General features: G+C 72.0%; 44 protein-coding genes and 1 tRNA gene (1 of these 45 cut by a window edge). 39 read left to right on the top strand and 6 right to left on the bottom strand.

Annotation, left to right across the window (positions count from 1 at the left end):
• The first annotated feature begins 47 nt into the window (after positions 1-47).
• Positions 48-431 carry an Rv3654c family TadE-like protein gene (locus PYR72_RS21680; RefSeq protein ID WP_275456844.1) on the top strand — a complete coding sequence of 128 codons (384 nt, stop codon included), beginning with the start codon at positions 48-50 and terminating at the stop codon, positions 429-431.
• Positions 432-687: 256 nt separating this feature from the next.
• Here the strand turns inward: PYR72_RS21680 and PYR72_RS21675 are convergent, their stop codons facing one another.
• Positions 688-3,162, bottom strand: coding sequence for a DEAD/DEAH box helicase (locus PYR72_RS21675; protein WP_275456843.1), 2,475 nt, complete (start codon positions 3,160-3,162; stop codon positions 688-690).
• An 83-nt stretch (positions 3,163-3,245) separates the two neighbouring features.
• Between PYR72_RS21675 and bldG the strand changes: the two genes are divergently transcribed.
• The 12 genes from bldG (at position 3,246) to PYR72_RS21615 (ending at position 22,322) form a co-directional block, all read left to right on the top strand.
• A complete protein-coding gene (gene bldG / locus PYR72_RS21670) occupies positions 3,246-3,587 on the top strand; it encodes an anti-sigma factor antagonist BldG (RefSeq protein WP_005475923.1) in 342 nt (113 codons plus the stop codon).
• A gap of 106 nt (positions 3,588-3,693) precedes the next feature.
• Complete coding sequence (locus PYR72_RS21665; protein ID WP_275456842.1) at positions 3,694-4,128, top strand: ATP-binding protein; 435 nt, start codon at positions 3,694-3,696, stop codon at positions 4,126-4,128.
• Between the two features lie 350 nt (positions 4,129-4,478).
• Positions 4,479-6,884: a sodium-translocating pyrophosphatase gene (locus PYR72_RS21660; protein ID WP_275456841.1), complete on the top strand. Its 2,406-nt coding sequence runs from the start codon at positions 4,479-4,481 to the stop codon at positions 6,882-6,884.
• A 242-nt stretch (positions 6,885-7,126) separates the two neighbouring features.
• Positions 7,127-7,738 (top strand): small secreted protein, encoded by a 612-nt coding sequence (locus PYR72_RS21655; protein WP_275456840.1) that lies wholly within the window; start codon positions 7,127-7,129, stop codon positions 7,736-7,738.
• A gap of 141 nt (positions 7,739-7,879) precedes the next feature.
• A complete protein-coding gene (locus PYR72_RS21650; protein ID WP_275456839.1) occupies positions 7,880-9,412 on the top strand; it encodes a class I SAM-dependent methyltransferase in 1,533 nt (510 codons plus the stop codon).
• A gap of 322 nt (positions 9,413-9,734) precedes the next feature.
• A complete protein-coding gene (locus tag PYR72_RS21645; protein WP_275456838.1) occupies positions 9,735-11,996 on the top strand; it encodes a protein kinase in 2,262 nt (753 codons plus the stop codon).
• 98 nt (positions 11,997-12,094) lie between these two features.
• A complete protein-coding gene (locus PYR72_RS21640; RefSeq protein ID WP_275456837.1) occupies positions 12,095-12,292 on the top strand; it encodes a hypothetical protein in 198 nt (65 codons plus the stop codon).
• A gap of 309 nt (positions 12,293-12,601) precedes the next feature.
• Positions 12,602-15,448 carry a type I DNA topoisomerase gene (gene topA / locus PYR72_RS21635; RefSeq protein ID WP_275456836.1) on the top strand — a complete coding sequence of 949 codons (2,847 nt, stop codon included), beginning with the start codon at positions 12,602-12,604 and terminating at the stop codon, positions 15,446-15,448.
• A gap of 212 nt (positions 15,449-15,660) precedes the next feature.
• Positions 15,661-18,990 carry a dTMP kinase gene (tmk, locus tag PYR72_RS21630; RefSeq protein WP_275456835.1) on the top strand — a complete coding sequence of 1,110 codons (3,330 nt, stop codon included), beginning with the start codon at positions 15,661-15,663 and terminating at the stop codon, positions 18,988-18,990.
• Between the two features lie 125 nt (positions 18,991-19,115).
• Positions 19,116-20,321 carry a DNA polymerase III subunit delta' gene (locus PYR72_RS21625; RefSeq protein WP_275456834.1) on the top strand — a complete coding sequence of 402 codons (1,206 nt, stop codon included), beginning with the start codon at positions 19,116-19,118 and terminating at the stop codon, positions 20,319-20,321.
• Positions 20,322-20,526: 205 nt separating this feature from the next.
• Entirely contained in the window at positions 20,527-22,125 is a 1,599-nt protein-coding gene (locus PYR72_RS21620) for an alpha/beta hydrolase (RefSeq protein WP_275456833.1), read from the top strand.
• Positions 22,126-22,248: 123 nt separating this feature from the next.
• Positions 22,249-22,322: transfer RNA gene (locus tag PYR72_RS21615), tRNA-Thr, on the top strand.
• A gap of 450 nt (positions 22,323-22,772) precedes the next feature.
• On the opposite strand, the gene PYR72_RS21610 is transcribed toward PYR72_RS21615, so the two are convergent.
• Positions 22,773-23,594 carry a hypothetical protein gene (locus tag PYR72_RS21610; protein WP_275456832.1) on the bottom strand — a complete coding sequence of 274 codons (822 nt, stop codon included), beginning with the start codon at positions 23,592-23,594 and terminating at the stop codon, positions 22,773-22,775.
• A gap of 444 nt (positions 23,595-24,038) precedes the next feature.
• Complete coding sequence (locus PYR72_RS21605; protein ID WP_275456831.1) at positions 24,039-24,680, bottom strand: response regulator transcription factor; 642 nt, start codon at positions 24,678-24,680, stop codon at positions 24,039-24,041.
• 456 nt (positions 24,681-25,136) lie between these two features.
• Between PYR72_RS21605 and PYR72_RS21600 the strand changes: the two genes are divergently transcribed.
• The 13 genes from PYR72_RS21600 to PYR72_RS21540 all read left to right on the top strand — a co-directional run bounded on the left by PYR72_RS21600 (position 25,137) and on the right by PYR72_RS21540 (position 36,007).
• Complete coding sequence (locus PYR72_RS21600; RefSeq protein ID WP_275456830.1) at positions 25,137-26,270, top strand: sensor histidine kinase; 1,134 nt, start codon at positions 25,137-25,139, stop codon at positions 26,268-26,270.
• Between the two features lie 101 nt (positions 26,271-26,371).
• Complete coding sequence (locus PYR72_RS21595; RefSeq protein WP_275456829.1) at positions 26,372-27,274, top strand: ATP-binding cassette domain-containing protein; 903 nt, start codon at positions 26,372-26,374, stop codon at positions 27,272-27,274.
• Complete coding sequence (locus PYR72_RS21590) at positions 27,267-28,019, top strand: ABC transporter permease (RefSeq protein WP_275456828.1); 753 nt, start codon at positions 27,267-27,269, stop codon at positions 28,017-28,019. The genes PYR72_RS21595 and PYR72_RS21590 overlap by 8 nt, the downstream gene beginning before the upstream one ends.
• Before the next feature lie 117 nt (positions 28,020-28,136).
• Positions 28,137-28,265 carry an aborycin family tricyclic lasso peptide gene (locus tag PYR72_RS21585; RefSeq protein WP_272173227.1) on the top strand — a complete coding sequence of 43 codons (129 nt, stop codon included), beginning with the start codon at positions 28,137-28,139 and terminating at the stop codon, positions 28,263-28,265.
• A gap of 56 nt (positions 28,266-28,321) precedes the next feature.
• Positions 28,322-30,145: a lasso peptide isopeptide bond-forming cyclase gene (locus PYR72_RS21580; protein WP_275456827.1), complete on the top strand. Its 1,824-nt coding sequence runs from the start codon at positions 28,322-28,324 to the stop codon at positions 30,143-30,145.
• The gene (locus PYR72_RS21575; RefSeq protein ID WP_275456826.1) at positions 30,142-30,405 is read left to right on the top strand and encodes a lasso peptide biosynthesis PqqD family chaperone; all 264 of its coding nucleotides are present in this window, start codon (positions 30,142-30,144) and stop codon (positions 30,403-30,405) included. Before PYR72_RS21580 ends, PYR72_RS21575 begins: the two co-directional genes overlap by 4 nt.
• Complete coding sequence (locus tag PYR72_RS21570; RefSeq protein WP_272173224.1) at positions 30,402-30,833, top strand: lasso peptide biosynthesis B2 protein; 432 nt, start codon at positions 30,402-30,404, stop codon at positions 30,831-30,833. Before PYR72_RS21575 ends, PYR72_RS21570 begins: the two co-directional genes overlap by 4 nt.
• The gene (locus tag PYR72_RS21565) at positions 30,830-31,795 is read left to right on the top strand and encodes an ATP-binding cassette domain-containing protein (protein ID WP_275456825.1); all 966 of its coding nucleotides are present in this window, start codon (positions 30,830-30,832) and stop codon (positions 31,793-31,795) included. The genes PYR72_RS21570 and PYR72_RS21565 overlap by 4 nt, the downstream gene beginning before the upstream one ends.
• Entirely contained in the window at positions 31,792-32,667 is an 876-nt protein-coding gene (locus PYR72_RS21560) for an ABC transporter permease (RefSeq protein ID WP_275456824.1), read from the top strand. The genes PYR72_RS21565 and PYR72_RS21560 overlap by 4 nt, the downstream gene beginning before the upstream one ends.
• Positions 32,668-32,696: 29 nt before the next feature.
• Positions 32,697-33,173, top strand: a complete 477-nt coding sequence (locus PYR72_RS21555; RefSeq protein ID WP_275460480.1) for a MauE/DoxX family redox-associated membrane protein — start codon at positions 32,697-32,699, stop codon at positions 33,171-33,173.
• An 8-nt stretch (positions 33,174-33,181) separates the two neighbouring features.
• On the top strand, positions 33,182-33,913 hold the full coding sequence (locus PYR72_RS21550) for a thioredoxin domain-containing protein (RefSeq protein WP_275456823.1): 732 nt from the start codon (positions 33,182-33,184) through the stop codon (positions 33,911-33,913).
• Positions 33,910-35,247, top strand: a complete 1,338-nt coding sequence (gene mslH, locus PYR72_RS21545) for a lasso peptide C-terminal Trp epimerase (RefSeq protein ID WP_275456822.1) — start codon at positions 33,910-33,912, stop codon at positions 35,245-35,247. Before PYR72_RS21550 ends, mslH begins: the two co-directional genes overlap by 4 nt.
• Before the next feature lie 82 nt (positions 35,248-35,329).
• Positions 35,330-36,007 (top strand): response regulator transcription factor, encoded by a 678-nt coding sequence (locus PYR72_RS21540; RefSeq protein ID WP_275456821.1) that lies wholly within the window; start codon positions 35,330-35,332, stop codon positions 36,005-36,007.
• A gap of 93 nt (positions 36,008-36,100) precedes the next feature.
• On the opposite strand, the gene PYR72_RS21535 is transcribed toward PYR72_RS21540, so the two are convergent.
• The gene (locus PYR72_RS21535; protein ID WP_275456820.1) at positions 36,101-36,403 is read right to left on the bottom strand and encodes a hypothetical protein; all 303 of its coding nucleotides are present in this window, start codon (positions 36,401-36,403) and stop codon (positions 36,101-36,103) included.
• A 23-nt stretch (positions 36,404-36,426) separates the two neighbouring features.
• Here PYR72_RS21535 and PYR72_RS21530 point away from each other — a divergent pair, with 23 nt between their 5' ends.
• From PYR72_RS21530 to PYR72_RS21495, 8 genes are all read left to right on the top strand, one after another.
• Entirely contained in the window at positions 36,427-36,687 is a 261-nt protein-coding gene (locus PYR72_RS21530) for a PP2C family serine/threonine-protein phosphatase (RefSeq protein ID WP_275456819.1), read from the top strand.
• A gap of 3 nt (positions 36,688-36,690) precedes the next feature.
• Complete coding sequence (locus PYR72_RS21525) at positions 36,691-37,926, top strand: hypothetical protein (RefSeq protein ID WP_275456818.1); 1,236 nt, start codon at positions 36,691-36,693, stop codon at positions 37,924-37,926.
• Positions 37,911-38,312 (top strand): hypothetical protein, encoded by a 402-nt coding sequence (locus tag PYR72_RS21520; protein WP_275456817.1) that lies wholly within the window; start codon positions 37,911-37,913, stop codon positions 38,310-38,312. Before PYR72_RS21525 ends, PYR72_RS21520 begins: the two co-directional genes overlap by 16 nt.
• Before the next feature lie 179 nt (positions 38,313-38,491).
• On the top strand, positions 38,492-39,583 hold the full coding sequence (locus PYR72_RS21515) for a MerR family transcriptional regulator (RefSeq protein ID WP_275456816.1): 1,092 nt from the start codon (positions 38,492-38,494) through the stop codon (positions 39,581-39,583).
• Positions 39,584-40,317: 734 nt separating this feature from the next.
• On the top strand, positions 40,318-41,571 hold the full coding sequence (locus PYR72_RS21510) for a glycosyltransferase family 2 protein (RefSeq protein ID WP_275456815.1): 1,254 nt from the start codon (positions 40,318-40,320) through the stop codon (positions 41,569-41,571).
• Complete coding sequence (locus PYR72_RS21505; protein ID WP_275456814.1) at positions 41,568-43,502, top strand: right-handed parallel beta-helix repeat-containing protein; 1,935 nt, start codon at positions 41,568-41,570, stop codon at positions 43,500-43,502. Before PYR72_RS21510 ends, PYR72_RS21505 begins: the two co-directional genes overlap by 4 nt.
• A gap of 356 nt (positions 43,503-43,858) precedes the next feature.
• Complete coding sequence (locus tag PYR72_RS21500; RefSeq protein WP_275456813.1) at positions 43,859-45,049, top strand: right-handed parallel beta-helix repeat-containing protein; 1,191 nt, start codon at positions 43,859-43,861, stop codon at positions 45,047-45,049.
• Positions 45,050-45,119: 70 nt separating this feature from the next.
• On the top strand, positions 45,120-46,466 hold the full coding sequence (locus PYR72_RS21495; RefSeq protein ID WP_275456812.1) for a UDP-glucose/GDP-mannose dehydrogenase family protein: 1,347 nt from the start codon (positions 45,120-45,122) through the stop codon (positions 46,464-46,466).
• A 158-nt stretch (positions 46,467-46,624) separates the two neighbouring features.
• Here the strand turns inward: PYR72_RS21495 and PYR72_RS21490 are convergent, their stop codons facing one another.
• Entirely contained in the window at positions 46,625-47,617 is a 993-nt protein-coding gene (locus PYR72_RS21490) for an MBL fold metallo-hydrolase (protein ID WP_275456811.1), read from the bottom strand.
• A gap of 140 nt (positions 47,618-47,757) precedes the next feature.
• On the opposite strand from PYR72_RS21490, the gene PYR72_RS21485 reads away from it, so the two are divergent.
• Positions 47,758-50,553 carry a hypothetical protein gene (locus PYR72_RS21485; protein WP_275456810.1) on the top strand — a complete coding sequence of 932 codons (2,796 nt, stop codon included), beginning with the start codon at positions 47,758-47,760 and terminating at the stop codon, positions 50,551-50,553.
• Here PYR72_RS21485 and PYR72_RS21480 read toward each other — a convergent pair.
• Entirely contained in the window at positions 50,550-50,918 is a 369-nt protein-coding gene (locus tag PYR72_RS21480) for a trypco2 family protein (RefSeq protein ID WP_059081714.1), read from the bottom strand. The two genes, PYR72_RS21485 and PYR72_RS21480, sit on opposite strands and share 4 nt — an antisense overlap.
• A gap of 104 nt (positions 50,919-51,022) precedes the next feature.
• Between PYR72_RS21480 and PYR72_RS21475 the strand changes: the two genes are divergently transcribed.
• From PYR72_RS21475 to PYR72_RS21460, 4 genes are all read left to right on the top strand, one after another.
• Positions 51,023-52,378 (top strand): serine protease, encoded by a 1,356-nt coding sequence (locus tag PYR72_RS21475; protein ID WP_275456809.1) that lies wholly within the window; start codon positions 51,023-51,025, stop codon positions 52,376-52,378.
• 503 nt (positions 52,379-52,881) lie between these two features.
• The gene (locus PYR72_RS21470; protein ID WP_275460479.1) at positions 52,882-54,957 is read left to right on the top strand and encodes a tetratricopeptide repeat protein; all 2,076 of its coding nucleotides are present in this window, start codon (positions 52,882-52,884) and stop codon (positions 54,955-54,957) included.
• A gap of 567 nt (positions 54,958-55,524) precedes the next feature.
• Positions 55,525-56,874, top strand: a complete 1,350-nt coding sequence (locus PYR72_RS21465) for a hypothetical protein (RefSeq protein WP_275456808.1) — start codon at positions 55,525-55,527, stop codon at positions 56,872-56,874.
• Positions 56,871-57,671 carry the 5' portion of a hypothetical protein gene (locus PYR72_RS21460; RefSeq protein WP_275456807.1) on the top strand. Its footprint extends 279 nt past the window's final position, so only the first 801 of its 1,080 coding nucleotides appear in the window; its start codon is at positions 56,871-56,873; its stop codon lies off the right edge, out of view. The genes PYR72_RS21465 and PYR72_RS21460 overlap by 4 nt, the downstream gene beginning before the upstream one ends.

Raw genomic sequence — 57,671 nt, 5'->3', positions numbered from 1 at the left:
GACCGATCAGGTCAGGCTGTCCGGCCAGGTCAGGCTGTCCGGCCAGGTTGGCCAGGTCGGTCCGGTCGGAGAGGGGATCCGCGACCGTCTGGGCGGTCGGTGCGATCGCGGCGCTGTGTGCCGTGTTCGGTGCCGTACTCCTGCTGGGGCAGGCCGTGGTGATCCGGCATCAGGCGGCCGCGGCGGCCGACCTCGCGGCGCTCGCCGCCGCCGATCACTGGATGAAGGGCAGCGCGGGGGCCTGTGCGACGGCGCGGCGGGTGGCGAGGGCGCAGGGCGGCAGGCTCGTGCGGTGCGAGGTCGAGGGGGAGATCTCGGACGTCACCGCGGTCTCGGACCTGGGGCCCCTCACCGCCGAGGCCAGGGCCAGGGCGGGCCCACCGGTCGCACCCGGCTCACCGGTCCCATCGGACCCGAGAGCCTCGGGGTAGGACTGGAGGGCCTCTGGAGAGCCGCTGAAGGGCCGTACAGGCCACCGCGCAGGGCACGACCGGGAAACTGTGCGGTCACCCACACGGCGGCGGCCTGCGGGCCCCGCCTTGGCCCCGAGTCGTCGGATGCCGCGACCCACCCGGAGTGCCACCCCGACCCGGGACCCCGACCCGGGACCCCGACCCGGGACCCCGACCCGGGACCCCGACCCGGGACCCAGGCCCGGGACGGCGACCCGGGACCCCGCCCGGCGCCTCAGGGCGTTCGGCCCGCCGGGGGAGTGTCGGGGGCTGCGCGGAGCAGTTCGGTCAGCAGGCGTACGGCGCCTCGTTTGTGGAGCGGATCGTTGCCGTTGCCGCACTTGGGGGACTGGATGCAGGACGGGCAGCCGGCGTCGCACTCGCACGAGGCGATGGCCTGTCGGGTGGCGGTGAGCCAGGCGCGTGCGGTGTGGAAGGCGCGCTCGGCGAAGCCCGCGCCGCCCGGGTGGCCGTCGTAGACGAAGACGGTCGGCAGCAGGGTGTCCGGGTGGAGAGGGACGGAGACGCCGCCGATGTCCCAGCGGTCGCAGGTCGCGAAGAGGGGCAGCATGCCGATCGAGGCGTGTTCGGCGGCGTGGAGGGCGCCGCCGAGGATCTCGGGACCGATGCGGGCCGCGTCCAGCTGGTCCTCGGTGACGGTCCACCAGACCGCGCGGGTGCGCAGCGTACGGGGAGGGAGGTCGAGCTTGGACTCGCCGAGCACCTCACCGGTGATGAGGCGTCGACGGAGGAAGGAGACGACCTGGTTGGTGACTTCGACGGAGCCGTAGCACAAGCGGCCGTCGCCCCAGGGGACTTCGGTGTCGGTCTCCAGGACGGAGATGGCGGTGGTGTCGCGGGCGACGGTCGAGTAGGGCGGGTCGGCCTGTTCGACGAGGGCGACGGAGTCGTCCAGGTCCAGTTCGCGCACCAGGTACGTGCGGCCCTGGTGCAGGTGGACCGCGCCCTCGTGCACGGTGGTGTGGGCGGCGCCCGCGTCGACCGTGCCGAGGAGCCGGCCGGTGCCGGTCTCGACGACCTGGACGGGGCGGCCGCCCTGGCCCCGGATGTCGGCGAGGTCGGCGGCCCGCTCGCGGCGGGTCCAGTGCCAGGCCTTGGCGCGGCGGCGGAGCAGTTTCGCGGCCTCCAGTTGCGGCAGCAGTTCCTCGCAGGCCGGTCCGAACAGGGGGAGGTCCTCGTCCGTGAGGGGCAGTTCCGCGGCGGCGGCGCAGAGATGGGGGGCGAGGACGTAGGGGTTGTCGGGGTCGAGGACGGTCGATTCCACCGGTTGGTCGAACAGGGCCTCGGGATGATGGACCAGGAAGGTGTCCAGCGGGTCGTCGCGGGCGACGAGGACGGCGAGGGCGCCCTGGCCGGCGCGTCCGGCGCGTCCGGCCTGCTGCCACAGGGAGGCGCGGGTGCCCGGGTAGCCGGCGATGAGGACGGCGTCCAGGCCGGAGATGTCGATGCCGAGTTCGAGGGCGGTGGTGGCGGCGAGGCCGAGGAGTTCGCCGGAGTGAAGGGCGCGTTCGAGGGCGCGGCGTTCCTCGGGGAGGTAGCCGCCGCGATAGGCGGCGACACGCCGGGCCAGGGAGCGGTCGACCTCGGCGAGGCGTTCCTGGGCGATCACGGAGATCAGCTCGGCGCCGCGCCGGGAGCGGACGAAGGCGACCGAGCGGACGCCCTGCACGACCAGGTCGGTCAGCAGGTCGGCCGTCTCCGCGGTCGCCGTGCGCCGCACCGGCGCGCCCTTCTCGCCGTGGAGTTCCGTGAGCGGGGGCTCCCACAGGGCGAACACCAGTTCACCACGAGGTGAGGCGTCGTCCGCGACCTCGGTGACCGGGAGACCGGTGAGGCGGCGGGCGGCGACCGAGGGCTCGGCGGCGGTGGCGGAGGCCAGCAGGAAGACGGGCTCGGCGCCGTAACGGGCGCACAGCCGCCGCAGGCGGCGCAGGACGTGGGCGACGTGGGAGCCGAAGACGCCCCGGTAGGTGTGGCACTCGTCGATGACGACGTACTTCAGGGCGCGCAGGAAGGAGGACCAGCGGGGGTGGGACGGGAGGATGCCGCGATGGAGCATGTCGGGGTTGGTGAGGACGTAGTTGGCGTACTGGCGCACCCACTCGCGTTCCTCGACGGGGGTGTCGCCGTCGTACACGGCGGGGCGGACAGCGTTTCCCAGAGGTTGTGAAAATTCTTTCACCGAGCGCCGCTGATCAGCCGCGAGGGCCTTGGTGGGGGCCAGGTAGAGCGCCGTCGCGCCGCGGCCGTTGGGGGCCTCGGAGCCGTCCAGGAGGCGGGACAGGACCGGGACGAGGTAGGCCAGCGACTTGCCCGAGGCGGTGCCGGTGGCGACGACGACCGACTCGCCGTCCAGCGCGTGCTCGGCCACGCGTGCCTGGTGGGCCCAGGGATGTTCGATTCCGGCGGCCTGGACGGCGGCGAGCACTTCCGGCCGGATCCGGTCGGGCCAGACGGCATGGCGGCCCGCACGTGGGGGCACATGCTCCGTATGAGTGATGCGCGAAGCCCGGCTCGGCCCCGAGGCGAGCCGGTCCAGGACCGTGCCCGGCGAGGGGCTGGAAGCGGTGTCCGTCGGGGATCGATCGGATCGGTGATTCTTGGCCATCGGCATCGAGTGTGTCACCGGCGTGACGGACAATGGAGCCAAGGCGTCGTGCACGCCTGCCGGTAAGTGATTGAATGCCATCGCGGCTGGCGAACCGTCCCGGGGGCTTTCAAGCCGAGGTGTCCCGAGGGGCGAACGCTCGATAGCAAGGTGCTGGAGGATCCGTGGACCTGTCCCTGTCGACCCGTACTGTCGGCGATCGTACGGTCGTCGAGGTCGGTGGCGAAATCGACGTTTATACCGCGCCCAAGCTGCGTGAGCAGCTGGTCGAGCTGGTCAACGACGGGAGTTTCCACCTCGTCGTCGACATGGAGGGCGTCGACTTCCTCGACTCCACCGGGCTCGGCGTGCTGGTGGGCGGCCTGAAGCGCGTACGGGCCCATGAGGGCTCGCTGCGGCTGGTGTGCAACCAGGAGCGGATTTTGAAGATCTTCCGCATCACCGGTCTGACCAAGGTGTTCCCGATTCACACCTCGGTCGACGAAGCGGTGGCGGCCACCGACTGATCGCGCCCGCCCGGGCCGACGCCCGGTACGGCAAGAGACAAGTGAGGGGGACCGGGCCCGTGGGCCCGGCCCTCCGACCGCACGCCCGTAGTTCCGAGGGGGATGCATGGCCACCGTTGAACTCCGCTTCAGCGCGCTGCCCGAGCACGTCAGGACCGCCCGACTGGTGGCGGCAGCGGTGGCGCGCAGGGCCGGAGTGGACGAGGCCGTTCTCGACGAGGTCAGGCTGGCCGTCGGCGAGGCGTGCACCCGTGCCGTCGGACTGCACCAGAGCGGCGGTATCTCGGCGCCGGTGCAGGTGTCGCTGATCGAGGAGGAGAAGCAGTTCTCCATCGAGGTCGGGGACGAGGCACCGCACGCCGTGCCCGGTGACAAGTCGTCGGGCGCCGGTGGTGACGCGGACGCCGACATCGAGGAGGACGACATGGGCCTCGCGGTGATCAGCGGTCTCGTCGACGACGTCGAGGTCTCGGCGGGGGAGCACGGCGGACTGATCCGCATGACCTGGCCGACGACACCGTCGGTCGCCGTCCTGCCCTGATCGTTCCTCCGATCGCTCCGACCGCTCCGACCGCTCTGATCTTCTCAACTTCAAGTAATACCGCGAGGGCCCTGCTGAGCAGGGCCCTTCGCGTTTTTCCGGCTTTTATTCCGATCACCGTTCATCGGAACACCGGAATTCGTGAAGGAATTCACGATCATTCACGCGATAATTGATCAAGCGTCAATGCCTTTGAGGCGTTACTTCTTTCGAGTAGCGTGGTCGCACGCGGATCATTTGCTGGCGGGCATGTGAAGACCAATTCCGCTTGCCGCGCACTGTTTTGATCAGGATCTCCTCCCTACAATCCGTCCACATCTTGAGCTCAGCCCAAGCGTCAAGGAGGACGAATGGCGGGGCTTTCTACCCCTCAAAGGTTTGACCAGACCACGGACTTCGCAGCCGCGGTACTGACCGACGACAACCGGATCATCGTTCTGGTGATCGGCTTCGTCGCCCTGGCCGCGCTCGCCGTCGCCGGGGTCCTGGTACGCCAGGTGCTCGCGGCGGGCGAGGGCACCGACAGCATGAAGAAGATCGCGACGGCGATCCAGGAAGGCGCCAACGCCTATCTGGCACGGCAGTTGCGCACGCTCGGTGTATTCGCCGTCGTCGTGTTCTTCCTGCTGATGCTGCTGCCCGCGGACGACTGGAATCAGCGCGCCGGACGCTCGGTCTTCTTCTTGATCGGCGCGGCGTTCTCGGCGGCCACCGGCTATATCGGTATGTGGCTCGCCGTGCGCAGCAATGTGCGCGTCGCGGCGGCGGCCCGGGAAGCGACACCGGCGGAAGGCGAACCGGAAAAGGATCTCACCGCCGTCTCGCACAAGGCGATGAAGATCGCATTTCGCACCGGCGGCGTCGTCGGGATGTTCACCGTGGGCCTCGGGCTCCTCGGAGCGGCCTCCGTGGTCCTCGTGTACGCGGCCGACGCGCCCAAGGTGCTGGAGGGCTTCGGTCTCGGGGCCGCGCTCATCGCCATGTTCATGCGTGTCGGCGGCGGCATCTTCACCAAGGCCGCCGACGTCGGCGCCGACCTGGTCGGCAAGGTCGAGCAGGGCATTCCGGAGGACGACCCGCGCAATGCCGCGACCATCGCCGACAACGTGGGCGACAACGTCGGCGACTGCGCGGGCATGGCGGCCGACCTCTTCGAGTCGTACGCCGTGACGCTCGTCGCCGCGCTGATCCTCGGCAAGGCCGCGTTCGGCGACTCCGGGCTCGCGTTCCCGCTGATCGTTCCCGCGATCGGCGTGCTCACCGCGATGGTCGGCATCTTCGCGGTGGCACCCCGCCGCAGCGACCGCAGCGGAATGTCGGCCATCAACCGCGGCTTCTTCATCTCCGCGGTGATCTCGCTGGTCCTCGTCGCCGCCGCCGTCTATGCCTACCTGCCGTCCTCGTACGCCGACCTCGAAGGCGTCACGGACACGGCGATCGCCGGCCACGACGGCGATCCGCGGGTCCTCGCGGTCCTCGCGGTGGCCATCGGCATCGTGCTGGCCGCGCTGATCCAGCAGCTGACCGGCTACTTCACCGAGACCACCCGGCGTCCCGTGAAGGACATCGGCAAGAGTTCGCTGACCGGCGCGGCCACCGTCGTCCTCGCCGGTATCTCCATCGGACTCGAATCGGCCGTCTACACGGCGCTGTTGATCGGTCTCGGCGTCTACGGGGCGTTCCTGCTCGGCGGTACGTCGATCATGCTCGCGCTGTTCGCGGTGGCGCTGGCCGGCACCGGCCTGCTGACCACGGTCGGCGTGATCGTCGCCATGGACACCTTCGGGCCGGTCTCGGACAACGCGCAGGGCATCGCCGAGATGTCCGGTGACGTCGAGGGCGCGGGCGCGCAGGTGCTCACCGACCTGGACGCCGTCGGCAACACCACCAAGGCCATCACCAAGGGCATCGCCATCGCCACGGCCGTCCTCGCGGCCGCCGCGCTGTTCGGCTCGTACCGCGACGCGATCCTCACGGCCGCGAACGACGTCGGCGAGAAGGTCACGGGCGAAGGCGCGCCCATGAACCTGATGATGGACATCTCGCAGCCCAACAACCTGGTCGGGCTCGTCGCGGGCGCCGCGGTCGTCTTCCTCTTCTCGGGGCTGGCGATCAACGCGGTCGCGCGGTCGGCCGGTTCGGTGGTCTACGAGGTGCGGCGGCAGTTCCGCGAGCGGCCTGGGATCATGGACTACACCGAGCAGCCGCAGTACGGCCGGGTCGTCGACATCTGCACCAAGGACGCCCTGCGCGAGCTGGCCACGCCCGGTCTGCTCGCCGTCATGGCGCCCATCGCGATCGGATTCACGCTCGGCGTCGGGGCGCTGGGCGCGTATCTCGCGGGTGCGATCGGCACGGGCACGCTGATGGCGGTGTTCCTCGCCAACTCCGGTGGTGCGTGGGACAACGCCAAGAAGCTCGTCGAGGACGGCCACCACGGCGGCAAGGGCAGCGAGGCGCACGCCGCGACCGTCATCGGTGACACCGTGGGCGACCCGTTCAAGGACACGGCGGGACCGGCCATCAACCCGCTGCTGAAGGTGATGAACCTCGTCGCGCTGCTCATCGCGCCCGCGGTCGTCCAGTTCAGCTACGGCGAGGACAAGAGCGTCGCGCTGCGCGTCGCCATCGCGGTGGTCTCGATCGCCGTGATCGTCGGGGCGGTGTACGTGTCCAAGCGGCGCGGGATCGCCGTGGGCGACGAGGGCAACGCCGAGCGGGTGGCCAATTCGGCGGACCCGGCGGTGGTTTCGTAGACGGCCCCGGCCCGGTTCCCTGACCGGGCGCCGGGCCGAGGGCCGGACCGGACCTGCGAGGGCCCAGCTCAAAGGGCGGGCGGGCGACGTGCGTTGACACGTCGCCCGCCCGCTTGCGTTCATGCCGCCCGTTCTCCGTGAGCCTTCTCTCTCTTGGTGCAAATGGCTACAAAAGGGTGTACTGGGGGTGCTCGGCACACAGCTGCCACCCATGTGGCGTGTATGTTCCGGGGCCGAGAGCCATGGAAGGGACCGATCCGGTGAACAAGAAGCTCGCTGCCGCACTGTCCGGCGGTGCGGTACTGGTACTGGCGCTGTCCGGCTGCAGCAGCGACGACGAGACGAACGACAAGCTGAACTCCTGGGCCAAGCAGGTCTGTGACTCCATGCAGCCGCAGATCAGGAAGATCGCGGCGGCCAACGCCTCGATCCAGAAGGAGACCTCGGACGACAGCGCTCCGGCGGACGTCCAGAAGGCCGACTCGCAGGGCTTCCAGGACATCTCCGACGCGTACAAGGCGATGGCCACGGCCATTCAGCGGGCCGGGGCGCCCGACGTCGAGGACGGTGCGAAGAAGCAGAAGGCCGCTGTCGCCGAGCTGAACCAGCTGTCCGCGGCCTACGGCGAGCTGAAGAAGAAGTCGGACGCGCTGAACACCAAGGACCAGGCGAAGTTCGCCGACGGCCTCGAAGGGGTCGCCACCGAGCTGGAGAAGCTCAGCAAGACCGGGAGCGACGCGCTCAAGGAGCTGGAGCAGGGCGAGGTGGGCCAGGCGATGGCCGAGCAGCAGAGCTGCAAGTCCGCCACCGCCCCCGGGGTCCCGTCCGTACCGGCCACATCGAGCCAGGGCTGAGCGGGGTCCGCCGCGGCCGCGGCGGACCGTCCGAGGCTGAGCGGCCGAGGCCGTGCGTCGGTGCGGCCGTGCGTCGGCGCGGTCGTCGGCGCGGTCGTGGGCAGCCGGGCGGCGCCGCGCCGCGCGACTACGCTGGGCGGTGTGAGTGACTCCAGCCTGTCTTCCCTGCCCTCCACCGACCGGTCCGATGTCGCCGCGCGGCTTCGGAAGGCGCTGATCGGTGCCGAATTCACCGCCGACGGGCTTCTCGAACTGCTCGGCGCCTCCGCGTACGCGGCCCTGGCGCGCAGTGAGGTCGTGCCGGCGCTCAGGGCGACGCGCGGGGACACCGCGCTGGCGGCGCTCGTCCGTCTGTTCCTGCTGCAACAGGCGGTTCCCCGCGCCCGGGTGGAGGCCGTGCTGCCGCTCGACGCGTGCGTCGAGAGCGGCTGGCTCGTTCCCGCCGGTGCGGACGGCGACGAGATCGCCGCTGCCGTCGACGTACGCCCGTACGGCGGGCCCGACGGCGAGGACTGGTTCATCGTGTCCGACCTGGGGTGCGCGGTCGGCGGGGCCGGAGGGATCGGAAGCCGGGACGAGGGTGTGGTGCTGGGGGTCGGCGGCGCGTCCACGACCCTGGCCGGGATCACCGTGCGGACGCCCGTCGGCTCCGCGCTCGACCTCGGGACCGGCTCCGGCATCCAGGCCCTGCACGCCACGCGGCACGCCACGCGCGTGACCGCCACCGATCTCAACCCGCGCGCGCTGCACATCACGGCGCTCACGCTGGCGCTCTCCGGTGTGCCGGCGGCCGATCTGCGCCAGGGCTCGCTCTTCGAGCCGGTCCGGGCCGACGAGACGTACGACCTCGTCGTGTCCAACCCGCCGTTCGTGATCTCACCGGGTGCGCGGCTGACCTACCGCGACGGCGGGATGGGCGGGGACGACCTGTGCCGCACGCTCGTCGCGCAGTCGGGGGAGCGCCTGAACGAGGGCGGGTTCGCGCAGTTCCTCGCCAACTGGCAGCACGTGGAGGGGGAGGACTGGCAGGAGCGGCTCCGGTCGTGGGTGCCGCGCGGGTGCGACGCGTGGATCGTGCAGCGGGAGGTCCAGGACGTCACGCAGTACGCGGAGTTGTGGCTGCGGGACGCGGGGGACCACCGCGGTGACGTGGCCGAGTACCGGGCGCGGTACGACGCGTGGCTCGACGAGTTCGAGGCGCGGAAGGTCAAGGGCGTCGGGTTCGGGTGGATCACGCTGCGGAAGGCGGCGGCCGCGGACTCCGCCCCCTCGATCACCATCGAGGAGTGGCCGCATCCGGTCGAACAACCGCTCGGTGAGGCGGTGCGGCAGCACTTCGCGCGCGTCGACTACCTGCGGTCGCACGACGACGCGGCGCTCCTCGCCGCACACTTCCGGCTGACCACCGAGGTCGTCCAGGAGCAGGTCGGGCTGCCCGGCGCCGAGGACCCCGAACACGTGGTGCTGCGTCAGAACCGGGGCATGCGCCGGGCCACGAAGGTGGACACGGTCGGCGCGGGATTCGCCGGTGTGTGCGACGGCACGCTCAGCGCGGGACGGATTCTGGACGCCATCGCCCAGCTCGTCGGCGAGGACGCGGTGGCGCTGCGCGACCGGACGCCCGGTCAGATCCGGCTCCTCGTCGAACAGGGGTTCCTCGAACCGGTCGGGTGAGCTGTCTGCCGTGTGCCGCTTGGGACCTGCCGCCTGCCGTTCGCGGCCTGCCGCCAGGTCCGCTTGTCGCCATCGCGCCGCGTCCGCGCGCCCGGTGACGTTTTCCGGACCGTCCGGTGACCGTACCGGTACCCCGCGCTGCGCTTCCCTTCCTGTGGCCTCTGGGGCGTATGGGCATTCCTGGAGCGCATGTACTCCTTGTGTCTGGATTGATACGCAAAAGGGCTCCTGTCAGTGGTGCGTGCGAAGCTATTTTCAAGAGACGGATTCGACGTGTCCTCGGGGGAGGCACGCACTGTCTCTGGGGGAGCGGGGGGTCGCGATGGCTGGGGAGCCGGAGCAGGGCCAGGGCAGGATCATCAACAACCGGTACCGGCTGCTGCGCACGCTGGGCGCGGGCGGCATGGGCCGGGTCTGGCTCGCGTACGACGAGGAGCTGGCCTGCGAGGTCTCCATGAAGGAGATCTCCCTGCCCGACGTCCCGCTCGACGCGACCGAGCCCGCCCAGCGCATCGCACGGGCCCGCAGCGAGGCCCGGCACGCCGCGCGGCTGCGCGGACACCCGCATGTGGCGACGGTCCACGACGTGGTGCTGCACGAGGGCCTGCCGTGGATCGTCATGGAGTACGTGCCGGACGCGATCGACCTCCAGGCGGTCGTACGCCGGCGGGGGCCGCTCGCACCCGAGCAGGTCGCCCGGATCGGGCTCGCCGTCCTCGACGCCCTCACCGCGGGCCACCGGATCGGCATCCTGCACCGCGATGTCAAACCGGCCAACATCCTGCTGGCCGCCGACGCCTCGGGCGACCTCTACGCCCGTGTGCTGCTCACCGACTACGGCATCGCCCTCCAGCCCGAGTCGCGCGAGCCACGGCTCACCGCGACCGCCGGCATCCTCGGCACCCCCGGATACCTGGCGCCGGAGCGCGCGCGGGGCGAGCCGCCCACCCCGGCCGCCGACCTGTTCTCGCTCGGCGCCACGCTGTACGCGGCGGTGGAGGGCCGCGGCCCCTTCGACCGGCACGGCGAGTACGCGACGCTCACGGCCCTGCTCGGGGAGGAGCCGACACCGCCCGCCCGCGCCGGTGAACTCGCCTCCGTCCTGCACGGACTGCTCATCAAGGACCCGGTGCGCCGGCTGTCGCCGGAGGCAGCGGCACGCGGACTGCAGCGGGTGGCCGGCACGGGCGGTGAACCGGCCACGCCGGGCTGGGGAGCCACCCCCGCGTCCGCGCCCGGCGCCTTCGGCCCGGCCCCCGGCACCCCCGCCACCCCGGGTACGCCCGGCGGACACGGCGCCGCCGGTGCGCCCCCGGGGTACGTGGCGAGCGCGCCGCCCGGATACGTCGCCGCCGGTCAGCACGGCCTCGGCGGCACCCCGAACACGCCCGGCGCACCTCATTCGCCGTACACCCCGAACACGCCCGGCGGACCCCAGTCGCCGTACACCCCGAACACACCGGGCGCTCCCCACACGCCGTACGCGCCGCAGACTCCCGGAGCCCCGCACACCCCCGGCGCGTCACCCGCCGCGCCGAACACCCCGCACACCCCGGCGGGCGGCCCGGGGGCGTACGACCCGTGGCAGCAGGGGCAGCAGCCGCGCGGTCCGTACGGCGGCTACAACCCGTACGGGGGAGGCGCGGCCGGGAACGCGGGGTTCCCGACCCTCACGGCCGGGGGACCGCCGCCCGGTGGGCCCCGGCGCGGGACGCCCGCGGCGGCGATCGTCGGGATCGTGGTCGCCGTGCTGCTGGTGGCGGGCGGCGGGACCTGGGCCGCGGTCCACTTCTCGGGCGATCAGGACACCGGACGCTCCGACACGTCCAAGGAGCGCGAGCCGCAGCCGGGCTCGGAGTACCCCTACGGCGAGCAGGCCGCCCTCAAGAAGCCGCTGGAGGTGGGGGACTGCGTGAAGGCGGTCTGGACGGGCACGGCGTTCGACTCGGTGCCCGACCTCGGCGTGGTCGACTGCGCCGAGGACTGGCCGGACGGCCAGGTCGTGGCGGTGGAGCGGGCGTCGGACCACGCCGACGCGAAGGCCGGCGGCGCGCGGCGCTGTGCCGCCCAGGCGGACACGATCGCCGAGGCCCTGCCCGACGCGGGGGTCTACGCGCTCGTCCCCTCGAAGGAGGGCTTCACCACGGCCAAGGGCGGTACGGCGTGCCTCGTCCTCGGCAAGCACGTCCCGATCGGCGGCGAGGTGGGCCGGCTCAGGGACGTGGGCATGAACCTGTGGCCCACGCAGATGGCCGTCGGCGACTGCTGGGACTACACCACCAGGGAGGACGACGAGGGGTACGACGCCCCGCTGACCGATTGTGCCGAAGCGCACACCGACCAGGTCGTCGGCTCGGTCCAGGCGCCCGCCAACATGACCTTCGACGGCGCCCTCGCCGAAGGCGGAAAGCTGTGCACCAACAGGTTCGAGTCGAGTTGGGCGCCCGGGACCGAGCTCATCGTGTCCGGCTGGGTGTCCGACAAGGAGGAATGGAAGAAGGGCTTCAGCAAGGTGGTGTGCACGGTGCGCAACGCCGACGTGTCGAAGACGACCGGGAAGATACGCACACCCGGCTCGGTCTGAGGGACGGTACGCCTCGCGTTCACCTCGGGTTCGCGCGCCCGCCGCCCGTCCGTGCCAGCCTCCCGTCCCGGGGTGGTCGAGGGGTGGGAGGACGGGACATGGAGAGCGGACCGGCGATCTTCGTGGGAGTGGTGTTCGCCCTGTTCGGGGGCGCGCTGCTGCTGTGGACGGTGTCGCGGCTGCGCCGGGGTGAGCCGGTCGCGCAAGGGGTGCGCCCGGCACTGTCGGCGTCGCTCGCGAGCGGCACGGCGGTCACCGCCCTCGTGCTCGGCGCGTGGTGCCTCACCCGCGTCTGAGAAGGGCCGGGCAGCCGGGGCCGACGGGCGTGCGGGGTAACCGAGATGTGACGCTCCGCATACTCCCCGAACGGGTCGCCGCACACGCCGGGCGGCAGGAATGGCGGTAGTCGGGTTACCGTTCGAGTGGCCGTTGCGGGCTTTTCCCGTTTGACACGGGGGCGGGATGTACCGTCACACTCCGCAGCGTCAGCATGACCCGACCCCCGGGCCGGCCGCCGAGCCCCGTGCGCGGCTACGGCCTCCGGGGGTGCCGCCCCGGGACGCCAGCCTGGGGAGACCCAGCGTCGACCGGAGAGAAGAGCGAAGTTGTCCCCGACCAGCGAGACCGCGAAGGGCGGCCGCCGACTCGTCATCGTCGAGTCGCCTGCCAAGGCGAAGACGATCAAGGGCTATCTCGGCCCCGGCTACATCGTCGAGGCGAGCGTGGGGCACATCCGCGACCTTCCCAACGGCGCCGCGGAGGTGCCCGAGCAGTACACCGGCGAGGTGCGCCGCCTCGGCGTGGACGTCGAGCACGACTTCGCACCCGTCTACGTGGTCAACGCCGACAAGAAGGCGCAGGTCAGGAAGCTCAAGGATCTCCTGAAGGAGTCCGACGAACTCTTCCTCGCCACCGATGAGGACCGCGAGGGCGAGGCCATCGCCTGGCACCTCCAGGAGGTGCTCAAGCCCAAGGTCCCGGTCAAGCGGATGGTCTTCCACGAGATCACCAAGGCCGCGATCCAGGCCGCCGTCGCCAACCCGCGCGAGCTGAACCAGCGCCTCGTCGACGCCCAGGAGACCCGCCGCATCCTCGACCGTCTCTACGGCTACGAGGTCTCGCCCGTCCTGTGGAAGAAGGTCATGCCGCGGCTGTCGGCGGGCCGTGTCCAGTCCGTGGCGACCCGGCTCGTCGTCGAGCGGGAGCGCGAGCGCATCGCGTTCCGCTCCGCCGAGTACTGGGACCTGACCGGCACCTTCGCCACCGGCCGCGCCGGTGACGCCTCCGACCCGGCGTCCCTGGTCGCCCGGCTGCAGTCCGTGGACGGCCGCCGGGTCGCCCAGGGCCGCGACTTCGACTCGGTCGGGCAGCTCAAGGGCGCGAACGTCCTCCACCTGGACGAGGCGAACGCGCGTGCGCTGGCCGCCGCCCTGGAGAACACCCGATTCTCGGTCCGGTCCGTCGAGTCCAAGCCGTACCGCCGCTCGCCGTACGCCCCCTTCCGCACGACGACGCTGCAGCAGGAGGCCTCGCGCAAGCTGGGCTTCGGGGCGAAGGCGACGATGCAGGTGGCGCAGAAGCTGTACGAGAACGGCTTCATCACCTATATGCGTACGGACTCCACGACCCTCAGCGACACCGCCGTGGCCGCCGCCCGTGCCCAGGTCACCCAGCTGTACGGCGCCGACTACCTGCCGGCGCAGCCGCGGACGTACGCCGGGAAGGTCAAGAACGCGCAGGAGGCGCACGAGGCGATCCGGCCCTCGGGCGATCGTTTCCGTACGCCCGCCGAGACCGGTCTGACCGGCGACCAGTTCAAGCTCTACGAGCTGATCTGGAAGCGGACCGTCGCCTCCCAGATGAAGGACGCGACCGGCAACAGCGTCACCGTCAAGATCGGCGGCACCGCCTCCGACGGCCGGGACGCCGAGTTCAGCGCCTCCGGCAAGACGATCACGTTCCACGGCTTCCTCAAGGCCTACGTCGAGGGCGCCGACGACCCCAACGCCGAACTCGACGACCGCGAGCGCCGGCTGCCCCAGGTCGCCGAGGGCGACGCGCTGTCCGCCGAGGAGATCACGGTCGACGGGCACGCCACCAAGCCCCCGGCCCGCTACACCGAGGCGTCGCTGGTCAAGGAGCTCGAAGAGCGCGAGATCGGCCGCCCGTCGACGTACGCGTCGATCATCGGCACCATCCTCGACCGGGGCTATGTCTTCAAGAAGGGCACGGCCCTGGTGCCGTCCTTCCTGAGCTTCGCCGTGGTCAACCTGCTGGAGAAGCACTTCGGGCGGCTCGTCGACTACGACTTCACCGCCAAGATGGAGGACGACCTCGACCGCATCGCGCGCGGCGAGGCCCAGGCCGTGCCGTGGCTGAAGCGGTTCTACTTCGGCGAGGGCACGGGCCCCGACGGCACGGCGGCCGAGGCCGGCAACGGCGACGGCGACCACCTCGGCGGACTGAAGGAACTGGTCACCGACCTGGGCGCGATCGACGCCCGCGAGGTGTCGTCGTTCCCCGTCGGCGACGGCATCGTGCTGCGCGTCGGGCGCTACGGCCCGTACATCGAGCGTGGTGAGAAGGACGCCGAAGGGCATCAGCGGGCCGACGTGCCCGAGGACATGGCCCCCGACGAGCTGAGCGTCGAACTCGCCGAGGAACTGCTCGCCAAGCCGAGCGGCGACTTCGAGCTGGGCGCCGACCCCGCGACGGGCCACCAGATCATCGCCCGCGACGGACGCTACGGCCCGTACGTCACCGAGGTGCTCCCCGAGGGCACCCCGAAGACCGGCAAGAACGCGGTCAAGCCGCGCACGGCCTCGCTGTTCAAGTCGATGTCGCTGGACACGGTCACCCTCGCCGACGCGCTGAAGCTGATGTCGCTGCCGCGCGTGGTCGGCACCGACGCCGAGGGCCAGGAGATCACCGCGCAGAACGGCCGGTACGGGCCGTATCTGAAGAAGGGCACGGACTCGCGCTCGCTGCAGACCGAGGACCAGCTCTTCACGATCACCCTCGACGAGGCGCTGGCGATCTACGCCCAGCCCAAGCAGCGCGGGCGGGCCGCCGCCAAGCCGCCGCTGAAGGAACTGGGCGAGGACCCGGTCAGCGCGAAGCCGGTCGTGGTGAAGGACGGCCGCTTCGGGCCGTACGTCACCGACGGCGAGACCAACGCGACGCTGCGGTCCGGGGACAGCGTGGAGACGATCACGCCCGAGCGCGGGTACGAACTGCTCGCGGAGAAGCGGGCGAAGGGCCCCGCCAAGAAGACGGCCAAGAAGGCGCCGGCGAAGAAGACGGCGACGAAGACCGCCGCGAAGAAGGCCGCGCCGGCGAAGAAGACCGCCGCCGCGAAGAAGACGACGGCTTCGAAGACGACGGCCTCGAAGACGGCCGCGGCGAAGAAGGCGGCCGCCAAGAAGGCGCCGTCGGCCGGGGAGAACGCCTAGTCGCTCGGGGGTGCGGGTGCGTTCGCGGCTGCGGGCGGAGTGTGGCTCGCCGCGCGGTTCCCCGCGCCCCTCAGGGGCGGCTCCGGTGCGCCGGTGGCTGAATCTTCACCCCGCGGGTGCTGAACCCGCACCCTTTGCGCGACTTGGTGTCGACGTGTGCGTGCGTTCGGGCGCTGCTTCTGGGTGTCGGTGCGTGCCGATAGGCTGAAAGCATGATGCGAGCCGAGCAGCCTACGGCCCACGACCCGGCCTCCGATGACGCCCTGGCAGCCGACTCCAGGGAGCGCGCCGTACGGGCGCTGCTGCGTCGGCCGCAGCTGAAACGGTTGTGGGGCGCACAGCTCGTGGGCGGGGTCGGCGATGTCCTCGCCCTGTTCGTGCTGGTGCTCCTGGCCTTCCAGGCGTCGATCGCCGAGGGGTCCTTCGGCGGCGGATACCGGGGCGTCGCGCTCACGGTGGCCGCCGTCTTCGGTACGCGCGCCCTCGCGACCCTGCTCTTCGGGGCCGTACTCCTCGGCCCGCTCACCTCGCTGACCGCGCAGGAGGGCCCCCTCGACCGCCGCTGGACCATGGTCGGCGCGGACGGGGTGCGGATCCTGCTGCTGATCGTCGCCCCCCTGTGGATCGACTGGACGCCGGACAACGCGCCGGCCGTGCTGCTGGTCACCGCGTTCGTGGTCGGGGTCGCCGAGCGGTTCTGGACGGTCTGCCGGGAGAGCGCGGCGCCCGCGCTGCTGCCCGCGCCGCCGCTGGAGGGCGCGACCGTACGGCCGCTGCCGGACCACATGGACGCGCTGCGGCGCCTGGCACTGCGCACGACGTTCGTCGCCGTGCCTCTCGCGGCCGTCGTCCTCGTCGTCGCGTCGCTGCTCAACAACCTGCTGGGCGCGGGGCTCGACTGGTTCGCGCAGCACCAGGCCGCGCTCGCCTCGTACGTCGCCGCCGGGCTGTTCGCCGCCTCGCTGTCGCTGGTGACATTCCTCGAACTGCCCAGGACCCGCACCCCGCGCGCGCGGTCGCCGCTGGAGGGGCTGCGTCGGCCCCGGACCGGCACCGGTGTGGACAAGGGCCGTACGGGCGCGATCCCGCTCCTGGTGCCGGCCTGCGGCGCGGTCGCCGCTGCGATCGCGGCCGTCGTCGCCGTCGCCGTGCTGCACGCCAAGGACCTGGGCGGCGGGCCGGTGCTGTTCGGGCTGTTCGTCGCCGCGGTGACCGGTGGTGTGGGCGTCGGGATCCGGCGGGCGCCGTCCGTGCTGCCCTCGTTGTCCCGGCGCCGGCTGCTCGCCCTCGCGATCGCCTTCACCGGTGTCGCCCTGCTCGCTGCGGGGCTGACGCCGGACGTCACCAGCGTGGTGCTGATCCTGGGGCTGGCCGGCCTCGGCGCGGGCATCGCCGCCAACACCGGCCACACCCTGCTCGACCAGGAGGCCGAGGACTTCCGGCGGGCGCGGACCACCGAGCATCTGCACGCCGTCGTACGGGTGTTCGTGGCGGTGGCGGCGCTCGTGGCGCCGCTGGTCGCCGCGGCCATCGGACCACACCGGCTGGAGAGCGGGAAGTTCGTGTTCGCGCACGGAGGTGCGGCGTTCACACTGATGCTGGTGGGGGCGCTGCTGCTGCCGGTGGCCGCACTCGTACTGGCGAAGGTCGACGACCGGTCCGGGGTGCCGCTGCGGCAGGATCTGCGGGACGCGCTGCTGAAGGGCGACGATCCCGTGCAGGCACCCGCGGCCTCGGGGTTCTTCATCGCCTTGGAGGGCGGTGACGGGGCCGGGAAGTCCACCCAGGTCGAGGCGCTCGCCGAGTGGGTCCGGGCCAAGGGGCACGAGGTCGTGGTGACACGGGAGCCGGGGGCCACCCCGGTGGGCAAGCGGCTGCGGTCGATCCTGCTGGACGTGTCGAGCGCCGGGCTGTCGCACCGGGCCGAGGCGCTGCTCTACGCGGCCGACCGCGCCGAGCACGTGGACACGGTGGTGCGGCCCGCGCTGGAGCGGGGCGCCGTCGTCATCTCCGACCGGTACATCGACTCGTCCGTGGCGTACCAGGGGGCCGGGCGCGACCTCTCGCCCACCGAGATCGCCCGGATCTCGCGGTGGGCGACCGACGGGCTCGTACCGCATCTGACCGTGCTGCTGGACGTGTCGCCCGAGGCGGCGCGCGAGCGCTTCACCGAGGCGCCGGACCGGCTGGAGTCGGAACCGGCGGAGTTCCACGAGCGGGTGCGCGCCGGGTTCCTGACGCTGGCCGCCGCGGACGCCGGACGGTACCTGGTGGTCGACGCCGCGCAGGACCCGGAGGCCGTGACGACCGTGGTCCGGGCGCGGCTCGATGTGATGCTGCCGCTGTCGGAGGCCGAGGTGAGGGCGCAGGAGGAGGCCCGGCGCAAGGCCGAGGAGGAAGCGCGGCGCAAGGCCGAGGAGGAGGCCGCGCGCAAGGCCGAGGAGGAGCGGCTGGAGCGGGAGCGCCAGGAGGAACTGGCGCGGCTGCGGGCCGAGGAGGAGGAGCGCAAGCGGCGCGAGCTGGAGGAGGCTCAGCGCCGCGAGGCGGAGCGGCAGGCGGAGGAGGCCCGGCAGCGGGCCGAGGAGGCGCGCCGCCGTGCCGAGGAGGAGCAGGCGCGGCTCCTCGCGGAGGAGAAGGCCCGTGCCGCGGAGGAGGAACGGCGGCGGGTCGAGGAGGAACGGTGTCGCAAGCAGGCCGCGGAGGAGCAGCGGCTGCGGGCGGAGGCGGAAGCGCTCCGTCTGGAGAAGCAGCGGAAGGCCGAGGAGGCGCTGCTCCGCGCCGAGGAGGCACGGCGGGTGGCCGCCGCGGCGGAGGCCGAGCGGGCCGCACGCGCCGAGGCCGAACGGGTCGCGGCGGAGCGGGCCGAGGCGGAGCGCGCGGCCGAGGCCGACCGGGAGGCCAGGGCCGAGGCGGAGCGGGCCGCGGCTGCCCGGCGGGCCGCGGCGGCCGAGCGGGGCGCGGGGCGCGAGCCGGCCGACGGGGGTTCCGGCTCGGGCTCCGGCAGGGGTTCCGGGAGCGACGACGCGGTCACGGTGGCCACGCCGCTCGTGACGCCGACGAACGCGTCGGGCGGGCCCGCGGACGAGACGGCGGTGCTGCCTCCGGTGCGGGAGGACGGGCCGGGTCCGGCCGGTTCGCCGGGGGCGTCCGGGTCTTCGCGTGCGGCGGACTCCGAGACGACGGCGAAGCTGCCCAAGCCGCCGGTACCGCCCTCGGGGGCGGCCGCGGAGGACGAGACCGCGGTGCTGCCGCCGGTACCGCCGGGCGCGGCGGACGAGACGGCGGTGCTGCCTCCGGTGCGCGACGACCGGGTGCCGCAGGGGTACTTCCGGGACGAGCGGCCCGCGCCCGACGGGGCGGAGGGGCGCACGCGCGAGCTTCCGCAGGTCGACGAGCAGGGGACGCCACGGCGTCGCCCCCGCTCGGACTGGGCCGAGGAGACGCCGCTGGACGATCTGCCCACGCTGGCGGACGAACTGCTCGGGTCGCACGACGAGGACGACACCGACGAGGGGCGGGGCTGGCGGCGCCGACGCCGGTGAGCCGGGCCGCCGACGGGCACCGGGCGGCGGAGGCCGCTGAGGGGTGAGCGGTGCCGGGTCGGGTTGTCGGTGGGGTCGCGCACAATGGGGCGCGGAGCGGTGTCGTAGACGGAGGGCGGTGGGTCATGGCCGTGTGGGACGACCTGGTGGGGCAGGAGCGGCTGAGCGCGCAGCTGGACGCCGCCGCCCGGGACGCGGACGCGATCGTCACGGCGGCGTCGACGGGCGCGCCGCCTCCGGAGGCGTCGAAGATGACGCACGCGTGGCTGTTCACCGGGCCCCCGGGCTCCGGCCGGACGACGGCGGCGCGGGCGTTCGCGGCGGCGCTGCAGTGCGTGAGCCCGGACCGGGCTCTCGGGGGGAGCCCCGGCTGCGGTTTCTGCGACGGATGCCATACGGCACTGGTGGGGACCCACGCCGATGTCAGCACCGTGGCGGCGGTCGGCACGCAGATCCTGGCCGACGACATGCGGGACACGGTGCGGAAGTCGTACACCTCGCCGGCGAACGGGCGCTGGCAGGTGATCCTCGTCGAGGACGCCGAGCGGCTGAACGAGAAGTCGGCGAACGCGGTGCTCAAGGCCGTGGAGGAACCCGCCCCCCGGACGGTGTGGATGCTGTGCGCGCCCTCGCTGGAGGACGTGCTGCCGACCATTCGCTCCCGCTGCCGGCACGTCGGACTGCTCACCCCGTCGGTGGACGCGGTGGCGGACATGCTCGTCCGGCGGGAGGGCATCGAGCCGGAGGCGGCCGCGGTGGCCGCCCGGGCCACCCAGGGGCACATCGAACGGGCCCGGCGGCTGGCCACGGACCCGAGGGCGAGGGAGCGCCGGGCCGCCGTGCTGAAGCTGCCCCTGCGGGTCGAGGACATCGGAGGGTGCCTCAAGGCCGCTCAGGAGCTAGTGGACGCCGCGTCGGAGGAGTCCAAGCAGCTGGCCGAGGAGGTCGACACCAAGGAGACCGAGGAGCTGAAGGCGGCGCTCGGTGCCGCGCAGGGCGGACGTATGCCGCGCGGTACGGCGGGGGTGATGAAGGACCTGGAGGACAAGCAGAAGCGGCGGCGTACGCGGGCGCAGCGGGACAGCCTGGATCTCGCGCTGACCGAGCTGACCGGGTTCTACCGGGACGTGCTGGCCCTGCAGCTGGGGTCGCGGGTCGCGCTCGCCAACGTCGAGGTGCGGGACAGCCTGGAGCGGATGGCGCGGGGCGGCCCACCGGAGGCGACGCTGCGGCGGATCGACGCGATCGCGGCCTGCCGGGAGGCACTGGAGAGGAACGTGTCGCCGCTGCTCGCCGTGGAGGCGATGACGATGGCGCTGCGGGCCGGGTGACGACGGACGGTGCGGCGGGCCCGGGGGCGGGCCGGGCGGCGGGTGGTGCGGGAGACCGGGGCACGGGCGGCGCGGGAGGCCGGGTCATGGGCGGTGTGGCGGGCCGGGCCGGGCGGGTCGGGGCGTTCGGTTGACCGTGTCACTCGTACGAGGCGCATTCGTTGCCATTCGTGATCAATTGAGCGGTTCTGGTTACCCTCGCGAGATGCACACCAGGCGTACTCCCCGGCCGAACCGGTCCCTGCGGGCCGGCGGCGCGTTGCTCGCTGCCACCGCGCTGCTCGTCGCGGGCTGCTCCTCCGGCGGCTCCAGTACGACGGCCAGTACGACGGCCAGGGTGACGGACGGGGGGCCGGGCCTCGGCGCTCAGCCCCGGACGACACCGCCGGTACCGGCCGCGTACCACCGGCAGAAGCTGCGCTGGCGCGAGTGCGAGGTCCCGGGTTTCCAGTGCGCCACGATGAAGGCGCCCCTCGACTACGCGAAGCCGGACGCGGGGGACATCCGGCTGGCGGTCTCGCGGCGGAAGGCGACGGGCCCCGGTGAACGGCTCGGTTCGCTGCTGGTCAACCCCGGCGGGCCGGGCGGGTCGGCGGTCGGGTACGTGCAGGGGTACGCGGGCATCGGCTACCCGGCCGAGGTGCGGGCGCGCTACGACATGGTGGCGGTGGACCCGCGGGGCGTGGCCGGCAGCGAGCCGGTGGAGTGCCTCACCGGTCGCCAGATGGACACGTACACCCAGACGGATCTCACCCCGGACGACCGGGGGGAGAAGGACAAGCTGGTCGCGGCGTACCAGCGGTTCGCGGAGGGATGCGGGAAGCGGGCGGCGCGGCTGCTGCGGCACGTCTCCACGGTCGAGGCGGCCCGGGACATGGACATCCTGCGGGCCGTGCTGGGCGACGAGAAGCTGACGTATGTGGGCGCCTCGTACGGGACGTTCCTCGGGGCGACGTACGCGGAGCTGTTCCCCCAGCGGGTCGGACGGCTGGTGCTGGACGGCGCGCTGGACCCCTCCCTGCCCGCCCGCCGGCTGAACCAGGAACAGACGGCCGGGTTCGACACGGCCTTCCAGGCGTTCGCGAAGGACTGCGTGGGGCGCAGGGACTGTGTGCTGGGGAGTACGCCCGCGCGGGTCGGCGAGAACCTGCGCGCCTTCTTCGCACGGCTGGACGCACGCCCGCTGCGGACCGGTGACGCCGACGGCCGGCGGCTCGGCGAGTCCCTGGCCACGACGGGCGTGATCGCGGCGATGTACGACGAGGGGGCGTGGCCCCGGCTGCGCCAGGCGCTCGCCGAGGCGGTCCGCAAGGGGGACGGCGCCGGTCTGCTCGCCCTCTCGGACAGCTACTTCGAACGCGGCCCCGGCGGTACCTACTCCAACCTGATGTACGCCAACGCCGCCGTGAACTGCCTCGACCTCCCCGCCGCCTACAACAGCCCCGCGGAGGTGGAACGGGCCCTCCCGCAGTTCGAGAAGGCGTCCCCGGTGTTCGGCCGGGCGCTCGCGTGGTCCTCCCTGAACTGTGCGTACTGGCCGGTGCGGGCGACGGGCGGACCGCACCGGATCGAGGCGAAGGGGGCCGCTCCGATCGTCGTCGTCGGCACCACGCGGGACCCGGCCACCCCCTACCGCTGGGCCCGGGGCCTCGCCTCCCAGCTCTCCTCCGCCCGCCTCCTCACCTACGACGGCGACGGCCACACCGCCTACGGCAGGGGCAGCGCCTGCGTCGACTCCACGATCAACGCCTACCTGCTCCGCGGCACGCCTCCCGCGGACGGAAAGCGCTGCTCAGCGCCCTGAGCGCGTACGTCGGGGACGGGTCGTCCGGGCCCGCCGCCGGGTGCTCCGATCCCTGGTTCGGAGCACCCGGGAAACTGTGTAGACTTACCGACGTTGCTGATCGCACCATAGTGCGGACAGCGCGCCGCCTTAGCTCAGATGGCCAGAGCAACGCACTCGTAATGCGTAGGTCTCGGGTTCGAATCCCGAAGGCGGCTCCGGCAAAGGCCAGGTTACATTGCTCGTGACCTGGCCTTTTGTGTTGCTCGGGGCATGATGCGTCACACGGCCGGGATGCCGCGAGATGGCTTGCGTGAGCGATGCGTGAGCTCTGGCGGCTGTGAGAACACCTCCTGATCGCAGTCGAGACCAACCGCGACGCCCACGTCGACACCTACCGCGGCGAGGCGGCGACAGCGTTCCGGGTGCGGGTCGAGAAGGCGCTGCCCAAGGCCCGCGGGATGACATGTACCCACCGCGGAGACACCTGAGATGGCCAGGGATTCCCGCAGCGACGGCAAAGGCATAAGTCGCTCGCTGTAACCAACCCGACCAGGTGCTGAGCAACTCGGTCCTCAGTCAGTTCCACGTGCCGTGAGCGGCTCTGGTGGAAGCCTGTGCTGTCGGCCGCAGCATCAGGCAGCCATCCTGAGGCGCCCCTACGGAAGTCACTCGACCCGGTCCTTGGCCCACCACAGGAACGCGGCGGCGTGCTGCTGGTTGGCGAAGCCCGGGCCGACGAGGTCATGCAGGAGGTCGTTGCTCCAGAGGATGAGCCGGCCGAGGGTCCAGTTCACCGACTCGGGTGCCGGCAGCTCCAGTCCGTAGACCATGCGCGCGATCTCGCGCTTGCCGCCCGCCTCCGTCGTGTACTTGAGGATCGTCAGGAACCGGTCGGGGTACATCACGCAGAGAACCCTCGTGAGGAGGGCCTCCTTGAAACCGGTCATGGCGAACGGCTTGGTGCGGGACAGCAGGTGCTGGAGCCGGTCTTCGAGCGGCACGTCGTGAGGTTCGTGCAGGAGGTACTCGATCGTCCGACGGGTCGCCTTCCCGGCCGCGGCATCGCCCATGTCGTTCCACGCGGAGTTGAAGGTGGCCTGGTTGCCGGGGTGGGCTCCGACCTCGGAGTTGGCGAAGTCCTTGAGGGCTCTGGGGTCGCAGGCCCACAGCCCGTCGGGGGAGAAGATCCGCTGGTACTTCGACCAGTAGGCCGCCACGTCGGGGGCGAAGTCCGGTTTGACGGCGAGGTACTGCTCCTTCAGTCGGGCCACGCGCTCCAACTGCCCTGGATCGACGTCCTCGGGTTTCGGGAAACGGGCCTTGAGGTCGTCGAAGGTGCGGGTCGGGTTCCGCTGCGGGGCGGCGGGCTCTGTCTGCTCCCATTCGTAGCCGCACCGGTGCTTCACAAGGCGGCGTCCGCCGTCGTGCGTGCGGATCACCTCGATGTCCTCGTCGTCGCTGCACAGTGGACACATGACCAACGCCATGGCTACCCCCGTTCCAGCAGTGCTCGTGCCCGCCCCGCGCCGATGCTCATGTCCGCCCGAGGGTCGCATTCTTGCATTCGGCAAGGGCGGGCGGGATACGGGGCCATTCAGTGAGGCTGAGGTCGAGGACCTCCTGTCCGTCGGATCCGCCTGGTCCCGGCTACGGCTCGCCCGGTCCTCGGCGCCCCATGGCGGCCCCCCCCGCCCCGCTCGGCCGGCCCGTGGGGCGCTGCTGACGAGTGGGCGGCTTGATCGGACAGGCGGTGGCAGACCGACGGCACGCCGAAGATCTTTGGCGTGAAGGCGACTTGGGGAGGGCGCCACACGCACCGGGGTTTCGTCGCGTGTGGTCGCTCATTCCTCCAGCCTTGTCACGCTCCCGTGCCTCCCCGCAGGTCGCTGCGACAGCGCAGTCGCCCTGTGTGCGGGTGCGGAGCCGTGGGATCAGACGCTCTGCGGAGCCGTGGCCCGGTCGTGGACCTCCAGTTTGGTGAAAATCCGCGAGACGTAGTTGCGTACTGTCTTTTCGGCCAGGAAAAGCCGCCGGGCGATCTGTTGGTTGCCCAGTCCGCGCGCGACCAATTCCAGTATCTCCAGTTCCCGGCTGGTCAGATCGGAAAATTCCGTCAGGTCCGATCCGTTCTGCATTCTAGAGAAGTACCGGCTGAGTCGGGCAGCGATGGTCGGACTGAATGTGGCGCCGCCTTCGGCGACTATCCTAATGGCGTGGAGCAGTTCCTCGGACGACCTGATTCGCGTGAGGTATCCGTTGACGCCTACCCGTAGAGCGGCGACGATGACGTCGTCTTCATCCTGCTCTGACACCACGATTATCTTGGATCGCGACTTCTTCCGGTGATAGTGCGAGACGATCTGCTGTACGGTCTCGCAGATGGTCCTTTTCGAGGACGGTTCGCCGAGTATGACGACGTCCGGCTGTAATTCGGTGTCTTCGAGACAACGTGTGACGTCGGAGCTTCCTACGGCCCGTCCTGTGAGGACGAATCTCTCGTCCTGCTCGATGATTGCTTCCAGTCCCGCAAAGGTGATCGGGCTGTCACTGATGACGAAAAGGTTGGTTTTCATGGATGAACGCGACCCCCGTGTCTGGTTTCCATGTCGAGCAAAGAGTGCAGGAGCGGCATTCTTTTGGTGACTGCGATGAATGGAGGGCGGTGCCATCATTCGTGGTCACATGAAATCAAGGATGCTATTGCATACTCCTGGTGCCGAGTATGCGTAGGTGATCGACGGGGATGCAAGGTCGCCTCTTAAATGGAAGGGTGCGGTTCCGCTTGAGGGGCGATTGTCGGCCCAGGGGCGCGATGTGGCCGGTGGCCCGCACGCGGGAGCGTCGGCAGACGTGCCAGGAAGGGCTGTGGCCGGTTCTGTTCAGGGTTTTCGGGCACCCGCCGGATAAGGGTGACGTGGCGATTCGAAGGCACAGTGAACTCACAGCAAGGGTGAATCCGTCTCGCCGTAGAGCGGTCATCACGCCATTACGTTGGACATACCGTGAACCGACCGAATACGTTCAACGGCATGGGTGATCTCCCGCGACGGCGCTTGATCATGCTCGACGTGCCGGCCGCACTCGGGTTCGCACTGCTCCCGCAGGTGGCCGTGCTGCGGCCGGACCTCGCCGGCGGAGTGAACGGCGCCACCTTGTGGCTGCTCTCTCTGAGCACCGCGCTTCCGCTGGTCGTCCGACGGCTCTGGCCCGTGCCGGTCTTCGGGTTTGTCCTGGCCGCCACCTGCGTGGCGCTGGCCGTCGGCGTCGGACCGATCCCATTTCTCGCCACCGCGTACGCCCTGTACGTGGTGGCCACGACGAGGCGACAACGGCCGGGGCTGTCCGCAGCCTTCATCACCGGCCTTTGCGCGGTGGGAGCCGTCCTGCTCACGGCGACGGGAGGACAGAGCTACCAGGGCGGGACCAGGGTCGTGCAGGTCCTGTTCGGGCTGCTCGTCCTCGGCGCCACCTGGGCGGCGGGCGCGGCCGTCAGGGAACGGCGGGAGAGCACGAGGCGTGCCATCGAGCACGCTGCCGAGCAGGCGAAGGTCGAGGAACGCCTTCGCATCGCCCGCGACATCCACGACGTCGTCACCCACAGCGTGGGCCTGATCGCGATCAAGGCGGCAGTCGCCAACCACGTCGTCGTCACCCACCCGGAAGAGGCACAAGAGGCCCTCAAGGTGATCGAGGACATCAGCCGCAGAGCGTTGAGCGACATGCGGGCCACCATCAGGGTGCTGCGCCGGGAGCCGGACGGCGACGCCCAGGACCTCCGGCCGGCTCTCGGGCTGTCGGACCTGCCCACCCTGGCCCGCACGGCCGAGGCGGCCGGCGTACGTGTCGACCTGCGGTCCATGTGTCCGGAGGAACCTCCGGACGGGGTCGCGCTGTCCGCGTTCCGGATCGTGCAGGAGGCCCTGACCAACGTCGTCAAGCATGCCGCGCCCACCGGTTGCCGGGTCCATCTCTCGGCAGGGCAGGGCACGTTGGTGATCGACGTCGCGGACGACGGTCCCGGGGCGGGGCATCGGCCGACCGTGCCCGGCGGCGGAATGGGCCTCGTCGGGATGAAGGAACGGACCGCCGCACACGGGGGCACACTCAGCGCCGGACCCGTCCCGGGCGGAGGTTTCCGGGTCCTGGCCACGCTGCCGTACTGACCCGGACTCATCCGCAGGTATGGGTCCGGGGCGCGAAGGCCGTCCGGCGGTCCAGCCTCGGGACCGATGCGGTCGGCGGGACGCCCGACGAGACTCACCGTGTGATTGACGTCCAGAACCTGACCAAGCGGTACGGGCAGCACACCGTCGTCGACGGCCTCACCTTCACGGTGCGGCCGGGAACCGTCACCGGCTTCCTGGGCCCCAACGGAGCCGGGAAGTCCACGACGCTTCGGATGGTGCTCGGCCTCACCCGCCCCGACACCGGATCCGCGACGGTGGAAGGCCGCGCCTATCACGAACTGAGGTACCCCGCCCGGCATGTCGGTGCCCTGCTGGAGACGTCGGCCCCGCACCGCGGGATGACCGCCGCCAACCATCTGCTGTGGCTCGCGCAGAGCAACCGGATCGCCCGGAAGCGAGTCGGCGAGGTCCTGGAGACTGTCGGTCTCACGGCGGCGGCCCGGCGGCGGATCGGCACGTTCTCCCTCGGTATGGGCCAACGGCTCGGCCTGGCCGCGGCCCTGCTCGGCGATCCGCCGGTCCTGGTGCTCGACGAGCCGGTCAACGGCCTTGACGCGGAGGGCATCCGGTGGCTGCGCGAACTGCTGCGCTCGATGGCTGCCGAGGGCCGGACCGTGCTCGTCTCCAGCCACCTGATGACCGAGATGTCGATGGTCGCGGACCAACTGGTCGTCATCAACCGCGGGCGACTCCTCGCGGAGGCCGGTATGTCGGAATTCATCCAGCGTCACGGTAGGACCTACGTACGGGTTCGGACATCGGAACCTCTGCGGCTCAACACCGAACTGGAGAAGAAGGGAGCTGAGTTGAGGCTCGCACCGGACGGCAGCCTGGAGGTCGACGGCTTGCCGGCGGCCGAGATCAGCCGACTGGCCGCGGCGAGCGGGCTCCCGCTCGAAGAGCTGAGCACCCACACGGCATCCCTTGAGGACACCTTCCTCAAGCTCACCAGCGACGAAGGAAGCAACACCCATGTCTGAGACGGCCGCGGCCATCCGGGCCGAGTTCACCAAGGTGCGCGGAATCCGCGGCACGTTTGTCGCACTGCTCCTGTTCGTCCCCGTCAGCGTCTTCATCGCCGCCCTAGGCGGCTGGTCCGCCAAGGGCGCGATCGAGTCCGACAGCCCTGGGCTCCGCTCCGACTTCACCCCCGAGCAGGCCGGCCTGGACGGCATCCTCTACGGCCAGCTCGCCCTGCTCGTGTTCGGCGTCCTCATCGTCTCCAGCGAGTACGCCTCGGGCATGATGCGCGTCTCGCTGCTCGCCGTTCCCCGGCGAGGCCGGCTCTACGCGGCGAAGATGACCGTCACCGCCCTCGCCGCCGCGGCTGTGGCGGCCCCCGTCATCGTCGTCAGTTACCTGGTCACCCAGGCCGCCCTCGGCTCCCACGGCTCCTCGATCGACGCGAGCGGCGTCCCGCGCGCCCTGGCCGGCGCGGTGGTCTACCTGACGCTGATGAGCCTGTTCGCGGCAGGTGTGGCCGCGACGGCCCGCAGCGCCGTCCTGCCCCTGGCCGTACTGCTCCCGATGGTGCTCGCCGGAACCCAGATCCTCTCCGTCATCGGAGCGACGAAGGAAGTGGCCCGGTACTTCCCCGACCAGGCGGGCATGCGGATGCTCGCCGTCCAGTCGCACGACGCGCACACCGGATTCGCGGTGCTGCTCGTGTGGACGGCCGCGGCGCTGACCGCCGGCTATCTCCGGCACCGGCGATGGGACGCGTGACGGGACGCGCGTGAGGCATCTGTCCCATGCCGGTGGGACATGCCGCCTCGTAGGTTCCCAGACAGGTCACGGGCCGAACTGGTCGGCCCGAGCGACCCGACCATCTGGGAGGAAACCATGTCCGCGATCTACGAGCCCCCCGCCCTCCAGGAGATCGGCGACTTCGACGAGCTCACCAAGTGCCTCGGCGTCGGTAGCTGTGACGACTTCGCCGGCTGTGGTTACGCCATCGTCTGCTTCTGGTGATCACACCGGTGCCGGTGCGCTTCGGCGCACCGGCACCGCCCGGGGAACGAGGCGACATGGAATTCACAGTTCTTCCGGACTGCCCCGCCGCCGGCCGGTCGGCCGCGGAGCTGAGGGCGGCACAGCGGATCGACCACGCGTCGGGGCGGCCCTGGATCGTCGGTGCCTGGCCCGAGGACGAGGTCACGGTGGTCGAAGCGGGCCCGCGCCGGATGGCGCTCCTCGGCCGCACCCGGCTGGACCGGGCGGCAACGACGGCCGCGCTCGGCCGGATGCGCTCCCTGCACGACGTGGACACGCTCGCGTCCCGGCTGCCGGGACTCTTCCATCTGGCGGTCTCGATGGACGGCAGGACCCGCGTCCAGGGGTCCGTGGCCGGCGTACGACAGATCTTCACCGCCGAGGTCCACCGGGTGACGGTCGCGGCGAGCGGCATGGAACCGCTGCTGCGCCTCACCGATGCCGGCCTCGACGAGACGGTGCTGGCCGCCCGGCTGCTGGCGCCCGGCGGAGCACCCTGGCCGCTCTCCCTGCGCACCGTCCGCCGGGGCATCGACACGCTCGCCACCGGGCACTGGCTCGAACTGGACACCGACGGACGGTCACGCCAGAGGCGCTGGTGGCGGCTGCCGGAGGCGTCCCTGACGCTCGCGCAGGGCGCGGAAGCCGTCCGCTCTGCGCTGTCCGAGGCGATCGCCACCCGGGTACGCCCGGACCGGACGATCAGTGCCGATCTGTCCGGCGGTCTGGACTCGACCTCGCTGTGCTTCCTCGCCGACGAGGCGGGCGCCGACCTGGTCACGTATCACGTCATGCCGCTCGACCACGCCAACGAGGACACCGCCTGGGCCCGCAAGGCAGCCGCCATGCTCCCGCAGGCCCGGCACCACATGCTGTCCGCGGACCGCGCCGAGAATCTCTTCGACGTCGGATACACCACCGACCACACGCACCTCGCCCCGGAAGGTCCCTCGACCTGGGCCTCCGGGCTCGCGCACGTCCGGGACCTGGCGAAACGGGCCACGACGGACGGCTCGTTCCTGCACCTGACCGGCTTCGGCGGGGACGAGCTGTTCGGCCGGATGCCCGCCTGCGCCTGGTCCCTCGCCCGCGCGAACCCGGGCAGCGGGCTGAAGCTGGTGAACCGTTACCGGCTCGCCAATCGCTGGTCGCTGGGCGCGACCTTACGGGCCCTCGCGGACCGGTCGACGTTCGCGCAGAACCTCACCTCGGTCGCCGCCCGGATCAGTACTCCGCCCGCACGGCTCGACGAACCCGACTTCGGCTGGGTGTTCGCGCCCCGCATGCCCGCCTGGGCGACACCGGACGCCGTGGCCGCCGTACGGAAGCTGTTCACCACGGCCGCCACCGGGACACCGGAACCGCTGGACGCCGACCGGGCCCGCCACCAGGCGCTCGCCTCGATCGTCTTCGAGGGGAAGACGGTCCGGCAGGTCAACACAGTCGTCGCGGACACGGGCATGGTCTGGGACGCGCCCTTCCTCGACGACCGCGTACTGGAGGCGGCGCTGTCCACCCGGATCGACCAGCGCCTGGCGGCGGGGCGGTTCAAGCCCCTGCTGACCTCCGCCGTACGGGGCATCGTGCCCGCCGACATCCTCGACCGCCGTGACAAGGGCGAGTTCAGCGCCGAGGCGTTCCGGGGCCTCGAACGCAACCGGGCCCGGCTCCTGGAACTCTGCGAGGACTCGCAACTCGCCAGGCTCGGGCTCATCGACCCGGCGGCGTTCCGGTCCGCGGTGCTCAACCCCGGGCCGATGTCCCATCACCTCCACCCGATCGAGACCACCGTGGCGTGCGAGAGCTGGCTCCGGACGCACTCCCAGCCACACCCCCACGACACGGGAGAACGCACGTGAAGCTGAGCCTTGCCCGCGACGTCACCCTCACCTCCGTGGAGACCGGCGCAGTCCTGCTCGACGGGCGCCGGGGCCGCTACTGGCAGTTGAACCAGTCAGGCTCCGCCATCCTGCGCAGACTCCTCGAAGGAGCGACCCCCGACGCGACTGCCGCGAGCCTGTCCGAGGTCGCCCCGGTCAGCGAGGAGCAGGCGCACAACGACGTGATGGCCCTCATCGAGTCGCTGAGCGCGGCCAACCTCCTGGAGGTGTCGCCGTGACCACCCCCGCCGTCGCGGAACAGGCTCCACGTCTCCCGCTGCACCGTCAGATCGCGCCCAGATGCGCGGCCGGCGCGGCCCGCCTGCTGGTCCGGCTGCCTCCGGCCCGGCTGCAACGGGTGCTGCGCGTGATCCGCAAGGGCACCCGGCCCGCCGCGTACGGCGAGGTGGCGCGCGCCCGGCGTTCGGTCGTCTCCGTCAGCACCCGCTGCGCGGGCCTCGGCTGCCTCCAGCGCTCCGTGGCCACGCTCCTGCTCGTCCGGGCCCGGGGCAGGTGGGCCGACTGGTGCACCGGGTTCCGCATCCAGCCCTTCGGCGCGCACGCCTGGGTCGAGGTCGACGGACGGCCCGTGGACGAGCCGGGCGAGCTGAGCGTGTTCCGGACCGTCCTGGCGGTGCGGTGCCCCGACGGAAGGAGCCGCTCATGACAGCGATCCGGGCCGAGGGCCTCTACGCGTACTACGGCACCTCACCGGCGGTCAACGGCCTGAACCTGGAGGTGCCCGAAGGCGCCACGTTCGGCTTCCTGGGCCCGAACGGCGCCGGCAAGACGACCACGATCAGCATGCTGACCACGCTGCTCAGACCCACGGCGGGCCGGGCGGAAGTGGCCGGCTTCGACGTGGCGGCCCGGCCCGCCGAGGTCCGCCGCCGGATCGGCATCGTCTTCCAGGAGTCGACGCTCGACATGGACCTCACCGCGGCCGAGAACCTCCGTTTCCAGGCCGACCTGTGCGGGCTCGGCCGCCGCGAGGCACGGACCGCGATCGCCGCGATGCTCGACATGATGGAACTGACCGAGCGCGGCGACATCCCCGTCCAGCGGTTCTCCACCGGTCTTCGGCGTCGCCTGGAGATCGCCCGCGGTCTGCTCGGCTCACCCCGCGTCCTCTTCCTCGACGAACCGACCACCGGCCTCGACTCGCAGACCCGCGCGGCCGTCTGGGAACACCTGGACAGGCTGCGGCGGGAGCAGGGCATCACGGTCTTCTTCACCACGCACCAGCTGGAGGAGGCCGAGCACTGCGACCGGATCGCGATCATCGACCGGGGCAAGGTGATCACCGAGGGCACGCCTGCGGAGCTGAAGTCCATCATCGGCGCCGACCTCGTCGTCCTGCGCACGGAGGACGACCCCAGCGCCGTGGAAGCCCTGTCCGATCGCTTCGGCCTGACGGCGGAACCCGGGCCGGACGGACTGCGCCTGCGGGTGTCGAACGGCGCCACCCTCGTCCCGCGCCTCTGCACGGAACTGGGCCTGACCGTCCGCTCCGTGACCGTCGCCTCACCGACGCTCGACGACGTCTTCCTGCACCACACCGGGTCCGCCATCAGGGAGAACGCGCCGAACGCGCGCACACTCAGCAACATCGGGGAGGGACGACGATGAGCCGGACCGACACGGCACCGCTCGCACCCACGGACAGGACCACCACCCCCGGCAGCCCGCCCACCGACCGGCGGAGCAACGCACTCAGACCGTACGCGCTGCTCTGGCGCCGTGAGATGACACGGCTGCGGCACAACCCGGTACGCCTCGCGATGGGCCTGGTGACGCCGTTGCTGTTTCTCGTGGTCCTGGGCACCGGCCTCGACGCAGCCTCCTCCACCCTCGGCAAGGCCCAGCTGAACGACTATCGGGCCTACCTGTTCCCCGGCGTGCTGGTCATGTCCGTACAGGCGCTGGCGATCGCGGTGGGCATCTCCCTCGTGTGGGACCGCAGACTCGGCGTGCTCCGCCAGATGCTCGTCTCGCCGTTCCCGCGCTCCAGCATCGTGCTCGGCCTCGCGCTCGGCGGGGCCACCACGGGCGGGATCTACGGCCTCATGGTCCTGTCGGTCGGAGGCATCGCGAGCATCAGCTACACCCCGATGCTCCTGCTCGTGCTCCTGGAGATGCTGCTCGTCTCGTTGATGTTCACGTCGTTCGGGCTGCTCGCGGCGGTCACGATCAAGCAGGTCGACACCTTCCAGATCGTGGTGAACCTCAGCATGATGCCGCTGATGTTCTTCTCCGGCGCGATGTTCCCGCCGAACGGTCTGCCGGGCTGGCTCGACGCCGTGGTCAAGCTGAACCCGCTCACGTACGGCGTCGACGCGGTCCGCCGCACCCTGCCGGGCCCCGACAGCCTCACCTCGGAACAGACCCGGCTGCTGCTCGGCGACTGGAACCCGCCGGTGCTCGCGGAGCTGGGCCTGCTGGCCGCCATCACGGCCGTGGCGCTGAGCCTGGCCACCTACCGGTTCTCCCGTACGCCGTGAGGGGGAGGGGAGTTCACGCGGTGCACGCCATGAAGGCGTGGGTGCGCAGGTCCTGGGTGGGCATGGCCGCACGGCTCCTCCTGGCGGCGGTCCTGGGCTACGCGGGCCTGGTGAAGATACGCGATCTCACGGAGTCTGGCCGCACGGTCGCCCTCTACCGGATCGTCCCCGACGAATCCGCCCAACTCGTCGGCGGTGTCCTGCCGTTCATCGAGCTGGCGCTCGCCCTGCTCCTGATCGTCGGCCTGGCGACCAGGGCGGTGGCGGTCGCCACCGCGGTCCTGATGGCCATGTACATAGCCGCCATCACCTCGGTATGGGCAAGGGGACTGTCCATCGACTGCGGCTGCTTCAGCAGCGGGGGCACCCTGACGAGCGGTGCCGAACGCGGCTACGTCATCGACATCGCACGCGACCTGGTCTTCCTCGGCGCCGCCGCCTTCCTGGTCCGCAATCCACGAACCCGGTACGCGCTGGACCGCTGGGTCCTGGACATGAAGGAGTGAGTCAAGGAGTGACAGACATACAGCCGACCGACACCATGGTGCGGGAGATGGTGCGCAGGCGTCACCGCCGACGGCGCACCCTGCTGGTGTCGCTCGTGGCCGCCGTCGTGGTGGTCGCCGCCGCGCTCGTCGGCGCCGGCCTCGTCCGGGCGAACAACACCGAGCCCGGCGAGGCACCGGCCCGGGTCCCCGCCGGGGCGACCGCCGACAAGGCGGGGCTGGCCGCCTCGTCGGGCGCGATACGGATCGACCTCTACCTCGACTACCTCTGCCCCGAATGCCGCAACACGGAGAAGGCCCTGGCCGCCGAACTGGAGACCCTGAAGGCGGCCGGAGACGTCAGCGTCGTCTACCACCCGGTCACCTTCCTCGACGGTCGCAGCAGCCCCGAGGGTTACTCGACCCGGGCGGCGTCGGCGGCGGCCTGCGCGGCGGACCAGGGCAGGTTCGAGGAGTACTCCGCGGTGCTGTTCGACCAGCAGCCCCCGGAGGGCGGACCGGGGCTCAGCGAGGCCCAGCTGATCGCGGCCGGAGAGGAGGCCGGCATCACCGACGAGGGCTTCGCGAAGTGCGTCCAGGAGGCCCTCTACACCCCCTGGGTGACGTACGTCTCCGATGCGGCCGCCTCCCGGAAGGTCGCGCTGACCCCGACAGTCATGGTCGACGGTGACCGCATCGAGGTCACCGGACCGGACGCTGCGGCCTCGCTGACCCGCGCGGTGCGGGAGGCCCGGGGATGACACGGCTGACGGTGGCGCTCTCCGGCGACTGCATGGCGACCAGGGGAGCGCTGATCACGTCCGACCCTGCCGCGGAGGAACTCCGGGAGGTGCTGCGGGCCACGGACTTCGCCTTCACCAACCTGGAGGTGGTCCCTGCGACGGGCGCAGGCCACCCCGTACACAACGCGGCGAGCGGCGGCGGCCTGATAGCGGACCCCACAGTGATCGACGACATCACGGCGATGGGCTTCACGGTGCTCGGCTGCGCGAACAACCACGCGCTGGACCTGGGCACGAACGGCGTCCTGGGCACCGTGGACCTCCTCGACGCGAAGCGAATCCCCTTCGCGGGGATCGGCCCCGACCTCACCGCCGCCCGCCGACCGGTCTACGTGGACCGCCCCGGCGGCAGCCTGGCTCTGATCTCGTGCAGTACGACGTTCCTGGCCGGCCATGAGGCGGCGCACCCGTCTCCGGACCTGCCGGGCCGCCCGGGCCTGAACCCGCTCAGACACCACGCAACCCTTCAGGTGACGCCCACCCAACTGGACCTGCTCAGGGAGATGGACGGCGAGACAGGCCTTCGGGCCCGCCGGGCCGAGGCCCGCACACTCCTCGGCTTCGACCCCGCGATGCCCGCACCCGACCGGCTCACCCTGTTCGGAACCCGCTTCCAGGCCGCGGACGCCCCGGGCTTCACCACCACATGCGACCCGAAGGACCTGGACGAGATCTCCCGGTGGGTGACCGAGGCCCGACGCCGAGCGGACCTGGTCATGGTCAGCGTGCACTCCCACGAGCCGGGCCCGACACCGGAAACCCCCGGGGAGTTCCTACGGGAGTTCGCCCACCGGATGATCGACGAGGGCGCCGACATGGTGGTCGGCCACGGCCCGCACCGACTCCGCGGAGTGGAGCTCTACCGCCGGAAACCGATCTTCTACAGCCTGGGCAACATCGTGAGCCAGATCGACCTTGCGGACCGGATCCCAGCGGAGGACTACGCAAAGGTCCCCACGGCCGAACAGCTCACACCAGGCCGCTACTTCGCCGAACTGAGCGCACATGACCGCCGCCTGTTCGCCCCGCACCGCCAGTACTGGGAAACACTCGCCCCGGTCCTCACCTTCGACGACGGCAAGCTGACCGAAGCCCGCCTCCACCCGATAGAACTGGGCTTCGGCCACCCGGTCCACCGCAGGGGCCGCCCGCGCATGGCAGCCCCGACAGCGGCGAAGGAGATCCTCACGGACTTCGCCGCACTGTCGGAGCCGTACGGAGCGACGGTCACGGTCGGGGACACGGGGACGGGGGAGCTGATGCTCGACGAACAACAGCAACACGGCAGTTGAGGAGAACAGGACTGTTAGCATCGCAAGGCTCGAGAGCTCGATGAACAGCAGTTGCCGGCAGGTGAGGGACGAGGCACACGGAATGGCGGACGCGCCGGTCAGGGTCCTGATCGCGGACGACCAGGCCCTGTTGCGCGGAAGCTTCCGCCTCCTCATCGACTCGACACCGGGAATGAAGGCGATAGCCGAGGCCGAGGACGGCGCCAGGGCCGTGCAACTCGCACGCGAACTCAAGCCGGACGTCGTCCTGATGGACCTCCGCATGCCGGTCATGGACGGCATCGCAGCGACGAGGGAGATCTGCTCGGACGAAACGCTGACGACGGTCCGTGTATTGGCCCTGACCATGTTCGACATGGACGAGTACGTCTACCCGGCCCTGCAAGCCGGCGCGAGCGGCTTCATGCTGAAGGACGTCTCACCGGCGGACCTGGTCGCCGGCATCCGGGTCATCGCCACGGGCGAGGGCGTACTGGCCCCCACGGTCACCCGCCGCCTGATCGCGAACTTCTCCCGTACCGACGAAACGACCCGGGCGGCCCCGCGACTGGTCGGCCTCACCAAGCGGGAGCAGGAGGTGCTCGTGCTGATCGCGAACGGCTTGTCGAACGCGGAGATCTCGGGGCAACTGGTGATCAGCCTGCCAACGGTGAAGACCCACGTGAGCAGCCTCCTTGCGAAGCTGCAGGCGCGTGATCGTGCTCAGTTGGTCATCATCGCGTACGAGAGCGGGCTGGCGGAGCGGGGGATGCCGACGTGAGGGTCGGGCCGAGAAGCCGGCCAGCGGGGCCTGAACGATGACGCATGGTGACCTGGGCGTCGACGACGCGGCGCCCTGAGCCGCCCGGCTCGGCTACTGCCCGTGGTGGGCGAAGGCGGACCACACCTCCAGTTCGTCCATGCCGCGCTGTTCCGCCTCCCTGAACACGGCGTCGCACGCGGCGAGTTCGTCCGGCACGGTCCGCCGCGGGTCCAGCATCCACAACTGCGCGGCGCGCAAAGCGTCTCCGGCCGGGTCCCCGGCTCGCAGCCGGTGGCGGAGGACGAGCATGAGCACGGCAAGCGCCTCCTCGGCCTCGGCTTCGACCGTGGCGGGAGAGGGGTCGGCGCGGAAGGCGGTCGTCGAGGTCCAGTGCGGAGAGCTGGACGAACTCAAGGGTCACGACGGGCTCCAGCGCGGTGTCGAGATCGTCGGCCGCCCGCGCGGCGGCGAGCAGCGTGATGGCCGAGGAGAGCCGGGGCGACTGTCTGATCCTGGCCTCGGACGGGCTGGCCGAGGACGCCTTCGGCTCACCCGCGGTACGCGCCTGGCTCGCCGAACGCTGGGCACAGCCCTGCGACGCCGCCGCGATGGCGGACTCGCTGCGCTACCGGCGCCGCGGCTCGCACGACGACCGGACCGCTCTCGTGGTGTGGTCACGGCAGTCGCGGGACGGATGACCGATGCGCGCCATGAACAGCAGGCTCGGCCGCAGATACCAGGTCGCGCCGCACCCCTTCAACAAGGACGGCGGCCAAGGGCTGCTGTACCACTGCACCGACCAGGACGGAGTGGAGCGGGTCTACAAGGAGTACAAGGCTCCCGTGTCCGCGACGTCCGAGGTCCACCGGCTGCACGAGTTGGCTCTCCTCGGCGCGGAGGCCGTGCGCCGCGCCGAGAGAGGCACGGGCTCCGCGGTACGCGGCGGGCTCGCCACGACCGCCGAATCGTCCATCAACTGGCCCATCGACGTGATCCACGGCAAGGGCGGCAGTGTGGCGGGCGTCGTGCTGCCCCTCATTCCGCAGTCCTTCATGTACACGGACGCGGACGGCCGTCAGGCGGCCCGTACGCTCGACTTCCTCTACCTGGCCCGGGCCGAGCCGCCACCACCCGAGGCTCGGGTACGCGTCGGTGTACTGCTGCGCGTGTGCGACATCTTCAGGGAGCTGGAGGATCTCAAGCTCACCCACGGGGACCTGTCCGCGAAGAACCTCGTGTGGCGCGGACAGGACACACACGCCTATCTGATCGACTGCGACGGGCTGACCTCCTGGAGCAAGTCGGCCACGCACGGGGTCGCCACGCAGGAGTGGACGGATCCCCGCGTTATCGCCGGCGTGATCCCGGCACACGACCGGTACAGCGACCGCTTCGCCCTCGCCCTGGTGCTCTACCGCGGTCTGTTCCTCAATCCGGGCGGTCCGCGCTGGCCGCAAGGTCCCCGGAAGGGGCAGTGGATCAAGCCCTCCGGATTCCCCGGCCGATTGGACCCGACGCTACGACAGATGTTCGGCCGCGCGCTCGACGACCCGTACTCGACGAGCACACGGCCCAGCGCGGCCGACTGGCATCACGCCCTGCACATGGCCTTCCTCGTCGCCGGCCGCCCGCCCTCCTACCGTGACGACGCGCTGCGCGCCCTGGACGAGTACGACTCCCAACACCGACGGGGGGTCCAGCGCCAGCGGGCCGCCCCGCGACCGGGGCAGAGTCCGGCGAACGCCCTTCCGCTCCAGAGGCCCCGGCCCCACCCTCAACCGCAAGGGCAACGGCGGCCACAGACACCCGTCCCGCCGCCCGCGCAGCCGGTGCCGCGGGTGGCCCCCCGACGTCAGCCGCCTGCACCCGCGCGCGCACCCGCCGACGCGGCAGCACATCGTGGGTCGTCACGGGACTGGTGGTGGCGCTGGCGATGATCGGAGGCGGCGTTTTCTGGTTCATGGACAACTCCGCCGATCCGTCCTCCGCGCTCCCACTCCGGGCCGGACCACGTTGTCCCGCTGCCGTGACCGCCCACATCCCGGACGGCGCCGGAGCGACACTGCTGCACAGCTATAAGACAGAATCGAACATCATCCGGCTGTGCCGGACCGTGAGCGGAAAGATCTACTACAACGGCACCTGGCGCCACCCGGACGCCCGCCACAAGAAGTCCGAGCAGATCACCATCCCTGCCGAGCCCACCACTGACGGCTACCGGGCGCGCAACCACGGCTACCTGTACGTCATCAAGGACGGGTGGGTCGTCATCCACATGCCCAAAGGCAAGACGAAGAAATATCGCCTCACCGAAGCCGATTGAGCATGCCGTCCTCAGCCCTCCCCAGCCGTCACGGCCGTCACCGTCGCACGGCCCGGCTCACTGGCGTCGCGCGGCGAGTGCGTCAGTACGGCGGCCGCGCTGACGGCGTTGCGCCCGGGGGAGGCCGGGTTGACCCTCGACCTTGTTCAGGGATGAGAGTGCCGGGTGTGGAGAACGACATGCGCAGCATCGGCGACATGGCCGGTGACAGCGGCCTGAGTGTGAGTGCCCTGCGGTTCTACGACCGTGCCGGGGTGCTGGTGCCGGCCTGGGTGGATCCGGTGAGTGGCTATCGCTGGTACGCACCCGGGCAGCTCGAGGAGGCCCGGTTGCTGGCTCGTCTGCGGCGGGCCGGTATGCCGCTGGCGGACATCCGGCTGGTGCTGGCCGGCTGGTCGGCCGCGGACGGTGATCTGGTCCGGGAGCTGCTCAAGGCGCATCTGCACCGGCTCGGACAGAGGTTGTCGGACGCCCGCGGCGAGTTCTCCGCACTCCGAGCGCTACTCGATCACAGGGAGAACGTCATGACCTCGCTCCGTATCGCCTCCGTCCGGCTGTCCGTCGACGCGCATGAGCTGGCGGCCGCGCTGGACACGGTCCGTTTCGCGGTGAGTACCGACCCCGAGTTGCCGATGCTCGGCGGGGTCCTGTTCGACATCGAGGGCGGGGACCTGCGGACCGTGGCCACCGACCGGTACCGCATGGCCGTCGCGCGGGCCGGGATCACCGGGCACGACGAGGGCCGGGTCCAGGTCGTCGTGCCCACCCCGCTCGTCGACGCGATGCGGGCGCTGTCGGGCGGCGGGGGAGCCGCACGCCTCGCTGTCGACGGTGACCGCGTGACACTGGACGCCGGGGACGGGCAGGCGGCCGGTCAGTGCCTCGACCATGACTTCCCCGACTACCGCCGACTCCTCCCCGTCGACGGCGGGCGCCGTGCCCTCGTCGACGTGGCGGCCTTCCGGGAGGCCCTGGAGACCGGCCCCGTCCGCTCCGGGGAGGCCGGAGCGGACCTCAGTGTGCTGCGGGTCGAGGACGACGGCACGGTCGCCCTCTGCTCCGACAGTGATGGCGACAGCGACGGTGTGGGCGCTTCGCACCGCGTGGGGGTCAACCGTGCCTTCCTGCTGGACGCGTTGGACGCGCTGGCTGCCGGCACCGGGGACCGGCTGGCTCTGGAGGTGAGCGCCCCCACGGCGCCGATCGCGATCCGCCGGCCCGACGACGAGGGCGCCTTCTCGGTCCTGATGCCGGTCCGTCTGGAGGACTGACCGTCCGTCCACGCCGATGTGGCTACAGGTCATATCGATGTGGCTCCGCACAAAAAGCCCAGGCCGGGATTTCGGCCCGGGCTTTTCGTGCTTCCGTTGCAGCGCCGTTCGTGCGGGGTTCTCGGTGCCGTTCGTGCGCCGCTCTCGCCGCCGTTCGTGCAGTGCGTCGTTTGCGCAGCACCGGCCAACACCCCTCGCCGCGCGTGCTGTTCCGTGATCCGGACGGTGTGCCGGACCTCGTGCCCCGACCGTCGTGGCCCCAGTGGCGCACGGGCTACCGGTGGTTGAGGTGACGATCCGGTGAGGTGGGTGTGGCGTGTGTTCGCTGGAGCGATTATGGTGGTCGTGATGTGTGTCACATTCGGTTTGTTTGTGCGAAGGGTGCGGGGGGCGGGAGGCAAAGTGTCCTAGGAAGGTCGGTTCCTGTTCGGGGATGTCCTCAAGTGCTTTGCTGATGAAGAGACTTGGCGATGCGTGGGGGCGGTCGGGCCGACCGGATGCGGGGGCAGGGCAGCGTGTGCTGTTCGCTGATGCGGATTCACTCTGCGGAGCTTTGGTGACTTCGGCAGGTGAACTCTGTGTTTCTCGTGTGTCGAGAGGGGCCAATTCGGCCCTAGATTTCCCCGCGTAGACCGCGAACGTCGCACATTTCGTCCACGTGTTTGGACAAGGCTCCGGCTGGGGGTTCTGGGTTCGTGTCGGATTTCTTCGACGATGTCTGGTCATGGATAGTCATGGCGACCGCCGAGACATCGTGGCGTGAGTTGATGCCTCTGGGCATCGCCGGCGCCTTCGTCTGGGGCCTGTGGCTCTATCGGGCCGTGCTCTCGCGGTTCGCCAAACCCGTGGTGAACAACTACCGGACCACCGTGTCCGTGGTGGTGCCCGCCTACCGGGAGGACGCGAGCATCCTGCTGGACTGCCTCGACACCTGGCTGGAGCAGGACCCCACCGAGGTCATCATCGTCCCGGACGTCGAGGACACGGAGGTCCTGCACAGGCTGTCCCAGGTGCGGGACCCGCGGGTGCGCGTGCTGGCGTTCGAGCACCGCGGCAAGCGGTCGGCGCTGGGTGTGGGGATCCGCGCCGCGACGAGCGAGCTGGTGGTGCTCGTGGACTCGGACACCCGTTGGGAGCCGGGGCTGCTCGCCGCCGTCCAGATGCCCTTCGTCGACCCCGAGGTCGGCGGTGTCGGCACCCAGCAGAACGTCTACCAGCGCCGGACCAGCGTCTGGCGGCGTATCGCCGACTGGCTCGTCAACCTCCGCTACTACGACTACGTCCCGGCCATGGGCCGCGCCGGCGCCGTGGCCTGCCTGTCCGGCCGTACGGCGGCCTACCGCCGGGCCGCGATCGAGCCCGTGCTGGAGAACCTGGAGAACGAGTTCTTCCTCGGCCGGCGCTGTGTCGCCGGTGACGACGGGCGGCTGACCTGGCTGGTGCTGGCCTCCGGCTACAAGACCGTGCACCAGTCGTCCGCGCGGGCGATATCGATGTTCCCCTCCTCCTTCCGCGCCTTCGTCAAGCAGCGCGTGCGCTGGAGCCGGAACTCCTACCGCTGCTACCTGACCGCCCTCTACAAGGGCTGGCTCTGGCGGGTCCCCCTGGTCACCAAGATCACCGTGCTGCAGATCCTGCTGACGCCCGTGACCATGGGCATGGCGCTCGGATACCTGCTGTTCAGCCGCCTGGAGCTGACCGGCCGCGGCGTGTTCCTCGTCCTGGTCTGGCTGCTCGTCGGGCGCGGGATCCGCGGCTACTCGCATCTGCGCAAGCACCCGCAGGAGCTGCTGCTGCTGCCGCTGCTCGCCCTCGTCGTCATCATGATCTCGCTGCCGATCAAGCTGTACGCGTTCCTCACGATGAACAGGCAGGGCTGGCTGACCCGTACCAGCGACCGTATCGGCGGAGAGGGACAGGACTCCTCCTCCCTCGGGAGCTCTACGCGGGTCACCGCGTCCACGTGGCCGGAGGTTCAGCAGTCATGACGCGACACCCGCTTTCCGCCGTCCGGCGGACCCTCAGGGGAGCCGTCGTGCTGCCCCTCGCCGCCGGTCTGATACTCGCCTCGGCGGCCGCCTCCCCCGCCGCCGACGGCGACGACAAGCCCCGGGTCAACGCCGCCGACGCGGAGAACGAGACCGCGCTCGTGGCCGCCGAGGACCACCGCCTCGACCAGGTCCGCGCCGTGGCCGCCGTCGCCCCGCTGAAGGGCGGTGAGTGGAAGGCGCCGTACCGGCTGGACACCGGCGACGGCTACACCCTGGTCCTCACCGAGCGCAGCAACGCCTACACCGTCTCCGACCTGCTGGAACTGGCTCCGCAGACTTTCGTCCGCCAGCCCGACGGTGCCTACCTGCTGACCGAGAACATCTACCTCAACGCGGGCGCCAAGCTGAAGCTGTCCAACCCGGGCGGGCTGACGCTGCGGATGGCCAGCAGCAACAAGGGCTTCGTCAGCATCGTCTCCTTCGGCGGCCGGCTCACCCTGGAGGGCACCCCGCAGGCGCCCCTGCGGATCACCAGCTGGAACGACAAGAAGAACAAGCCGGACAAGGACGTACGGGACGGCCGGGCCTACATCCGCGCCATCGGCGGCCAGTTCTCCATGAGGTACGCCAAGGTCGGCGACCTCGGCTTCTGGAGCGGACGCACCGGCGGCCTGAGCCTCACCGGGACCGACCGCCCCGACACCGGCAACATCAAGGACTCGACGGTGTCGCCGGGCACGAAGGCGGGCAGCGGTGGCGTCGTGGCGCAGCCCTCCGGCTCGCTGGCCACGCCGGACACCCGGTTCTCCGTGCCCAGCCTCTCCTACGTGTCCGCGGAGATCGGCCACTCCACCCTCACGGGCAACGCCTACGGGCTGTTCCTCTCCGGCGCCAACGGCGTCAGCATCAGCGACAGCACGGTCCGGGGGAGCCTCGAACACGGCGTCGTCCTGCACCGGTTCGTCACCAACGCCGTGGTCGAGCGGACCGTCTCCAAGGAGAACGGCGGCGACGGGTTCGTGCTGGCCCGTGCCACCGAGCAGGTCCGGGTCAGCGGTTCCACGGCCGAGGGCAACGGCGGCAACGGGTTCACGCTCAGCGGCCGGCCGCTCGCCAGCGGCCCCTCGGCGTCCGGCGAGTCCATCAGCAGCTACGGCTCCAACTCCGTGTCCGACAGCATCGCCAGGGACAACGGCCACTACGGCATCGAGATCTTCGGCGGCAAGGACGTCGGGGTGCAGAACAACCGGGTCGAGGGCGGCGACATGGGCATCGTGGCCCGCAAGGACGCCACCAAGGTCGCCATCACCGGCAACCGGCTCACCGGCCAGTCACGCCAGGGCATCTCGGTGCGCGACGGAGTGACCGCCGCGACGATCACCGGCAACATCGTCGAAGGCACCGAGACCGGCATCTACGTCCGGGACTCGGTCGGCGAGATCCGCGGCAACACGATCCAGGACGGCACCAACCACGGGATCACCATGGTCGGCGGGGTCTCCGAGTCGATCATCACGTACAACGTCATCTCCGGGGTCGGCCCGAGCGCCGTGGACACCACCCGGGCCCACGGTGACATCGCCGTCAAGCAGAACCAGACGTTCGCCTGGCACGACACCAGTTCCTTCTGGGTCAAGTTCAAGCACTACGCGAGCCCGATGACGCTGCTCTGGACGTTCATCCTGCTGCTCATCCTGGTCTCGGCCCTGCTGGGCCGCCGCCAGAGCCGCAGGGGGAACCGTCGCGGCGGCCGGCGCCTGGGCGTCCACCCGTACGAGGACAAGAAGTCGGTGACCAACAGCGCCTCCGTCGTCGAGGTGCCGCTCCGGCAGACGCCCGACCGCAGCTGGTTCTCCAAGGACGAAGAGACCGCCGCCCTGCGCGTCCTGGCTCCCCAGTCCGTCCCAGCCGCCCGTCCGCCCCGCTGACGACGCGTTCCCGCCCACCGGAGTTGCTGTTCATGCCTTCCGAACCTCCCACGCCGAACGAACCGTCCGCGTCGAACGAACCGTCCAAGCCGAACGAACCGTCCGCGTCGAGCGAATCGTCCGGGCCGAGCGAATCGTCCGGGCCGAACGAATCGTCCGGGCCGAACGAATCGCGTACGTCGAGCGAGCCGGTCACGTCCGGCGAATCGCCCACGTCGAACGCGGCGCCCACGTCGAGTGAGCCGTCCGCCCCGGACGGGCCGCCCCGGACGGGCGCGCCCACCAGGCCGAGCGAACCGCCTCTGCCGAGCGAGCCGCCCAGGCCGAGCATGCCGCCTCAGTCGGGCGAGCCCACCATGTCGATCGGGCAGCCGGGCGGGCCGCCCGCCCCCGAGCGCGGCTCCGCCCGGCAGCCTGCCGTCTGGCTGGCCGGGGGTGCGTTCCTGCTCGCCCTGGCGGCGCTGATCGTGGCGGTGACGCGGGACGGCGGATCGTCGGAGCCGGAGGTGACGGCCGGTGCGACCACCGCGGGGCCCCGGGAGTCCGTCATCTCACCGGTCCCGGACGAGCCCTCGGTCCTGCCGACCCGCACGGCCGCTCCCGAACCGGCCCCGACCGAGCACGCCACCAGCGGCTCGGTGCCCGAGGCCGCGGTGACCTGCCCGGCCGCCTCCGTCAAGGTGAGCGACGCCACCACGCTCGAACAGGCCCTCGCCCAGGCGCGACCGGGCGACAGCATCGCCCTCGCCAACGGCGTCTACGCCGGCAACTTCACCGCCGAGGTCTCCGGCACCGCCGAGAAGCCGATCTTTCTGTGCGGCAGTGCCGGAGCGGTCGTCGACGGCGGGGACACGGACGACGGGTACGCCTTCCACCTGGACCGGGTCAGCAACTGGCGGCTGGTGGGCTTCACCGTCCGCAACGCCCAGAAGGGCGTGATGGCGGACGGCACGGTGGGCACCGTCATCCAGGGCCTCACCGTCGAGCAGATCGGCGACGAGGCCATCCACCTGCGGAACTTCAGCTCGGACAACATGGTCCGGGACAACACCATCCGCGACACCGGGCTGCGCCGCGAGAAGTACGGCGAGGGCGTCTACATCGGCACGTCCAAGTCCAACTGGTGCACGGTGAGCGACTGCAAGACGGACGCCAGCGACCGCAACGTGGTGCTCGGCAACGACATCAGGGACACGACCGCCGAGTCCATCGACATCAAGGAAGGCACCAGCGACGGCAAGGTCATCGACAACACGTTCGACGGATCGAAGCTGAGCGGCTCCCACAACAACGACTCCTGGGTCGACGTGAAGGGGAACGGCTGGCTGCTCCAGGGCAACACCGGGAGCAACTCCCCGGAGGACGGCTTCCAGACCCACCAGCTCGTCAACGGCTGGGGTACCGGCAACATCTTCAAGGACAACACCGCGAACGTGGACGGGCCCGGCTACGGCTTCCACCTCACGACCGACGGCAACAAGGTCACCTGCGACAACAAGGCGAAGAACGCGGGCGAGGGTCTCGCCAACGTCGACTGCGCCTCCTGACCCCAGCCGTCACCCCTCGGCCGGCTCGTGCGGTGGGCCGACCTGTCCCGAAACACCTCTGGAGACCACCATGACCTGGTCGGACGACACCGACAGAACCGCGCCCCGCCTCACCGTCATAGGCACCGGCTACCTCGGCGCCACCCATGCCATCTGCATGGCCGTGCTGGGCTTCGACGTCCTCGGCGTGGACGTGGACCCCGTCAAGATCGACCGCCTGAACTCGGGCGAGGTGCCGTTCTTCGAGCCCGGGCTGCCCGAACTGCTCGCCAAGGCCCTCGACAGCGGCCGGCTGCGGTTCACCACGAGCTTCGCGGAGGCCGGGGAGTTCGGTGACGTCCACTTCGTCTGCGTGGGCACGCCCCAGCAGCGGGACTCGTACGCGGCGGACCTGACCTATGTCGACAGCGCGGTCGAGGAACTGTCCCGGCACCTGCGCCGGCGCACGCTCGTGGTCGGCAAGTCCACGGTCCCGGTGGGCACCGCCGCCCGGCTCACGGAGATCGTCCGGCGGACGGCCCCGGCCGGAGCGGACGTCGAACTCGCCTGGAACCCCGAGTTCCTGCGCGAGGGGTACGCCGTCGACGACACGATGCGGCCCGACCGGCTGGTCTTCGGCACCGAGTCGGCGTGGGCCGAGGAGCAGCTGCGCGCCGCCTTCGCACCGGTGATCGCCCAGGGCACCCCGGTGGTCGTCACCGACCTGCCCACCGCCGAGCTGGTCAAGGTCGCCGCCAACTCGTTCCTCGCCACCAAGATCTCGTACATCAACGCCATGGCGGAGGTCTGCGAGGCCACCGGCGCCGATGTGACGGGTCTCGCGGAGGCGCTGGCCTACGACGACCGCATCGGCGGCCGGTTCCTCAAGCCGGGCCTCGGCTTCGGCGGCGGCTGCCTGCCCAAGGACATCCGGGCCTTCAGCCACCGTGCGGAGGAGCTGGGGGTCGGTCAGGCCGTCTCGTTCCTGCGCGAGGTCGACGCCATCAACCAGCGGCGCCGGGCCCGCACGGTCGACCTGGTCCGCGAGCTGGCCGGCGGCGAGCTGGCCGGAGCCAAGGTGACCGCGCTCGGGGCGGCCTTCAAGCCCAACTCCGACGACATCCGCGACGCGCCCGCCCTGGACGTGGCCAGGACCCTGCACCAGGCCGGCGCGCAGGTGACCGTCGTCGACCCGGCGGCCGTCGAGAACGCCCGCCGCGCCTACCCGGACCTGCACTACGGCACGGACGTGCTCACCGCGGCCACCGGGGCCGACGTGGTGGTGCTGCTCACGGAGTGGACCGAGTTCCGGGAGATCGACCCGGACGCCCTGGGCGCGGTCGTGGCCCGGCGCCGGATCGTCGACGGACGCCACGCCCTCGACCCGGCCCAGTGGCGGGCCGCCGGGTGGGACTACCGGGCACTGGGCCGTCCCTGACCGACGGGTCCGGAGACGGAACGAGGGCACGCCTTGCGCCGAGGCGTGCCTCGCGGGACATGGCTCCGCGGGGCGGGCTTCGCGGGCAGGGCCCCGCGCGGTGGCGAGTCGCCGCACGGTGACGGAGGGGTCGGCCACGCGCGTGGCCGACCCCTCCGTCACCCCCGCTTCTGGTGCTGCTCCGGCAGATGGCTCTCGGCGTGGGCCCACAGCACGACGTTGTCGAGGTGTCCGGCCCCGCCGCTCTCCCGTTCGCGCCGGAAGAACTCGATGACCTCACGGTCGGAGTGGCGCAGGCTGAAGTGGGTCAGCACGAACAGGGTCTCCGAGTGTGCCTCCACCACCGGACGCAGTTCGCTCCACACCGTGTGTCCGACCTGCCGGGCCCGGGCGAGCTGTCCGTCGTCGAGATAGGTGCACTCGGTGATGACGACCGGGTAGTCGAACAGCCAGGGGTTGCGCGCGAACACGCTCGGGTGGGTGTCACCGAGGAACGCGAAGGCGGGGCGGCGGATCTCCTGATCGACCGTACCGGGGCCCTCCTTACGCCGCTCGGCGATGAGCCGGCCGAACTCACCCGCCCGGCCGGCGGCGACCATCGACCCCTTCAACTCCTCGTACTCCGGCTTCAGGACCGTCTTCTTCTCCGCGAAGCAGTAGCCCACACACGGCACCTTGTGCAGGCACTCGACGACCCGGACCGCGTACTCCCCGCGACGGCCCACGGAGAACTCCGCGCCCGGACGCACCCCGTGCAGACGGCTGTCCGGGGCGCGGGACGCGTCGAAGCCGGCCCCGTGGTTCAGCTCGCTCGCGGCGCGCAGGTAGGCCGCCGCGTACGGTTCGGCGGCGGCCGGCAGATAGATGTCCACCCCGCCGTCCCGGGCGGCGAGATAGTCCAGGTCCTTGGAGTGGTCGAGGTGGGTGTGGGTCAGGAGCACCGTCTCCACCTGCCGGCCCTCGGCCAGCCCGGCGTCGAGGGAGCAGCGCAGTTCGGGGCAGTGGAAGAAGGTCTTGTCGTTCGCGCGGGAGTAACCGGTCAGGGTCAGGCCGGTGCCGGGGACGCGCCATGTCTTCCACTGGCGGAACGGGTGGCCGTCGTCCAGGCGCCGAGGGTGCTCGACGTGCCGCGGGTCAGGGGGGTGGGGCATCCGGGTTCGCTCCTGGCCTTGTCGTCACGACCCCGCGCCTGCACGGGAATTGGGCCGATCGTACGGGGCGGCACCGGCCCGGTTGCGGTATTTTCCGTGCCCACCGCCCAGCGGTACCGCCCCCTGCGATGAGGTGCTCCATGGAACGGGATGTGCTCGCCGCGTCGGCCGCTGCCGCCGGTGAAGCCGCTGACGCCGGTGCCGAGGTGTCCGACGAGGTGCTGTCGGCCCTCGCGGCCGCGGCGGGGTCGGCCGAACGGCCCGACGATGACGCTGACATGGCGGCGCTCGCGCGGGCGGACGCGGCCCTCGACGCCCTGCTGGCCCTGGTTCCGGCCGACGCCGACGGCCGACGGGACTGGCGGGCGGCCGACCCCTATCTGCGGGACCACCTGGCCGCCCAGGCGGACGCCGCCGGGCGGCTGGCCGAACTGGTCCACGACGCCCGGTTCCTCGCCTCCGCCGACCCGGACCGGCTCGCCCGCGTCCTCCCCCGCCTCGACCGCTCCCGCTCACCCCTGCTGCGGGCCTACTGGCGGGCCCTGGACCGGCTGCGGGCCGCGGCGCCGGGCGACCGGGCCGCCGTACTCCAGGCGATGGCGCTCTGCGAGGAACCGGAGGCGTTCGACGGACCCGGGGGCCCTGCCGCGCACCCGGGGCTCGGTCTCGCCGAGGAGGCGGGCTGGGACCCCCTGTGGGCGGGCGGGGGCGGTCGTACGGCGTTCCACCGGCGGCTGCCGGGGCACGGGGACGATCCCACACGGGACGACGCGCGGCTGAACGTCCTGGCGTTCGGCACGGTCGAGGGCCGGCCGGTGCTGGCGAGCGGGGGGCGCGACGGCGAGACACGGCTCTGGGACGCGCGGACCGGCGAACCGTTCACCACCCTCGCCACGCCCCTGCGCGCCGCGTGCACGCTGCTGGAGTTCGGCACCGTCGACGGCCGTCCGGTGCTGGCCGCCGGCACGCGGGACGGGCTGGTGCGGATCTGGGACCTCCGTACGGCCGAGCCGTCGGCCGTGTTCTCCGTGCCCGCCGGGCACGCGCGGGCGGCCGCCTTCGCCACCCTCGACGACGGTCGCCAGGCGCTGGCCGTCGCCCACGGATTCGAGGCGGACGACGGCTCCGGCCGGCCCGGCGGGCGGTACGCCGACGACACGGGCGGCGTCGGTCTGTGGGATCCGCTCACCGGGGACCCTCTCGTCCGGCTGTGCGCGGGCGACGAGGTGATGTCCTGCGTGGCCGTCCTCTCCGTCGCCGGACGGACCGCCGTGGCCGCCGTCTGCGAGGGCGACACCGTACGGGTGTGGGACGCCGGCACCGGCGAGCCCGTGGCCCGGTGGTCCGGCGAGCCGCTGCGGGACAGGGTGCCCCCGTTCACCGGTCTCCTCGCCGCCGTCGCCCACCGGGGGCGCGAGGTGCTGGCCGTCGTCGCCGAGGAGGCGACCGGGTGGGACAACCGTGAGTGGCGGCAGACCCTCTTCCTGTGGGACCCCTCGAAGGGCTCGACGGGAGGCCGGGTCGAACGCTTCGACCTGCGGGAGTCGGAGTCGGTCCTCGCCTTCGGACGCCTGGAGGGCGGTCATGGAGGTGATGGCGCCGACGGGGGCGACGCGGGTGGCGGGGGCGCCGGTGACGGTGACCGTTCCGCCAGTGAGACGGTTGTGGCGACGGTCGCCCCCCGGTGCGACGGGGCGTGGAGCGACGACGTCGAGGTCCGCGTCAGCACGCTCGCGGGACGGTCGGTCGCGGCCCTGTCCGCGCACCTCGGTCACGTCCTGACCGGCGCCTTCGGCACCGTCGACGGCACGACCGTGCTCGCCACCACCAGGACCGGCGGCTTCGACCGGACACCGGGGGAGGGCCACGACATCGTGCTGCTGGACGTCCCCGCCCCGTCCCCGGACGTGGGCGGCTTCCGAGCCGGCGGACTCGCGCTCGGCACGGACGGGCGGGCACCGCTCCTGCTGGTCGGCGACCCGTACGAGGTCCGGCTGACGGACCCGCTCACCGGACGGACGACGGCGCGCACCTCCCTGCCCCTCTGCGACGACCACCGGCACGGCCAGAGCCGAGGCGTCGCGGTCGTTCCGGCCGCGGTGGACGGCAGCCCGCTGATCGCCGTCGCGGGCATCGGCCACGGTGTCGTCCTGTGCGACCCGGCGACCGGTGCGGCCGTGCGTCGACTGCGCAGACACCCGGCGTGCTGGTCGCGGTTCGTGGCCTACGGGGACACGGGCCGCCGCGTCCTGCTGCCCGGCAGACCCGCCGCCGAGGCCCGACGGGTCGACCTCATCGCCGAGGCGGACACCGGCGGGCCGGTGACCGTGTGGGACGCCGCCACCGGGGACGTCCTCGCCACCCTGGAGTCCTTCGGGCGGCTGACCTCGCTCACGTTCGGGACGGTGGCCGGGCGCACCGTGCTCGCGACCGTCCACGGCGAGTCGCTCCGGCTGTGGGACCCGGTGAAGGGCAAGCAGCTCACGCAACTGCCGTGCGGCGCGGCCGGGTCGGCCCTCGGTACCGTCGCCGGGCGCGACGTCCACGTCTCCGCCTTCGGCCGTCGGATCGAGGTCCGCGACCTGGCGAACGGGCGGCTCGTGACGCCGGCCGAGAACCCGGGAGCCGCGGTGACCTGCCTGTCGCGGGCCACGGTCGACGGGCGGTCCCTGCTGGCCACCGGCGACACCTCCGGCGCCGTACGCGTGTGGGACGCCGTGACGGGCGACCACCTCACCGTGGTGGCCACCTTCGCACGGGTCGTCCACGACGTGCTGCTCGCGGCGATCGGCGACGAGACGTACGTCTTCGCCCAGTCACGCGCCGGACGCGTCACCGCCGCCCGTCTGCGGCCGCCGTCCGGGGCGGGGGCCCCGGACGGGCCCCAGGACGGCCCCGGTGGCGGTCCCGGTGGAGCGGGCCCGGGGCGGTGCTAGGCGCCGTCCGGCGGGTCCTCGCGGGAGAGCGTGCCCTGCGACGGGCCCGGGCGGCCCGGCGCGGCGGGGGTGTCGCGGCTCACCTCGTGGTGGTGGCCGCCGGGGCCGGGGAGGGGTTTGAGGTCGACCTGGACACGGTGGGTGGAGTCATGGCTCACCGAGCCGCCGAGGCGCGCCTCGACCACGCCGAGACGCAGGCCCGCGCCGCCCTCACCACCCCGGTGGAACTGGACCGAGAACTCCAGGCTGACCTGCTCCACACTGAACCGCCAGTCGCTCGCCGCGCCTTCGGCCTGCGCCCTGGCCAGCTCCGCGCGGACCGTGCCGATGGCCTCCGCGAGGCCGACCGGTTCGGGTTCGCCCATGTCACCATCCCGTCGTGTGCGTCGATAGTGTGCGTCGATCGGCCCGTCCAAGTTGGTTACAGAGTCTAGGGACGCACGATGCCCCACGCGTAGTCTGAGGCAGCATGGGGGAATTGCGTGCGGACTGGAGGCTCAGGCTGCGGCGCGGGGACGCGCACGGACCCGTCTGCGGCGCCGGCGTGCTCGTCGACCGGCACACGGCGCTGACCTGCGCGCACGTGGTGCGGGATCCGGACGCCGTGATGTGGCTGGAGTTCGCGGAGAACGGTGACCTCGAACCGGTGTCCGCGCGCGTCGCGCCCGGTGGCTGGCTTCCCGACGGCCCCGGGGGCGGTGAGGACGTCGCCGTCCTCCGGCTGGACAGCCCACGGCCGCGGGCGCGTCCCGCCCGGTTGGAGACCGTGCTGTGGGGCGGGGCGGAGGTGTCCGCCACCGGGTACGCGGAGGGCTTCGACGACGGCATGTCGCTGTGGGGCCGGATCGGCGGGGTCAGCGGTGAGCGGGTGCAACTGGACGCCGTCACCAAGGCCGAGGTGGTGCGCAAGGGTTTCAGCGGCGCCGCCGTGTGCACCCGGCCCGGCGAGGGGCGCCCCGCGCGCGTGGTCGGACTGGTCGTCAGCTGGCGAGGTGACATGGGGGAGTTGCTGCCCGAGAACAACCGGCTCGCCTTCTCGTACCTGATCCCCGTCGAGCGCATCGCCGAACTTTCGCCCCTGATCAAGGAGTTGAGCGGTCCGCACGCCTGGGACCACGACTTCGAGGAACGGCTGACCCGCTGGTTCGACGACCCCGACGAGGAACCGGTGAAGATCACCGTGGTGCCCCCGGGCAGCGGCAAGGAACGCTCCCTGGGGCATCTGGCACACCGGGCCGCGCTCGTCCACCGGGGCGGCGTGTCCGGCAGACCGGATCTCGCCGACCACGCCCTGGGCCACATCGCCTTCCCGCCCGGCCAGTACCTGGCGTACTGGGACTGGCTGCTCGGCACCCGGCCCCGGCCCGCGCAGCCCGTCGGCCCGGTGCCCGCCGGCCTGGCGTCGGGTGGCCCGGTCACCGTCCTCGTCGACGGCCTCGACGAGGAGCCGGAGCCGGGGCCGCTGATCGAACTCCTCGCCCGATTACGGTCGTTGGGCTTCCGGCTGCTGCTCGTCTTCCGGCACGAGGGCGGCACGGGCTGGACCGCCGCCCGTGACCGGCTCCTCGAACCCGCGCTCCTCGCCCACGCGGACACCCTCCTCGCCCGGCTGGAGCGCGCCGAGTTCAGCCGCGCGGTCCGGCACGGTGTCGTCGACAGCGCCTCCCTCGGCTCGATGACCGAGACGGCCGACCGGCGCCGGGCCGAACGCCGTCTGATCGACGAGACCACCCCGGACCGAGACCCGCAGGGACGGCTCGCCCGGCTGCGTGAGCTGATCAGGACCCTGCGTGGGGACCTGCGGCGCTCCGGGGACGCGACGTGAGGGCCCGGAGGGGGACGGGGAAGGGGACGGGGAAGGGGACGGGGGAGGAGACAGGCGCGGGGGCCGGGCCGGTGCCCGCCTCCGGCCCGGTGCCCACCTCCGGCCCGGGTACGGGTTCCTCCACACCGTCCGTGCCGTCCGTGCCGTCGGTGCCGCCCGTGCCGTCCGAGCGGCCTGTGCCGCCCTCGCCGGACGCAATGCCCGCGGCCCCGTCGGCCCCTCCCGCCCCGTCGGCCCCGTCGGCGTCGTCCGGCCCGGCTCCGGACGCCGAGCGCGGGACGCCCTGCCCGCACCGGCGCTTCACCGGCGCCCCCTGCGGCGGCACGGTGCTGCCCACCGGGCACTGTGCCGTGTGCGGGCGGGCTCAGGACGGCCCCCGGCTGCCCGCCCTGCCCGAGGACCCGGGCGAGTTCGGCCCCGCGGAGCTGCTCGCGCTGCCCGAGCGGGCGCCGCGCCCCGCGCGGGAACGCCTCATCGATCCCGAGGCGCCGCTGCGGGTCCGTATGGGCTGCTCGTCCCCCGACTGCGGCATCACCTTCGCCCCGCCCTACACCGTGGGCCGGGTGCCGGTCGAGGGGTACTGCCCGGCCTGCGGTGTGCCCTACTCGTACCGGCCCGAACTCGCCGCGGGAGACGTGCTGCGCGACCAGTACCGGATCCTGGGCCCCATCGCGCACGGCGGCCAGGGCTGGGTCTACCTCGCCGAGGACACCCATCTCGGGGACGTGGTCGCCGTCAAGGGCATGCTCAACCGGTACGAGCAGGACGGGGCCAGGCTCGCCGACGTCGAACGCCGCAACCTCGTCGCCATCCGGCACCCCCGTATCGTCCAGATCCGCGACTTCGTCGCCCGGCGCGACGACGGCGGGCAGGTCACCGGCGGCTACATCGTCATGGACGACGTGGGCGACGGCACCCTGGAGAAGGTCGTCAAGGAGACCCGGCGCGGGGAGTCCGTCCTCGACATCGAGCACGTCGCCGCGTACGGCTGCCAGATCCTCGAAGCCTTCGTCCATCTGCACGCCGGTGGCGAACGGGTCTTCGTGTACGGGGACATGAAGCCCTCGAACGTCGTGCACCACGGTGACGGCGTCAAGGTCATCGACCTCGGCGGGATGCGGGAGCAGGGCCAGAGCCAGCCGCCCGCCCATGTCACCCCCGACTACATGGCGCCCGAGACGGCGTTCGCGCCCATGCCCACCACCGCCCACGACCTGCACACCGTCGGTGTCACCCTGCGGGAACTCGCCGGCTGGGCCGTCGACGAGGTGCCCGGCCTCGGCACGGCCTCCTTCTGGGGTGTCGTCGACCGCGCCACCCGCGGTGACCCCGGTCTGCGCTTCGTCGACGCCCGGGAGATGGCCGGCCAACTGCGGGGCGCCCTGCGGGAGATACGGGCCCTGCGCGGCAAGAGCGACCCGCCCGAACCCTCCGACTACTTCTGGCCGTCCCCGCAACTGCTCGGCGCCCGGCTCGGTACGGTCCCCGGCATCGAACACTGGCTGGAGCGCCCCCGGCGCGACCGCTACGACCCGCCGCTCGCCCCCGCCCTCGACCTCGGCGCGCCCACCCCCACCGAGATCGCCCGCCGGCTGCCGGTGCCCAGGCGCTACCCGGGCGACCCGCAGACCACCCGGTTCGAGGTGAGCAGCGGTTACGATCCGGGCCGTCTCCTCGACCAGGAGGACGGCAAGCCGCCCTCGGTGGAGATCCGCCTGCACAACGTCCGGGTCCTGCTGGGCCGGGACTCGCGCGACGACCTGGAGCGGGCCCAGGAGGAACTGGACACCGCCGACTCCCTGCCGGGGCCGTCGGCCGTGCGCCGGTGGCGGCTGGAGTGGCACCGCGCCCTGGTCGCGCTGCGCCGGGCCGACCTGGACGGCGATCCTCGGCAAGTCGCGGCGGCCAAGGGTCACTTCAGCAGGGTCCGCCTGGAACTGCCCGGTGAGTACGCGCCCAAGCTCGCCCTCGCCTACTGCGGGGAGTGGCTCGGCGACGACACGGCCGGGCCCACCGCCAGGGAGCTGTACGAGGCCGTGTTCGCCCGCAACCCCGCCCACGGCGGCGCCGCCCTGGGCCTCGCCCGGCTCGCCCTGCGCGCGGGTGACCGCCGGGCCGCCCTGCACGTCCTCGCCCGGGTCCGCCCCGGCACCCTGGACCACACCGTCACCCGTATCGCCTCCTTACGGATCCGCGCGGCCCGGCTGCCCCGGGACACCGAGCCGCTGCCCGAACCCAGCGAGGTGGACGCGGCGCTCGCCGAACTGCGCGACCTGGTACGCCGGGAACCCGGTGCGGGGGTGCCGGGGCTGTCCGAGGACGAGGCGCTGCGCCTGAGCACCGAGCTGCACGAGTGGCAGCTGGACGCCCTCTACAGCCGCGACGACCGCCCCGGCCCCCGGGGCGGTGGCCGGCTCGACCCCCGCAGCCTGCGCGGCCTGAGTGCGCGGGAGCGCCGGCTGCGGGCGCGGATCGAGTCCCACTACCGCCAACTGGCCGCCCGGCACGAAGGATCGGCCGCCACCCACGAACACCTCGTGGACCTGCTGCAGGCGGTCCGGCCGCAGACGGTGGTGTGAGGGGTGCGCGGATGCGGGGCGGGCGGGTGGACGGGCGCACGGGAGATCTCCGAGGCGCCCGTGCGACGGGACCGGCTCCACACGGTCCGCACCACGACGGCGGCGGCGGCGACGGTGCCGGCCAGGGGCGAGGCCGCGACGGTTAGGCGACGGCGACGGGAGGCGAAGGTGCGGCGCGGGTGGCGACGGTGCGGCGCGGGTTGCGACGGTGCGGGCGGCGACGGCGATGGCTCTGGTGACGGCCACGTCGGCGACGACGGTGCCGGCCAGGGGCGAGGCCGCGACGGGCAGGCGACGGCGACGGGAGGCGAAGGTGACGGCGCGGGTGGCGATGGCGACGGTGCGGGCGGCTACGACGGCGACGACGAGGAGGCCACGGTGACGCGCGACCCGGGCGGAGACCCCGGCCGACACCCGAGCCCGCACCCGACCGCGAGCCCGCCCCCGCACCCGAGCCCGCCCCCGCTTCCGTCCCCGAGCCCGCCCCCGCACCCGAGCCCACCCCCGCCCCCGCCCCCACCCCCACCCCCACCCGGAAGGGGCCGCCCGTCGCGCCCGGAGATCCGGTTGTGGGTCGATCTCGGCCGCGATCTGCGCCCGCACCGCAGCGCGAAGATCGAGGCGCATCTGCGGGTCGACGTCCGTGCCGGCGGGGCGCCGGCCGAACTGCCCGCGATCGAACTCGCCGTGATCATCGCGGTCGATGTCGCCGAGCCCCTGCGGGCGGCCGTCCGGCACGCCCTGCCCGCCGCGCTGCGCGCCCTGCCCGACGGCATCTCCTTCACCGTGCTCGGCGCCGGTCCCGAGCCGGTCCGGTGCCATCCCGGGGGCGACGCCGCGTGGGCCGTCGCCGACGAGCGGGAGAAGCGCCGGGCCGCCTTCGCGACGGGCGCGATCCCGCTGCACCGGGACGGCCCGCGCCCCGCCGGATACGCCGCCTGGGCCGCCCGGGCCCGCACCCTGCTCGCCGCCCGCCCCCTGTCCGTACGCCATCTGCTGCTGATCACGGACGGCAGCAGCGCCCCCGGCGAGTCCCGTCTGGAGGAGGAACTCGACGCGTGCGCCGGGCACTTCACCTGCGACGTCCTCGCCCTCGGCGCGGACTGGAGCCCCGCACCACTGCTGACGCTCGCCGAACGGCTGCACGGCACCGCCGAGTTCGTGGACGACGGGCTCGGCACGGCGATCACCGCCGCGATCCGGCGGCTGCGCCGGGTGCACGCCCCTCAGCTGCCGATCGAGGTGACCGTACGGCCCTCGGTGCGGCAGGTCGCGCTGAACGAGAAGGCGCCCCGGCCGCACCGCCTCGGCGGGCTGCCCCAGCCCGGCCGGCCGCACCGGTGGAGCTTTCCGACGTACCAGTGGGAGGAGGGCGGACGCGACTACCTCCTCACCCTCGTCGCCGACGCCGACAACGACCCGCTGGAGACGTACCTGCAGTTCGCCATGGTCTCCGTCGGCGACGTCCACGCGGCCGTCACCGCCCGCTGGCACCACCCCGGACCGCCGCCGCCGGAACTGCCGGCGGGCGCCGCCAGTGTGCGCGAGCAGAAGTCCACCACCGTGATGCGGGAGGCCCTGCGCCGGGGACTCGTCGCCCTCGGCGAGGAACGACGCGAGGCCGCCCGGGGCCACCTGGGGAGGGCGGCGCGGCTGGCGGACCGGTTCGGCACGGACTGGGTGCTGGACGAGATCCGGGCGGTCGCCGACATCGAGGACGCGCCGGCGGGCCGGGTCCGGCTGCGGCGCGCCGTCGACGCCGACACGCTCGGGCCGATGATCCTGCGCGCCGGGTCCCGTCCCGTGGCCCTGACCGACGGCGCCGGTCCCCTGCCGGGCCCGCGCTGCGGACGGTGTGCCACCCCGGCCGGGGCCGAGGCCCGCCACTGCGTCGCCTGCGGGGAGAGACTGCTGTGACCGACGACCGTTCCCGTCGCGCCCCCCGCACCCCGCGCACCCGGCGCGCCCCGTACGCCCTGTCCCGGCGCCACGCGCCCTACTCCCTGGGCGCCTTCTGGCGTGCGCGGTTGCGCGGGCGGCGCACGCGGTGGCTGCTGGAGGCGCATCTGCTGGTCCTGACGGCGTGCGCGGTCGTGGCGGCCGGCGCCCTGTTCGTGTCCTGCCGGCAGATCCAGGGCGGAGCGCACACGCTGGCCGGCGAGGAGGCGCCGGCCGTGCAGGGGCTCGCCGCGACCCGGCTCGCGCTGCTGCGCGCCGACCACGAGGCCCGGGCGCTGGTGGCCTCCGAACTCGTCGACGTCGCGGGCACGGGCGAGGCGTACCGGGCTCAGCTCTCCGCCGCCGACCAGGGACTGTCCCGGATCGCGGACCGTACGGACCAGGACCTGGGCACCGTCAACGGTCTGCTCGCCACCTACGGCAACTCCCTCAACCTCGGTACGGCCATGTACCGCGACCGGCCGCTCATGCGCGACCAGAAGCTCGCCGAGGCGCACTCGCTGCTCCTGCGCCGGGGCGTGGGACTCGTACCCCGCCTGGACGCGATGCAGCGGATCCAGACGAGACACGCCGAGGTCACCGCCACCGAGGGCTGGTTGCAGCGCGGTGGCTGGTGGCTGGCCGAACTCGCCCTGCTGGCCATGGCGCTGACCCTGCTGTCCGCGCTGTTCGTGCTGCGCGACCGCTGCGGCCGCGACTGGAACCCGTACCTGCTGGCGGCCCTCGCCCTGACCGCGCTGCTCGGGATCGTGCCG

It is taken from the genome of Streptomyces sp. VNUA24 (assembly GCF_029167005.1).
Lineage (GTDB): Bacteria > Actinomycetota > Actinomycetes > Streptomycetales > Streptomycetaceae > Streptomyces > Streptomyces scabiei.
The sequence above is the reverse complement of the archived record's forward strand: the minus strand, read 5'-3'. Positions and strand labels throughout refer to the sequence as shown.

Bases quoted from the DNA above. Each gene is read 5' to 3' on its own strand.
- PYR72_RS21675 (WP_275456843.1), bottom strand. From the start codon at position 3,162: ATGGCATTCAATCACTTACCGGCAGGCGTGCACGACGCCTTGGCTCCA.
- PYR72_RS21665 (WP_275456842.1), top strand. From the start codon at position 3,694: ATGGCCACCGTTGAACTCCGCTTCAGCGCGCTGCCCGAGCACGTCAGG.
- PYR72_RS21660 (WP_275456841.1), top strand. From the start codon at position 4,479: ATGGCGGGGCTTTCTACCCCTCAAAGGTTTGACCAGACCACGGACTTC.
- PYR72_RS21655 (WP_275456840.1), top strand. From the start codon at position 7,127: ATGGAAGGGACCGATCCGGTGAACAAGAAGCTCGCTGCCGCACTGTCC.
- PYR72_RS21645 (WP_275456838.1), top strand. From the start codon at position 9,735: ATGGCTGGGGAGCCGGAGCAGGGCCAGGGCAGGATCATCAACAACCGG.
- PYR72_RS21640 (WP_275456837.1), top strand. From the start codon at position 12,095: ATGGAGAGCGGACCGGCGATCTTCGTGGGAGTGGTGTTCGCCCTGTTC.
- tmk (WP_275456835.1), top strand. From the start codon at position 15,661: ATGATGCGAGCCGAGCAGCCTACGGCCCACGACCCGGCCTCCGATGAC.
- PYR72_RS21625 (WP_275456834.1), top strand. From the start codon at position 19,116: ATGGCCGTGTGGGACGACCTGGTGGGGCAGGAGCGGCTGAGCGCGCAG.
- PYR72_RS21620 (WP_275456833.1), top strand. From the start codon at position 20,527: ATGCACACCAGGCGTACTCCCCGGCCGAACCGGTCCCTGCGGGCCGGC.
- PYR72_RS21610 (WP_275456832.1), bottom strand. From the start codon at position 23,594: ATGGCGTTGGTCATGTGTCCACTGTGCAGCGACGACGAGGACATCGAG.
- PYR72_RS21605 (WP_275456831.1), bottom strand. From the start codon at position 24,680: ATGAAAACCAACCTTTTCGTCATCAGTGACAGCCCGATCACCTTTGCG.
- PYR72_RS21600 (WP_275456830.1), top strand. From the start codon at position 25,137: ATGGGTGATCTCCCGCGACGGCGCTTGATCATGCTCGACGTGCCGGCC.
- PYR72_RS21590 (WP_275456828.1), top strand. From the start codon at position 27,267: ATGTCTGAGACGGCCGCGGCCATCCGGGCCGAGTTCACCAAGGTGCGC.
- PYR72_RS21585 (WP_272173227.1), top strand. From the start codon at position 28,137: ATGTCCGCGATCTACGAGCCCCCCGCCCTCCAGGAGATCGGCGACTTC.
- PYR72_RS21580 (WP_275456827.1), top strand. From the start codon at position 28,322: ATGGAATTCACAGTTCTTCCGGACTGCCCCGCCGCCGGCCGGTCGGCC.
- PYR72_RS21565 (WP_275456825.1), top strand. From the start codon at position 30,830: ATGACAGCGATCCGGGCCGAGGGCCTCTACGCGTACTACGGCACCTCA.
- PYR72_RS21560 (WP_275456824.1), top strand. From the start codon at position 31,792: ATGAGCCGGACCGACACGGCACCGCTCGCACCCACGGACAGGACCACC.
- PYR72_RS21555 (WP_275460480.1), top strand. From the start codon at position 32,697: ATGAAGGCGTGGGTGCGCAGGTCCTGGGTGGGCATGGCCGCACGGCTC.
- mslH (WP_275456822.1), top strand. From the start codon at position 33,910: ATGACACGGCTGACGGTGGCGCTCTCCGGCGACTGCATGGCGACCAGG.
- PYR72_RS21540 (WP_275456821.1), top strand. From the start codon at position 35,330: ATGGCGGACGCGCCGGTCAGGGTCCTGATCGCGGACGACCAGGCCCTG.
- PYR72_RS21525 (WP_275456818.1), top strand. From the start codon at position 36,691: ATGCGCGCCATGAACAGCAGGCTCGGCCGCAGATACCAGGTCGCGCCG.
- PYR72_RS21515 (WP_275456816.1), top strand. From the start codon at position 38,492: ATGCGCAGCATCGGCGACATGGCCGGTGACAGCGGCCTGAGTGTGAGT.
- PYR72_RS21510 (WP_275456815.1), top strand. From the start codon at position 40,318: ATGGCGACCGCCGAGACATCGTGGCGTGAGTTGATGCCTCTGGGCATC.
- PYR72_RS21505 (WP_275456814.1), top strand. From the start codon at position 41,568: ATGACGCGACACCCGCTTTCCGCCGTCCGGCGGACCCTCAGGGGAGCC.
- PYR72_RS21500 (WP_275456813.1), top strand. From the start codon at position 43,859: ATGTCGATCGGGCAGCCGGGCGGGCCGCCCGCCCCCGAGCGCGGCTCC.
- PYR72_RS21495 (WP_275456812.1), top strand. From the start codon at position 45,120: ATGACCTGGTCGGACGACACCGACAGAACCGCGCCCCGCCTCACCGTC.
- PYR72_RS21490 (WP_275456811.1), bottom strand. From the start codon at position 47,617: ATGCCCCACCCCCCTGACCCGCGGCACGTCGAGCACCCTCGGCGCCTG.
- PYR72_RS21485 (WP_275456810.1), top strand. From the start codon at position 47,758: ATGGAACGGGATGTGCTCGCCGCGTCGGCCGCTGCCGCCGGTGAAGCC.
- PYR72_RS21480 (WP_059081714.1), bottom strand. From the start codon at position 50,918: ATGGGCGAACCCGAACCGGTCGGCCTCGCGGAGGCCATCGGCACGGTC.
- PYR72_RS21475 (WP_275456809.1), top strand. From the start codon at position 51,023: ATGGGGGAATTGCGTGCGGACTGGAGGCTCAGGCTGCGGCGCGGGGAC.
- PYR72_RS21470 (WP_275460479.1), top strand. From the start codon at position 52,882: ATGGGCTGCTCGTCCCCCGACTGCGGCATCACCTTCGCCCCGCCCTAC.